This window comes from Shinella fusca, assembly GCF_014203155.1.
GTDB lineage: Bacteria > Pseudomonadota > Alphaproteobacteria > Rhizobiales > Rhizobiaceae > Shinella > Shinella fusca.
Genome location: NZ_JACHIK010000002.1, coordinates 340,203 through 396,024 on the forward strand (window position 1 = coordinate 340,203; position 55,822 = coordinate 396,024).

The 55,822-nt window shown below is 65.9% G+C and carries 52 protein-coding genes (2 of these 52 only partly in view); 30 read left to right on the forward strand and 22 right to left on the reverse strand.

Annotated features, from left to right (window positions below; translation table 11 throughout):
- From HNQ66_RS03855 to HNQ66_RS03880, 6 genes are all read left to right on the forward strand, one after another.
- Window positions 1–1,173, forward strand: the 3' portion of a protein-coding gene (locus tag HNQ66_RS03855) for a GumC family protein (RefSeq protein WP_184141065.1). The gene continues 1,077 nt to the left of window position 1, outside the view; the window shows 1,173 of its 2,250 coding nt (coding positions 1,078–2,250); its start codon lies beyond the left edge, outside the window; it ends in the stop codon at window positions 1,171–1,173.
- Complete coding sequence (locus tag HNQ66_RS03860; protein WP_184141067.1) at window positions 1,173–2,306, forward strand: glycosyltransferase family 4 protein; 1,134 nt, start codon at window positions 1,173–1,175, stop codon at window positions 2,304–2,306. The genes HNQ66_RS03855 and HNQ66_RS03860 overlap by 1 nt, the downstream gene beginning before the upstream one ends.
- Window positions 2,306–3,793 carry an O-antigen ligase family protein gene (locus HNQ66_RS03865; protein ID WP_246434164.1) on the forward strand — a complete coding sequence of 496 codons (1,488 nt, stop codon included), beginning with the start codon at window positions 2,306–2,308 and terminating at the stop codon, window positions 3,791–3,793. Before HNQ66_RS03860 ends, HNQ66_RS03865 begins: the two co-directional genes overlap by 1 nt.
- A gap of 122 nt (window positions 3,794–3,915) precedes the next feature.
- Entirely contained in the window at window positions 3,916–5,337 is a 1,422-nt protein-coding gene (locus tag HNQ66_RS03870; RefSeq protein WP_184141069.1) for a lipid II flippase MurJ, read from the forward strand.
- Window positions 5,282–6,337: a polysaccharide deacetylase family protein gene (locus HNQ66_RS03875; RefSeq protein WP_184141071.1), complete on the forward strand. Its 1,056-nt coding sequence runs from the start codon at window positions 5,282–5,284 to the stop codon at window positions 6,335–6,337. The genes HNQ66_RS03870 and HNQ66_RS03875 overlap by 56 nt, the downstream gene beginning before the upstream one ends.
- Window positions 6,330–7,481 (forward strand): glycosyltransferase, encoded by a 1,152-nt coding sequence (locus HNQ66_RS03880; protein WP_184141073.1) that lies wholly within the window; start codon window positions 6,330–6,332, stop codon window positions 7,479–7,481. Before HNQ66_RS03875 ends, HNQ66_RS03880 begins: the two co-directional genes overlap by 8 nt.
- A 6-nt stretch (window positions 7,482–7,487) precedes the next feature.
- On the opposite strand, the gene HNQ66_RS03885 is transcribed toward HNQ66_RS03880, so the two are convergent.
- A complete protein-coding gene (locus HNQ66_RS03885) occupies window positions 7,488–8,690 on the reverse strand; it encodes a hypothetical protein (RefSeq protein ID WP_343059421.1) in 1,203 nt (400 codons plus the stop codon).
- A 396-nt stretch (window positions 8,691–9,086) separates the two neighbouring features.
- Between HNQ66_RS03885 and HNQ66_RS03890 the strand changes: the two genes are divergently transcribed.
- The 5 genes from HNQ66_RS03890 to HNQ66_RS03910 all read left to right on the forward strand — a co-directional run bounded on the left by HNQ66_RS03890 (window position 9,087) and on the right by HNQ66_RS03910 (window position 15,869).
- A complete protein-coding gene (locus tag HNQ66_RS03890) occupies window positions 9,087–10,271 on the forward strand; it encodes a cytochrome P450 (protein WP_184141077.1) in 1,185 nt (394 codons plus the stop codon).
- 118 nt (window positions 10,272–10,389) lie between these two features.
- The gene (locus HNQ66_RS03895) at window positions 10,390–11,436 is read left to right on the forward strand and encodes an imelysin family protein (RefSeq protein ID WP_184141079.1); all 1,047 of its coding nucleotides are present in this window, start codon (window positions 10,390–10,392) and stop codon (window positions 11,434–11,436) included.
- 52 nt (window positions 11,437–11,488) lie between these two features.
- The gene (locus HNQ66_RS03900) at window positions 11,489–12,016 is read left to right on the forward strand and encodes a hypothetical protein (protein ID WP_184141081.1); all 528 of its coding nucleotides are present in this window, start codon (window positions 11,489–11,491) and stop codon (window positions 12,014–12,016) included.
- Window positions 12,013–13,563, forward strand: a complete 1,551-nt coding sequence (locus HNQ66_RS03905) for a multiheme c-type cytochrome (RefSeq protein WP_184141083.1) — start codon at window positions 12,013–12,015, stop codon at window positions 13,561–13,563. Before HNQ66_RS03900 ends, HNQ66_RS03905 begins: the two co-directional genes overlap by 4 nt.
- A complete protein-coding gene (locus HNQ66_RS03910) occupies window positions 13,560–15,869 on the forward strand; it encodes an FTR1 family protein (RefSeq protein WP_184141084.1) in 2,310 nt (769 codons plus the stop codon). Before HNQ66_RS03905 ends, HNQ66_RS03910 begins: the two co-directional genes overlap by 4 nt.
- Window positions 15,870–15,918: 49 nt before the next feature.
- Here HNQ66_RS03910 and dhaL read toward each other — a convergent pair whose 3' ends face one another.
- Entirely contained in the window at window positions 15,919–16,569 is a 651-nt protein-coding gene (gene dhaL, locus HNQ66_RS03915; RefSeq protein ID WP_184141086.1) for a dihydroxyacetone kinase subunit DhaL, read from the reverse strand.
- 11 nt (window positions 16,570–16,580) lie between these two features.
- On the reverse strand, window positions 16,581–17,573 hold the full coding sequence (locus HNQ66_RS03920) for a dihydroxyacetone kinase subunit DhaK (protein WP_184141088.1): 993 nt from the start codon (window positions 17,571–17,573) through the stop codon (window positions 16,581–16,583).
- 122 nt (window positions 17,574–17,695) lie between these two features.
- On the opposite strand from HNQ66_RS03920, the gene HNQ66_RS03925 reads away from it, so the two are divergent.
- From HNQ66_RS03925 to HNQ66_RS03940, 4 genes are all read left to right on the forward strand, one after another.
- Complete coding sequence (locus tag HNQ66_RS03925) at window positions 17,696–18,391, forward strand: TonB-dependent receptor domain-containing protein (RefSeq protein WP_184141090.1); 696 nt, start codon at window positions 17,696–17,698, stop codon at window positions 18,389–18,391.
- Between the two features lie 91 nt (window positions 18,392–18,482).
- A complete protein-coding gene (locus tag HNQ66_RS03930) occupies window positions 18,483–18,980 on the forward strand; it encodes a heme acquisition protein HasA (protein ID WP_184141091.1) in 498 nt (165 codons plus the stop codon).
- Between the two features lie 106 nt (window positions 18,981–19,086).
- Window positions 19,087–19,455 (forward strand): DUF2200 domain-containing protein, encoded by a 369-nt coding sequence (locus tag HNQ66_RS03935; protein WP_184141093.1) that lies wholly within the window; start codon window positions 19,087–19,089, stop codon window positions 19,453–19,455.
- A 248-nt stretch (window positions 19,456–19,703) separates the two neighbouring features.
- Window positions 19,704–21,605 (forward strand): HAMP domain-containing methyl-accepting chemotaxis protein, encoded by a 1,902-nt coding sequence (locus HNQ66_RS03940; protein ID WP_184141095.1) that lies wholly within the window; start codon window positions 19,704–19,706, stop codon window positions 21,603–21,605.
- A gap of 59 nt (window positions 21,606–21,664) precedes the next feature.
- Here HNQ66_RS03940 and HNQ66_RS03945 read toward each other — a convergent pair whose 3' ends face one another.
- The 5 genes from HNQ66_RS03945 to HNQ66_RS03965 all read right to left on the reverse strand — a co-directional run bounded on the left by HNQ66_RS03945 (window position 21,665) and on the right by HNQ66_RS03965 (window position 27,747).
- Window positions 21,665–22,834 carry a PAS domain-containing protein gene (locus HNQ66_RS03945; RefSeq protein ID WP_184141097.1) on the reverse strand — a complete coding sequence of 390 codons (1,170 nt, stop codon included), beginning with the start codon at window positions 22,832–22,834 and terminating at the stop codon, window positions 21,665–21,667.
- Window positions 22,835–23,124: 290 nt separating this feature from the next.
- The gene (locus HNQ66_RS03950) at window positions 23,125–24,108 is read right to left on the reverse strand and encodes an ABC transporter permease (RefSeq protein ID WP_184141099.1); all 984 of its coding nucleotides are present in this window, start codon (window positions 24,106–24,108) and stop codon (window positions 23,125–23,127) included.
- An 11-nt stretch (window positions 24,109–24,119) separates the two neighbouring features.
- The gene (locus tag HNQ66_RS03955) at window positions 24,120–25,130 is read right to left on the reverse strand and encodes an ABC transporter permease (protein WP_184141101.1); all 1,011 of its coding nucleotides are present in this window, start codon (window positions 25,128–25,130) and stop codon (window positions 24,120–24,122) included.
- The gene (locus tag HNQ66_RS03960; RefSeq protein ID WP_184141102.1) at window positions 25,127–26,635 is read right to left on the reverse strand and encodes a sugar ABC transporter ATP-binding protein; all 1,509 of its coding nucleotides are present in this window, start codon (window positions 26,633–26,635) and stop codon (window positions 25,127–25,129) included. Before HNQ66_RS03960 ends, HNQ66_RS03955 begins: the two co-directional genes overlap by 4 nt.
- A 131-nt stretch (window positions 26,636–26,766) precedes the next feature.
- Window positions 26,767–27,747, reverse strand: coding sequence for an ABC transporter substrate-binding protein (locus tag HNQ66_RS03965; RefSeq protein ID WP_184141104.1), 981 nt, complete (start codon window positions 27,745–27,747; stop codon window positions 26,767–26,769).
- Between the two features lie 173 nt (window positions 27,748–27,920).
- Here HNQ66_RS03965 and HNQ66_RS03970 point away from each other — a divergent pair, with 173 nt between their 5' ends.
- Window positions 27,921–29,000 carry a LacI family DNA-binding transcriptional regulator gene (locus HNQ66_RS03970; RefSeq protein ID WP_184141106.1) on the forward strand — a complete coding sequence of 360 codons (1,080 nt, stop codon included), beginning with the start codon at window positions 27,921–27,923 and terminating at the stop codon, window positions 28,998–29,000.
- Window positions 29,001–29,133: 133 nt separating this feature from the next.
- Here the strand turns inward: HNQ66_RS03970 and HNQ66_RS03975 are convergent, their stop codons facing one another.
- The 7 genes from HNQ66_RS03975 to HNQ66_RS04005 form a co-directional block, all read right to left on the reverse strand.
- A complete protein-coding gene (locus HNQ66_RS03975) occupies window positions 29,134–29,463 on the reverse strand; it encodes a transposase (protein WP_210308658.1) in 330 nt (109 codons plus the stop codon).
- Between the two features lie 59 nt (window positions 29,464–29,522).
- The gene (locus HNQ66_RS03980; RefSeq protein WP_184141108.1) at window positions 29,523–30,239 is read right to left on the reverse strand and encodes an aspartate/glutamate racemase family protein; all 717 of its coding nucleotides are present in this window, start codon (window positions 30,237–30,239) and stop codon (window positions 29,523–29,525) included.
- Between the two features lies 1 nt (window position 30,240).
- Entirely contained in the window at window positions 30,241–30,963 is a 723-nt protein-coding gene (locus HNQ66_RS03985) for an ABC transporter ATP-binding protein (protein ID WP_184141110.1), read from the reverse strand.
- A gap of 3 nt (window positions 30,964–30,966) precedes the next feature.
- Entirely contained in the window at window positions 30,967–31,749 is a 783-nt protein-coding gene (locus HNQ66_RS03990; RefSeq protein ID WP_184141112.1) for an ABC transporter ATP-binding protein, read from the reverse strand.
- The gene (locus HNQ66_RS03995; RefSeq protein WP_184141114.1) at window positions 31,746–32,717 is read right to left on the reverse strand and encodes a branched-chain amino acid ABC transporter permease; all 972 of its coding nucleotides are present in this window, start codon (window positions 32,715–32,717) and stop codon (window positions 31,746–31,748) included. The genes HNQ66_RS03990 and HNQ66_RS03995 overlap by 4 nt, the downstream gene beginning before the upstream one ends.
- A gap of 4 nt (window positions 32,718–32,721) precedes the next feature.
- Window positions 32,722–33,591 carry a branched-chain amino acid ABC transporter permease gene (locus tag HNQ66_RS04000; protein ID WP_184141116.1) on the reverse strand — a complete coding sequence of 290 codons (870 nt, stop codon included), beginning with the start codon at window positions 33,589–33,591 and terminating at the stop codon, window positions 32,722–32,724.
- A gap of 98 nt (window positions 33,592–33,689) precedes the next feature.
- Complete coding sequence (locus tag HNQ66_RS04005; RefSeq protein ID WP_184141118.1) at window positions 33,690–34,877, reverse strand: ABC transporter substrate-binding protein; 1,188 nt, start codon at window positions 34,875–34,877, stop codon at window positions 33,690–33,692.
- A gap of 215 nt (window positions 34,878–35,092) precedes the next feature.
- On the opposite strand from HNQ66_RS04005, the gene HNQ66_RS04010 reads away from it, so the two are divergent.
- Entirely contained in the window at window positions 35,093–35,806 is a 714-nt protein-coding gene (locus HNQ66_RS04010) for an FCD domain-containing protein (RefSeq protein WP_210308659.1), read from the forward strand.
- 174 nt (window positions 35,807–35,980) lie between these two features.
- Here the strand turns inward: HNQ66_RS04010 and HNQ66_RS04015 are convergent, their stop codons facing one another.
- The 6 genes from HNQ66_RS04015 to HNQ66_RS04040 form a co-directional block, all read right to left on the reverse strand.
- Complete coding sequence (locus HNQ66_RS04015) at window positions 35,981–38,125, reverse strand: TonB-dependent receptor plug domain-containing protein (protein WP_184141122.1); 2,145 nt, start codon at window positions 38,123–38,125, stop codon at window positions 35,981–35,983.
- 55 nt (window positions 38,126–38,180) lie between these two features.
- On the reverse strand, window positions 38,181–38,561 hold the full coding sequence (locus HNQ66_RS04020) for a hypothetical protein (RefSeq protein ID WP_184141124.1): 381 nt from the start codon (window positions 38,559–38,561) through the stop codon (window positions 38,181–38,183).
- Window positions 38,558–39,256, reverse strand: coding sequence for an NAD(P)H-binding protein (locus tag HNQ66_RS04025; protein ID WP_246434167.1), 699 nt, complete (start codon window positions 39,254–39,256; stop codon window positions 38,558–38,560). Before HNQ66_RS04025 ends, HNQ66_RS04020 begins: the two co-directional genes overlap by 4 nt.
- Window positions 39,249–39,782: a heme utilization cystosolic carrier protein HutX gene (hutX, locus tag HNQ66_RS04030; protein ID WP_184141126.1), complete on the reverse strand. Its 534-nt coding sequence runs from the start codon at window positions 39,780–39,782 to the stop codon at window positions 39,249–39,251. Before hutX ends, HNQ66_RS04025 begins: the two co-directional genes overlap by 8 nt.
- Window positions 39,783–39,810: 28 nt before the next feature.
- The gene (gene hutW / locus HNQ66_RS04035; RefSeq protein WP_210308660.1) at window positions 39,811–41,184 is read right to left on the reverse strand and encodes a heme anaerobic degradation radical SAM methyltransferase ChuW/HutW; all 1,374 of its coding nucleotides are present in this window, start codon (window positions 41,182–41,184) and stop codon (window positions 39,811–39,813) included.
- 111 nt (window positions 41,185–41,295) lie between these two features.
- Complete coding sequence (locus HNQ66_RS04040; RefSeq protein ID WP_184141127.1) at window positions 41,296–41,604, reverse strand: TehB family protein; 309 nt, start codon at window positions 41,602–41,604, stop codon at window positions 41,296–41,298.
- 131 nt (window positions 41,605–41,735) lie between these two features.
- On the opposite strand from HNQ66_RS04040, the gene HNQ66_RS04045 reads away from it, so the two are divergent.
- From HNQ66_RS04045 to nirK, 4 genes are all read left to right on the forward strand, one after another.
- The gene (locus HNQ66_RS04045) at window positions 41,736–41,936 is read left to right on the forward strand and encodes a hypothetical protein (RefSeq protein WP_184141129.1); all 201 of its coding nucleotides are present in this window, start codon (window positions 41,736–41,738) and stop codon (window positions 41,934–41,936) included.
- Window positions 41,937–41,941: 5 nt separating this feature from the next.
- Entirely contained in the window at window positions 41,942–42,151 is a 210-nt protein-coding gene (locus HNQ66_RS04050) for a hypothetical protein (RefSeq protein ID WP_184141131.1), read from the forward strand.
- 25 nt (window positions 42,152–42,176) lie between these two features.
- Window positions 42,177–42,803, forward strand: a complete 627-nt coding sequence (locus HNQ66_RS04055; protein ID WP_210308661.1) for a hypothetical protein — start codon at window positions 42,177–42,179, stop codon at window positions 42,801–42,803.
- 110 nt (window positions 42,804–42,913) lie between these two features.
- Complete coding sequence (nirK, locus tag HNQ66_RS04060) at window positions 42,914–44,437, forward strand: copper-containing nitrite reductase (RefSeq protein ID WP_210308662.1); 1,524 nt, start codon at window positions 42,914–42,916, stop codon at window positions 44,435–44,437.
- Between the two features lie 64 nt (window positions 44,438–44,501).
- Here the strand turns inward: nirK and pdxR are convergent, their stop codons facing one another.
- Window positions 44,502–45,989 (reverse strand): MocR-like pyridoxine biosynthesis transcription factor PdxR, encoded by a 1,488-nt coding sequence (gene pdxR / locus HNQ66_RS04065; RefSeq protein ID WP_184141135.1) that lies wholly within the window; start codon window positions 45,987–45,989, stop codon window positions 44,502–44,504.
- A gap of 137 nt (window positions 45,990–46,126) precedes the next feature.
- On the opposite strand from pdxR, the gene tauA reads away from it, so the two are divergent.
- From tauA to HNQ66_RS04110, 9 genes are all read left to right on the forward strand, one after another.
- A complete protein-coding gene (tauA, locus tag HNQ66_RS04070; protein WP_184141137.1) occupies window positions 46,127–47,146 on the forward strand; it encodes a taurine ABC transporter substrate-binding protein in 1,020 nt (339 codons plus the stop codon).
- Window positions 47,147–47,237: 91 nt separating this feature from the next.
- Window positions 47,238–48,050: a taurine ABC transporter ATP-binding protein gene (locus tag HNQ66_RS04075; protein ID WP_184141139.1), complete on the forward strand. Its 813-nt coding sequence runs from the start codon at window positions 47,238–47,240 to the stop codon at window positions 48,048–48,050.
- A complete protein-coding gene (locus HNQ66_RS04080) occupies window positions 48,043–48,870 on the forward strand; it encodes an ABC transporter permease subunit (protein ID WP_184141141.1) in 828 nt (275 codons plus the stop codon). Before HNQ66_RS04075 ends, HNQ66_RS04080 begins: the two co-directional genes overlap by 8 nt.
- 107 nt (window positions 48,871–48,977) lie before the next feature.
- Entirely contained in the window at window positions 48,978–49,364 is a 387-nt protein-coding gene (locus tag HNQ66_RS04085; RefSeq protein WP_184141143.1) for a nuclear transport factor 2 family protein, read from the forward strand.
- A 15-nt stretch (window positions 49,365–49,379) separates the two neighbouring features.
- Window positions 49,380–50,780, forward strand: coding sequence for an NAD(P)/FAD-dependent oxidoreductase (locus HNQ66_RS04090; protein ID WP_184141145.1), 1,401 nt, complete (start codon window positions 49,380–49,382; stop codon window positions 50,778–50,780).
- Between the two features lie 43 nt (window positions 50,781–50,823).
- Window positions 50,824–52,599 carry a sulfoacetaldehyde acetyltransferase gene (gene xsc, locus HNQ66_RS04095; protein WP_184141147.1) on the forward strand — a complete coding sequence of 592 codons (1,776 nt, stop codon included), beginning with the start codon at window positions 50,824–50,826 and terminating at the stop codon, window positions 52,597–52,599.
- 70 nt (window positions 52,600–52,669) lie between these two features.
- Entirely contained in the window at window positions 52,670–53,707 is a 1,038-nt protein-coding gene (locus HNQ66_RS04100) for a YeiH family protein (protein ID WP_184141149.1), read from the forward strand.
- Window positions 53,707–54,705, forward strand: a complete 999-nt coding sequence (pta, locus tag HNQ66_RS04105) for a phosphate acetyltransferase (RefSeq protein WP_184141151.1) — start codon at window positions 53,707–53,709, stop codon at window positions 54,703–54,705. Before HNQ66_RS04100 ends, pta begins: the two co-directional genes overlap by 1 nt.
- Before the next feature lie 77 nt (window positions 54,706–54,782).
- Window positions 54,783–55,822: the 5' portion of an APC family permease gene (locus HNQ66_RS04110; RefSeq protein WP_184141153.1), read on the forward strand. The gene runs 292 nt beyond the window's last position; only the first 1,040 of its 1,332 coding nucleotides appear in the window; the start codon lies at window positions 54,783–54,785; its stop codon lies off the right edge, out of view.

Consider the following 55,822-nt stretch of genomic DNA (forward strand, 5'->3'; position numbering starts at 1 on the left):
TCCGTCAGCGCCCAGAAAGACTTCGAGACGGCGAGCAATCTCGTCACGACGCTCCGCAAGGAGGTGGACAAGGCCAAGGACAATGCGGCCAACGCACGCACTGACGAATCCTCCATCGAGGGTATGGTCCGCGACGTCGAAGCCAAGCGCCAGCTCTATGCGCAGCTTTATCAGCGTGCGAGCGAGCTGGAATCGGAACGCCGCTCCCTGACCGGCGGCACCCGGCTTGTCAGCCTGGCCGAAAAGCCGACGCGTCCCTATTTCCCGAAGAAGACCCCCATGGTCGCGGCGGGGCTCGCCCTCGGCCTGTTCCTGGCGGCAGCAAGCTGCGTCCTGTGGGACAGGATCCGCAACGGGTTCGGCCAGCTTGACCACGAGGACGATGCTTCCGAGCCGCGCAGGGACGACGATGTCCTGAAGCCCGAACCGCTCGAGATCATCGGTTCGCTCCCCGACCTGCCGGCAATCGGATTGGCAGGCGGTGCCGGTGACGATCTGCTTGCGATCCTGCGGCGAAGCATGTGCGCTGTCGGGTTTCAGCAGGGCGTCAAGGAATTCGCGACCGATTTGTTCGATGCCAGTGCCGGCCGGCCGCTGCTGGTCCTGCCGGCGGAAGGCGGCTCCCGCGACGCTGCCTTCCTGACGCTCGCCGCCGGGCAGGTTCTCGCCAAGAAGGGGCACAACGTCCTTGCCGTCGAATGCGGATCGGCCGCGCGCGAATTCGCGGACGCATTCAAATTGCCGAACCGGGAACCCACGCTTTGCGATGTGATGACGGGAGCGGCCCGGCTGCCGGCCGGCATATCGCGCACCTCCACTCCCGGCTTCCACGTCATGGCCGGCGACAATGAAACCCTTGGCCTTCTGGAAAGCGGCGACATCGCAGAGCTTGAGACCCTGATCGGATGGGCAAAGGTCTACGATCTCGTGCTTTTCACCGGCCCGGCTCTCCTCGATCCGCGATCCCATGAGGCGCTGCGGAGCCTGGCGGAGATGGAACTCGGCACGGTGGTCTGCATCGACCGCGGCGACGCGCAGGAGACCAGGCGCGCGAATGCCGAGACGACGCTTGCCAGGCTTGGCCTGAGGAGCGCGGGCGCCGTTCTCGTGCCGGCGCTCGGCAAGGACGACCGCGCGATGCGCGCGTTCGCCCGGGGCAGGAAGGCAACGTGATGGGCGCGCCGCGGGTTCTGTTCGTCAACCAGACCGGCGTGATGTCGGGTGCCGAATATGTGCTCGCCAACCTTGCCGCGCATTGGCCCGGTGCATCCGCCTTCCTGCTGGAAGGCGGCCCGCTGGCAGACGTATTGCGGCGACAGGGACTGGATGTCGTTGTCGCACCCTCCGGCGCCCAACTCGGCGCCATCCGCCGGGATCGAACGCTCCTTGCCGCCCTGCCGCTGGTGCGACGGCTGCAAAAGCTGGTCTTCGCCATCGCCGCCGCTGCCCGCGGACACGACGTCGTCTATGCGAATTCGCAAAAGGCCTTTCTTCTCTGCGCGCTGGCATCCTTCTTCTTCCGCCGCCCCCTTGTCTGGCACCTTCACGACATCATGAACGAGCGCCATTTCGGCGGTATGCAGCGCCGGCTCCAGATTCTGCTGGCAAACCGCAGGGCGGCCTCGGTGATCGTGCCGTCCCGGGCCGCCGCCGATGCCTTCATCGAGGCCGGCGGACGGGCCGAACGGGTGCGGGTCGTTCCGAACGGCATCGTCCTCACGCCGCCGCAGGCTGTCGACCGCGCGTCTCTTGGCCTGCCGCAGGGACCGCTTGTCGGCGTTTTCAGCCGGCTTGCCCCCTGGAAGGGCCAGCATGTCGTGCTCGATGCCCTGAAGGCCCTGCCGGATGTGCAATGCATCCTGGTGGGCAGCGCGTTGTTCGGCGAAGACGCCTACCGGCAGGAACTCGAAGCCACGGTGGAGCGGGAAGGTCTCGGCGAGCGCGTCCGCTTCCTCGGCCAGCGCAACGACGTGCCGGTGCTCATGCAGGCTGTGGACGGGGTCATTCATTCCTCCATCGATCCGGAGCCCTTCGGCCTGACGATCGTCGAGGCCATGCTGGCGGGAACCCCGGTCATCGCAACGGATTGCGGCGCTTCATCGGAAATTCTCGACGGCGGCAAGGCAGGCAAGCTCGTGCCGCCCGGCGACGCCGATGCTCTTGCGAAGGCGGTGCGCGACCTCTTTTCCGATCCCCGGCCGTTCCGTGAAAGGGCGACGGTCGGGCGTGAGCGCGTGAACGCGGTCTATGGCGTCGATACCATGCGGGAAACGATAGCCCGCATCGTCAAGGCGGCGGCCGGATGATGGCGGGGCGCGACGGTTCGTTGGATATGGAAAAGATCGCTCGCCGAGGCCGGGACCAGCGCAGGATTGGAGTAGCGCGGCGTCCGCAAGCGCAAAGGCGCAAGCCGATCGAGGCTTTGCCCGTTCCGGCCGAAAGCGAGGCTGTGTCGAGCATTGCGCGCGGCTGGGTGCCGGCCTTGCTGTTCATCGCCGCCTTTACCGTCGTCGGCGGCTTTACCGGTGGACTGGGGCGCCCGCTCTTCGTGCTCGGTTGCGTCGCGGTGGCGGCCTTCGCCTGGCGGAGCGGCATCGCCTCGCACTTCCAGGCCTGCCTCGTCCTCTTCTCCTTCGCGCCCTTCGTTCGCCGCATCGTCGACGCCGGAGCGGGATACGACGAACTTGGCCTCATGCTGGTCGGTCCGCTGATCGCGCTGCTGGTGCCTGCCGTCGAACTGCGCCGATTGCTCGATCCCAAGGCGCCCCTCGACGATCGGTTCGGTCCGCTCATGCTGGTCGGGGCATGCATTCTTTATGCCGGCGTGCTTTCCCTGCTGCAGGGCAAGATGAACGATGCGGCAAGCGGCCTCATCAAGTGGTTCTCGCCGATCCTCTATGCCGGCGTGCTGGCCATGCGCGCCAATCGCGACGAGATACTGGAAGCCTCCGTTTCTGCATTCTGCGTCATCCTGCCCATCACCGGGCTCTACGGCATTCTGCAGTATGTCGATCCCCAGGCCTGGGACCGATACTGGATGGAGTTCGCACCGATCCTTTCGATCGGCCAGCCCGTGCCCTACGGCGTGCGCGTCTTCTCGACGATGAACAGCCCCGCAAGCTTTGCCAGCTTCACGGTGGTGGGCCTGCTGCTCGTCGCTTTCCTCCGGTCCGGCTGGCTGTCCCTTCTCGTGGCCCTGCCGTCGATCCTCGCCCTTCTTCTCTCCTTGTACCGGACCGCCTGGCTGGCCATGGCCATTTCCCTGATGTTCTGCCTGCTGTTTGCACAGACGCGCGGCAAAGCGCAGATCATCATGCTCGCGCTGGTCCTTGCCGGCGCCGTTGCCGTCACCATCCCGCCCTTCTCCGATGTCATCGGCGACCGCCTGGCGACGCTTGGGCAGGGCAGCCAGGATGGCTCCTTCCAGGAGCGCCTGCAGCAATATTCCACCCTCTGGTCCCTGCCTGACAGCTCGCTGATCGGGAATGGCTTCACGGTTACCGATGTCGGTTCCGCCGGCCAGATGCCGATCGACGGCATGATCATCGCCTGCTGGATGATGATGGGGATCGTGGCCGGCATCCTGTGCCTTTGCGGTTTCTTCTGGGCCATTTCCGGTGCCGTCATCCGCGCGCTTCTGGAGCGATCCCGCCAGGCGGTCCTTGTCGGGGCCATGGCGATGGGGGGGCTCCTGCAGATGCCTCTCGCCAATATCAGCGCGGCCGAGGCCGGCTTTCTGTTCTGGAGTTTCGTCGTGCTGATTCCGGTCATCGATCGCGGGCGTGCGGCATGATGGACGAGGCACCGGAAACCCGGCCTGACGCCGCGGCTGCGCCTTCGATCAGGAAGGTGGCGACGAAACTGTCGAGCGGAGCCCTGTTCAGCAAGGCTCTCGGTTTCGGGCGCGAGATATTCATGGCGCATGTCGTGGGCGTGGCCGCGCTTGCGGACAGCTTCCGCAGTTCGCTCACCATCATCCTGGTGCCGCTTGCCTTCCTGCAGAACGAGAGCGTCCCCGCGATCCTCATTCCGCGCATGCAGGAGGCGAGGCGAGCCGGCATGGCGGCCCATCGCCTCGCAGCGATGACGGTCGCGCTCACTTCCATCGGCGCTCTCCTGATGCTGCTGACGATGATTTCGACCACCATTCTGGTCGATGCCATGCTGACCGGCGTTTCCGAAGCCGAGCAGCAGATGACGATCCATTTCGTTCACATCATGGCCTTCTCGATGCCTGCCTCGGTGGTGCTCAACTGCCTTGCGGCCGGCGAGATCGCGCTCGGCAAGACCCGCGTGACCAATGCGCGCGCCAGCATCCTGAATGTCGGCGTGATTCTCGGCCTGTGCATGCTGGTGCTGACCGACAAGGGTGCAATGCTCGCTATTGCCTTTACGCTGTCGTTCAACGCGTTGGCGGTTTGGGCCTTGTGGACGCTCTGGCGCGAAGGGGACCTCTCCTTCGAGCAACTGTCGCCGGCCGACGTCTGGTCGGAGCTGCGCCTTTTTATCGGCCGCCTCGTCCCGTTCCTGCCGCTGCCGCTCGCCGAACAGGCGAACATCTGGCTGGAGCGCCTTCTGGCGTCACGCCTTACGACCGGCGCCATCGCCTCCATGGACTATGCCCGCACGCTGACGGATAGCGCCTTCCTGCTGCTGAGCCAGCCGATCGGCCTTTCCGTCCTTTCCCGCGGGGCGACGGAGAGGCTGGACGAGCAGGCCGAGGCGCTGACCCGCTTCGTCGTGATCGTGATGATGCCGGCCTCCGCCTTCATCTTCATGTTCGCCCCGGACATCATTCGCCTCATCTTCGAGCGCGGTGCCTTCGACGCCCAGGGCGTGGCGCTGACCGGCGCTGCGCTTCGCGGCATTTCCGTCGGCCTGTGGGCGTCGACGCTGGGATGGATCCTGCTGCGTCTGCTCAACCGGGCGGGCCGCAGCACGCTTGCGGCGGTAATCCTCGTGTCGTCCTATATCGCCAACCTTGCAGCCAATGCGGTGACGTCGACCTTCGCCGATGTCCATGCCCACGGCACGCTGCTCCTCGGCTTCGGCGAGACCGTGCGCAGCCTCGTCCTCTGCACGGCCGTTCTGATGTCGCTGACGGTGCGCCTGTCGTTGCTTCGAATTATTGCCAAGGGGTTACTTCCGGCGGCAGTTATGGTGATTGCCGCCTACCAAATTCTTCACGTTTTCGATGGTACGCTTGCCCGTCTGGCACTTGGTGTTGGCGCTTATATAATATCTGTATTGCTTTCGGTCGGTTTGCTCGCACAGGAAACTTATGGAAGACTATATCTCTACGCTATTTCAAGACTGGGCTCCAAGCCAGATGCTTGACGGCTTCGATACATTTCTGTCCGGCGCGATCGTTACGGCGGCGGCTCGGTGGACCGACGCCTTTCGTGGCGCGCGGGGATGCTTTTTCACCTTTCACCGCGCCGCGCCGCGTGCGGTGTGGCCGTCCCTGCCCAATCGCAATTTCTACCTCGACCTCGATTTCCTCGATGCCCTGCTCACCCATCTGGCGATGAGCGGACGCAGGATCGTGACGATCGAGGAGGGGCTTCGCCTGGCGGCGGATGGGACGACCCGTGACACCTTCGTGAACTTCTCGATCGACGACTGCTATCGCGACACCTACGAGGAGGTGGTTCCGCTCTTCCGCCGTCACGGCGTTCCGCTGACCCTGTTCGTCACGACCGGCATCCCCGACGGCACGATGTCGTTGTGCTGGGCGGGCCTCGAGGACACGATACGCTCTCGCGACAGCATCCTCGTGGACGGCGAAGAGATCAAGACGGACACGATCGAGCGCAAGCTTGCGACCTATGCCGCGCTACAGACCCAGTGGGACGGCCCGGCGATGGGCGAGCACTATGCGAAGTTCTGCGCCGGGAACGGTGTCGATCCGCTCGAAATGCGCGAAAAGCACGCGATTACCTGGCAGATGCTGTCGGAGCTGGCGCAGGACCCACTGGTCGAGATCGGCTCGCACACGGTGTCCCATCCGCGGATTTCCGAGCTGACGCCGGAGGAGGCCCGGTACGAGTTGGGCGGCAGCCGCGAGCGCCTGCGTGAGAAACTCGGCGTTCCGGTCAAGCATTTCGCGTTTCCATACGGCCGCATGAAGGATTGCGGGCCGCGGGATTTTGCGATCGCGCAGGAGGTCGGCTACGAAGGGGTCGCGACAACGACGAAGGGCCTGATCCGCCCGGGGCCTGTTCCCTACGCCTATCCTCGCGTCACGCTGAACGGGGCCTATCGCACGCTTCTCGTGCCGGAACTGCATATGGCCGGCGCTTCGGCCGCGGCGGCCAGGGCGCTTGGACGTGTCTGAGGAGAAACTGCGGGTCATTTCCATCGCGCACACGGCCGTCTCGCGTGCGGCCGGCCGTCTGCGCTATGCTCCCCTTGCAGGGCGCGACGATCTCGATGTTCATCTCGTGGTGCCGCAGCGCTGGAAGCAGTTCGGCCGCGAGATCATCGCCGACCCTCCGGCCGATGCCGGCATCACGACCCATGTGATGCCCATTCTCTTTTCCCATGCCGGGCCGTTCAGCTGGTATCTTCACGTCTATCCCGGCCTTCGCCGCCTCATCCGAAAGGTTCGCCCGCACGTCATCCATCTGTGGGAAGAGCCCTGGAGCCTTGTCGCCTTGCAGGCGCGGTGGCTGAAGGGCGATGCGGGGCTTGTGCTGGAGGTGGACCAGAACATCCTCAAGCGCCTGCCGCCACCTTTCGAGACGATCCGCAAATCCGTGCTGGGGGCGACCGATCACATTCTCTCGCGCAGCAGCGACGCAACCATGGTGGTCGAGGCGCGAGGCTATAGCGGGCCGGTCAGCATGATCGGCTACGGCGTCGACGACACGGTGTTCACGCCGCATCGCTCCTCCGGCGAGAAAAAAGACCCGGCGCAGTTCGTGCTTGGCTATGTCGGCAGGCTGATCGAGGAAAAGGGCATCCAGGATGTGCTCGAGGCGATGGCCCGCACCCCGGTGCCGGTCGTCCTGAAGCTGATGGGCGAGGGGCCTTACGAGGCGGCGCTGCGCGAGAAGGCGGCGGCCCTCGGCCTTTCCGACCGCATGCAGATTACGGGTTGGGACGAGCCCGCAAAGGTCGCCGCCTTCCTGCGTTCGCTCGATGCGCTCGTGCTCATGACCCGCACGACGCCGTCGGTGAAGGAGCAGTTCGGCCGCGTGATCATCGAAGCGCAGGGCTGCGGCGTTCCGGTCGTCGGCGCGCGGTCCGGCGCCATTCCCGACGTGATCGGAGAGGGTGGGTGGGTGACGCCGGAACGGGATCCGGCCGCCCTTGCTTCGCTGATCGAGGCGATCCATGCCGATCCGCGGGATCGGCAGGAAAAGGCGGCGGCAGCGCTCGAAAACGTCCGTCTGCGCTTTACGTATGACGCGATTGCGGGCCAGCTTCATGATGCCTGGAAGGCCGCAGCAGCGGGCAAGCGGGCCGCAGCCGTTTGATGGCCCTCAGCGGGTGACGAGGGCCATATAGGTCTCGCCTGCGGGCAGCGCTTCGAAGACGAAGCTGTCGCCACTGACGTCGTGGATCGACCGCAAGCCGTCCCATCCCCACAGTTCTACCTTGCGCGCGCCCTCCGGCAGGCTGATCGGCCAACGGCCATCGGTGAGGTTCGTCCAGCCCTGCCTATTGTGCCAGACGAAGAGGTCCCCGTCCGCTCCCTTCAGGTGCATCGTGCCGGTGCCGTAAGGATCGGAGGAGACGATGGTCATGTCGCCGGCAAGGTCCAGCACCCTTTTCAAAACCTTTGCACGTTCTTCCGGTCGCCACGGATCGTCGCTGACCGCCATGGCATAGGCCGGACCGTCGACCTCCGGCGTATCGGGAAGGGCCCAGGGGAAGGCGAATACCATCGCCGGCCGGCCGTCCGCGCCGACGATGCCGAGGTTGTCCCAAATGGCTGTCAGGAAGAGGCTTGCCGCCAGTTTCTCATCGGACCAGCCCTCGCTCCGCGCGATGTTGAATTCGGTGGCGTAGAAATTGATGTCCCGCTTGAGGCCAAGCGCGGCCTTGATGCGGTCGAAGCAGCTTTGGGCCGAGAACTGGCGGCCCTCGGTCAGCGGAAACCAGCGGTCGTTGTAGTAGGTGTGCAGATCGATACCGTCGAGCTTGCCGGATTCGAGGAGATCGGCAATGGCCGGTCCGTAGCCTCGCAGCGTCGCATCGCCATCGATGTTGCAAGCGGCAAAGCCGGCCGGCACCGCCTTCAGTGCCGGATCGACGGAGTGGATGCCATCGGCAAATCCCTCCAGCGCATCGTGATAGTCCTTCTTGGGGATGGTGTTCTGGACGTCCGGCTCGTTGGTCATGGAGTAGATCGTGGCGCCGAAGTCCTTGATCCCGTGCTCATGACCCCATTCGCCGTTCGGCCGGAAACGGCGGGCATATTCCGCACCGGCCCTGAACCAGTCGTCATAGGAGCCGATCGGCTGCGGCGGGTCGAGCGTCTGGTAGCTTCCCTCGTATTCGAGAAGGAAGATGGGTGTGATGCCGTTGTCGTGCGCCTCCATCATCGCGGCGTCGAAATCGTGAGGGGTCGGCACCCTCTGCAGGTCGCGCCAACCGTAGGAGTCCATCCGGCCGAGACGGGCGCCGACCCATTGCAGCGCCTGGTAGAGGGGGGCGGTCGGCGCGCCCGTGCGGAAGGTCACGATATTGCCCGCGCCCATCTGCCACCGGAGTGTCGGTGCATCCGCACCGGATGCCGGGGACGTCGCCACTAGCAGGCAAAGGCCCATGCCGGCCGCCCATTGCGTCAGATGACGGCAAGGCTGCTGCAATCGGCCTTTTCGCGGAAAAGGATCAAGCCGGCTCGTTCCGGTCCGGCGGTCGCTTCGCCCCGCTTTTTGCGGCGCATGGCTTGGTGCTTTGTCAGACATGTCCGGTAACGCTGCCCAATGGATTGATGCGAGGGTTTCCGCTGAATACCGCATTATCATTTCGCAAAGGTGAGCAACGGTGAAATCGCGCAGAGTTCTTTGTGAGGGAACAAAGACCTGACGGTCATCTGCTGCGCTACCTGTCGCAAACGGCAGGATAGGTGGGCAATGGAACAGCAGGTCCGGAAAGAAGGTCGAAACGCGCGGGAATGTCCGGTCGATTGGGATCCGCGCAGTCCCGAGGTCCAGCGGGACCAGATCAGCGCGTATGACCGGATGCGGAAGGAATGTCCCGTCGCCCATAGCGACTATCTCGGATGGTCTCTCTTCCGCCATGCGGATGTCCTGCGGGTTCTCGGCGATCACGAGACCTTCAGCAACCAGGTTTCGCGCCATCCGTCCGTTCCCAACGGGATGGACCCGCCCGAGCACACGCTCTACCGCGACATGATCGAGCCCTATTTCGCACCGGAGCGCATTGCGGCATTCGAGCCCGTCTTCCGCCGGATCGCGCGCGATCTCGTGGCGGAACTGGCAAGAGACCTTTCCCGCGACATCATCCGGGATGTCGCGGAGCCCTATGCGGTGCGCATCCAGTGCGGCTTCCTCGGCTGGCCGCAAGGCCTGCATGCGCCGCTGCTGCAATGGATCTACCGGAACCGTGCCGCGACGCTTGCCCGGGATGGGGAAGAGATGGCCTCCGTCGCCCTCGAGTTCGACGGCCATATCCGCGCACAGCTCGAACTGCGCGAACGGGCGGGAGCCGCTGCCGGCGACGACCTCACCACCTGCCTGCTGCGCCAGAGCGTCGACGGGCGGAGGCTGGACCATTCCCGCATCGTCAGCATCCTGCGCAACTGGACGGTCGGCGAGCTTGGAACCATCGCCGCCTGCGTCGGCATCATCCTTCACTTCCTCGCCGGACGGCCCGATATCCAGGACGCGCTTCGCCGGGACCGGGCCCTGCTGCCGCAGGCGATCGACGAGATCCTGCGGCTTCACGGGCCGCTCATCTCCAATCGCCGCGTCGCCACCCGTGCGGTAACCCTCGGCGGACGGACGCTTCAGGCGGGAGACCGGATAACGGTGATGTGGGCATCGGCAAACCGGGACGGCGCGGTCTTCGACGATGCGGAGCAATTCCAGCTTGAGCGGGATCAGGCGCGGAACCTGCTCTATGGCGCCGGCATCCATGTCTGCCCGGGCGCGGGGCTGGCGCGGATGCAACTCTACGTCATGCTGGACGAGCTTCTCGACGGGCTTGCATCTTTCACGCTGCTTTCCGGCGCGGAGCCGGCCCGCGCAATCTATCCCGCGAGCGGATTTTCGTCCCTCTTCCTCGCGTCGGCGTGACGGGGCGGCTATCGCGAAGAAAACCTTCCTGAATTCCTCCACATTGCGCTGGCGCAAAGAACGGCCGTCCTGCGACCGATAACCATTCGCAACTCTGTTTCGTTTGGGGGATCTGGTCATGAATGGAAGAGGTTTGGTTCTGGCTGCGGCATTGCTTCTGGCACCCGTGGCCGGCGTCGCGGCGGACGATGCGGAAGGCCTCGGCCTTGCCAATGTCAAGGAATTCACGCTCGAGCACAGCCGCGGGCTGGTCGCGCAGGCCGAACTCCTGGAGGCGGGGCTTGCCGATTATCATGCGCTGATCGCCGCGCATGGCGGGGACTATGCGGCGGCATGGGCTGCCGAGGGCGCCCGGCTCGCCGAGCGGATCCACACCATCCGCGCCCTGTGGCTGGAGGCATCCAACCACTACGAGACGATCGAGGGGATCGTCGCCGGCATTCCCGAGACGGCCAAGTACGACCTGATCCTCGATGCCGGCAATCCGGGCACGGAGAGCGAGGACGTTGCCGAATACGACCTGCCGCTGCCGGACGGCACCGTGCTGAAGCGGCCCGGCAACCTGTTCCACACCATCACCGAGCCCCTGTTCTGGGGCATGGACGAGAAGGGCGTCAAGCTGCCGGCGGACCTTAACGGCGACGGCAAGGTGACGCGCGGGGAAATGCTCTTCGACGCCAATCTGGGCCTTGGCGCGGCGCAGGGGCTGGCCAGATGGGCCAAAGCGCTCGAAGCCGACATGACGGCCTGGAAGCCGAACCGCGAGGACGCCTTAACCTCCGTCGTCGTGATGACCCCGACGGTCGGCGATTATTTCGGCGAATGGAAGGAATCCCAGTTCATCTCCGGCGAGATCGGCGCCTTCGTCGCCCAGAGTCGCCTGACGGATGTCGAAGGCATCATGAGCGGGTGCCGGCGGATGTATTCGCAGGCGCTTTCGCCGGTGGTGGCCGCAATCGATGCGGATCTCGACAGCCGCATCACGGCCGGTTTCGAGGAGTTGCTGGGGCTCGTCGAGGACACGCGCGCCCGCGAGGCGGCCGGCACGAAATTCGGTGCCGAGGAGGCCGACGCGCTGGGCAACGAGGCGCAGGACATCGCCGACCGCATCGTCGCCATGGTGCTGCAGGCTGCCGCCAAGGCCGACGTGCAGATCCGCGGCTGACAAAGGCCGCGGAACATGCGGCCGGCGACCTGCCGGCCGGAGGACCGGACGCATGGAAAGTCTCGATACCCTTCCCGAGCCCGCCTGCCGGCGCTTCGTGCTGGAATACGGCCCGAAGCGTCCGGGCATCCGGCGTGCGCTGGTTTTATCTCTGCTGTTCGCCCTCCTTTTCGGCACGGGCCTGCATCTGGAATTCCTCGCCGCGCGAAACTGGAACGCGGGAGAGGTGGTCCTTCTTGGGCATCTTGCCGCCGGGCTTGTGTTCGTCGCGCTCTTCGTCTCCTGGATCGGCGGGCATGTGGCGCGGGGACTGCCGCGAAGCCAGCGGCCGGCCTTCACCGGCCTTTCCTGGCTTCTCCTGGTGAAATTCGTCCTTGTCCTCGTCACCGGATTGATGATGGCGCTGCCGACCGCCCTCTATCTTGCGGGGCGGCTCTGGTTCTGGAGCTTCGAGGCAACGCACGTTCTGACCTTCCTCCACCTCTGGGGATCGTTCGCAGCCGCCATCGGTTTTCTCGCCCATCTCGCCATGCGGCATTGGGCGCTTCCGGCGGGCGGGCAGGGGCGGCGGTTGCCATGAAGTACCAGTTCAAGACGCATCTCCCCCCGGCCGCGCTCGGCGCTTTCCTGGCGCTCGTCTTCATCCTCGGAACGGGCATCCTGGCGCCGGCGCCGCCCGAGCCGGGCGTGGAGCTTGCCGATATCCCGTTCTACCGTCTGCCGTTCGGCCCGGATGCGGCCGGCAAGGCGCGGCCGTTCTGGCCGTCGCGGCTGCAGACGGAGAACGGCCGGTTCGCCGACCCTGCGTCGATCCAGTCGGCGGCGAAATGCGCGACCTGCCACCGGCGGGAGTTCGATGAATGGGCGCCGTCGCTCCACGCCATCGCCGGCCGCGATACGGTCTACGAGCGCGCGGTGCGGATCAACGAGGGGCTGCACAGGGACGGCATCGAGAAATCCCGCTTCTGCGAGGGATGCCATGCGCCCGGCGAGGTGCTGGCGGGACGGACCAACCGCTTCAAGTCAGTCATGCCATCGGACGCGGAAACGGAGGGCATCACCTGCGTGATGTGCCACACCGCCACCCATGCCGACCCGAAGGAAGGCAACGGCGCGCTGACGCTGGCGGTCAACACGGGCGTCGACCGGTTGCCGGACGCGATGATCCTTGCCGCGCCGCGCGACCATGCCCGCGCCTTCGGGGCGGCAGGGACCAACGCGCTGATCGCAAGCTCGGATTTTTGCGGCGGCTGCCACACCGAGGCCTACGACAGCTCGATGTCCAAAGCCACGAGCCGCCAGCATGTGCAGACGACCTTCGCCGAGTGGCAGGGGAGCTGGTATGCCGAGAACGGCGTCAATTGCCAGGATTGCCATATGGCGCCCGATCCTGCCGCCTATGTCCGCCAGGTCCGGGCCGGCAATCTCGAAAAGCCCGAGCGGTATGCGCACAATTTCGTCGGCTCGAACTACCTGATGTTCGACACCAGCCTCGGCTCCAACCTGACCTTCCTGCGCGGAGGCATCCTGCCGGGCCTCACCGATGCGCGGAACACCGCGCTGATCGCCCGGCAGGGGGAGGCGACGAGGGCGCTGCTGCGCTCGGCCGCGGGCCTTGCCCTTCGCGAGGCGGCCGTTGCCGGCGGCAGGCTTCGCTTCACTGTCGCCGTGCAGAACCTCGGCGCCGGGCACAATCTGCCGACCGGCGTGGTCGACCAGAAATACATGTGGCTGGAGGTGGCCGTCCGCGATGCCTCCGGCGCGGAAATCTACCATTCGGGCGCGTTCGACGCCGAGCGCGGCGAGACCGACCCGGACGCCGTGATCTGGCGCGAGGATTTCCGCGATACGGACGGCAGGCGCATTCCCGATCACCTGACCTTCATCACGGCGACCGTCACCCATGTCCGCCCCGGTGTGCCGCCGAAGGCAGAGGACGTCGTCGCCTACGAGGCGCCGCTTCCGCCGGAGGCGAAGGGGCCGTTCATCCTTGAAGCCCGGCTCTGGTATCGCGTCGCCACCCAGGAATTCGCCTACAACACGTTGAAGACGGACCTGATCATTCCCCCCTTCGAGCTTGCGGCCGGAAAATTCACCCTGCCCGCCGGGAAAGAGGCCCATCCATGATCGCCCAAGCCGCCCGCCTGTTCCTTCCGGTGCTGGCCTTCCTCTTCGCTGCCTTCGGGACCGTGGCAGCGGCGGACGTGCCCTGGCAGGATGCCGAAGCCCTGCGCGCGGAAAGCGCCCAGATCCAGCGCCGTCTCTTCCGGACACCGGACACCCGCCTGCACGAGGATGTCGCGGCGCGGCTGGAGGCCGTTCGCGGCCTTTGGTCCACCCGGCTGCGGGCCGCCTATGAAGAGGCGGCGCCCTCCAAGGTCGAGGCCGTCGATAAGGCCGTTACAGCCTTCGCGGAAGCGGTGGGGCGCTGGGATCCGGAAGCGTCGGCCTCGGCGCGCGCCCGCGTCTGGACCGGATTGCTCGACGGGGCCTTCCGCGCGGCGCTTTCGAGCCTCGACGCGGGGCGGGTGGAAGAAGCCGCCGGCTGGCTCAACATCCGCGAATATGCCCGGACCTCGCGCGACACGGCCGCCAGCATCGCCATGCGCGAGGTGCGCGTCGGCCGGATGGCGCCGAACGAGGCGCGTGGCGTGATCCAGACGGAATTGCTCGGCGTCTATGCCGGCGAGCTGCGCAAGGCCGTCGCGGAGGCGCGAGACCACCGCGCTGCCGGTTACGAGGTCCAGCTTGCCGGCTCGCTTGCGCGGGCAGCGGGACTGCATGCGCTTCTGTCGGAGAGCCTAGCGGCCCGGCTCGGCGCGCAGAAGACGGGCGAGATCGCCGAAGCCTTCACCCGCTTGGACGATCCGCAGGCGCCGGATCTTGACGCGACACTCATGCGCATCGAAGCGCTGCTGGCCACCTATGCACCGGCGAGCCTTTCGCCTGACGAGCGCGACCGGCGGGTCCAACTGCTTGCGCGTTTCCTGGCGCTCGTGCCGGTCGAATACGAGAAAGGCGTACGGAACGGGGAAATCGCCATTCCCTTCGAATATTTCGAGGCCGGGCTGTTCCGTGACCGGGCGGAGATGCTGTTCGGGGACCTCGGCTACGACCTTGCCGCCCGTTCGCCGCAGGCCTTCGACAGGCTTTCGGCCATCCTCAGGGAAATGCAGGCACTGATCGCGCAAAAGGGCGGCGGGACAAAGGTTGCAGGCCTTGCGGAGGAGGCGCGGGGGCTGGTTGCCGCGGCCTATGGCACCGACCTGTCGAAGGGCGGCTACGGGGCGGCGCTTTCGCTCCTGCCGGATGTCCTCGACGAGATGCTGGCGGCTTCGGCGGCGGAGAATTGGGAAGACGCCGAGCTGAAGCGGCTGGAAGCCTATGCACTCTTCGACCCCGATATCGAGCAGCGCCTGATGCCGCGCGCCCCGGCCCTCGCGCTGAAGATGGAGGCGGATTTCTGGGAAGGCAGCGCGGCGGAACCGGGCTTCAGCCGCATCGTGGCCGCCCGCGGGCCGGGGGATGCCCTGACGCTTGCCGTGGCGCGGATGAAAGCGGCAACGCAGGAGGCAGCCCGCATCCTCGACACAAGACTTTCGGGTCTCGGAGCGTTCCTGCAGTCCCTGGCCATCCTCCTTCGGGAAGGGCTGGAGGCGGTCCTTGTCCTTGCCTGCATGATCGGCGCGCTGAAGGCGAGCGGCCTTCCCGCCCGCGGCGCCGGCGGCTGGCGCCGGCCGGTGGCGGGCGGCGTGCTCGCCGCGCTCGGCGGATCCTTCGCCCTCTGGTTCGCCGTCGGGCGCCTGTTCGCCCTGAGCACGCTCCAGCGGGAACTGCTGGAAGGACTCTCGGCGCTGGCCGCGGCCGCGGTGCTCGTCTACGTGACGCACTGGATCTTCCGCAAATCCTATGTCGGCGACTGGATCGCGGAGATCCGGCGCAAGGCGGCCGCCGCGGCGAAGGCGACGGAGGGCGGCGGCAAGGGCTACCTCGGATGGTTCACCCTGTTCTCGCTATCGTTCCTCGTCGTCTTCCGCGAGGGTTTCGAGACGGTCCTCTTCTACGAGGCGCTGCTGATCGACGCGCCGGCCCTGCCGGTGCTTACAGGCCTTGCTGCGGGCGGTGTGCTGGCGGCCGGGGTCGGCTATGTCATGCTCGGCCTCGAGGCGCGCCTGCCCGTCTCAGCCTTTTTCCGGCTGACGGGCGCGCTGCTCGCCGTTCTGTGCGTCGTGCTGGTCGGCAGCGGCATCCGCGGCCTCCAGACGGCCGCCCTGGTCTCCGCGACGCCGGTGGCCTGGTTCCCGGATCGCCCATGGCTGCAGATCTATCTCGGTCTCTACCCGGTCGGCGAGGCGCTGCTTGCGCAGGCGCTCGTCGCCGCGTTCCTGGCGATCTCGGTCTTCGGCTTCGTCCGGCAGCGGAAGGCGGTATAAGCTGCACGTCGGGGTCGGGGACAGGAGCCGCGGTCCGCCGGCGTAAAGGTCACGATGGGTTCGCAAGGGCTGCTTTGGCGCCTTGCGCAAGTTCCTTGAGGATGATTGCACAGGACGTCGCGCCCGCATCCAGGACGCCGAGCGAGCGTTCGCCGAGACGGCTCGCGCGGCCGATCTTCGCGACGAGGTTAAGCGTCGAATCACGCCCCGCCTCGGCGGCGGCGACCAGGGCGTCGAGCGCGTCGCTGAAAGACTTCCCGTCTGCCGTCGCCTTGTCGAAGGCCTCGACGCCGGGGACGAGGGTGTCGAGCAGCGTCTTGTCGCCGACCTTGGCCGCGCCGATCGACTGGATGCCGGAAAGGCCGGCATGCAACATCCTGCCGAAGGTCGCGGCGTCGATCTTTTCCACGCCCTCGATGGTTTCCGCAAATTCCGTGAACATGACGCCGTAGAGAGGGCCCATCGAGCCGCCGATCTCCGTCATCAGCACGGTGCCGAGCGTATCGAGGGACTGGGAAAGCGAGGCGTCCTTGCCCTTCAGCCGCTCGGCGGCCATGCCGAAGCCCTTGGCCATGTTCACGCCGTGGTCACCGTCGCCGATCTTGCCGTCGATCTCGCTGAGATAGGCGCGGTTCTCGATGATCCGTTCGGCCATCGACAGGACGATGGCGCCGGAGGAGGTATTGTCGAAAGTCTGCATGGTTTCCTTCCTCAGAGCAGGATCGTGCAACGCGTCTCGACGTCGAGCAGCGTCTTCAGTTCATCGTCGAGCGCCATGACGGTCAGCGTCGCGCCGACCATTCCCAGCGAGGTGAAATAATTGCCGATCCAGGTCTCGCGGATTTTCAGGCCGCGGGCTGAAATCTCGCTCTCGATCGTATCGTTGAGGATGTAGAGTTCGTTGAGCGGCGTGGCGCCGAGGCCGGAAACGAGCACGGCGACTTCGGTGCCCTCGGGCAGGCCGTGGTCGTCGAGCACGATCTTCACCATGTCCCTGGCAACCTCTTCCGCCGTCTTCAGCGGCTCGACGCGCACGCCCGGCTCGCCGTGATGGCCGATGCCGACTTCCATCGTGCCCGGCTCGATCCGGAAGTTCGGATGGCCGACGGCAGGCAGCGTGCAGGGGCCGAGGCCGACGCCGATCGAACGGCAACGGTCGATCGCCTTCTGGGCCGCCGCGCGGACCTCCTCGAGGCTTGCGCCGGTCGCGGCCTTGGCGCCGCCGACCTTCCACATGAAGATCTCGCCGGCGACGCCGCGGCGCTTCTCGCGCTCGCTGGCGGGCGCGGAGCAGACGTCGTCGTTTGCGACGACCGTGGCGACCTCGATCCCGTCCTTGGCGGCAAGTTTCGTCGCCATCTTCACGTTCATGTTGTCGCCGGCATAGTTGCCGTAGAGCACGACGACGCCCTTGCCGCCATCGGCCGCGCGGATGGCGTCGTGGAAGCTCTTCGCCGTCGGCGAGGAGAAGAGCTCGCCGACGGCGACCGCATCGAGCATGCTCCTGCCCGTATAGCCGATGAAGGCCGGCTCATGGCCTGAGCCGCCGCCCGTCACCACGCCGACCTTGCCGGCGACGGGAGCCTGCCTTGCCACGACGACGCGCGGGTTCTCGGCAAGGCGCACGATGTCGGAATGTGCCTTGACGAAGCCCTTCACGGTGTCCTCGACCACCTGGTCCGGGTCGTTGATGAAACGCTGCATGTCTTTCTCCTCCGGTAAACGTCAGCCCTGGCCGGCCAGCGCCCCTCGAACGACCTTCAGGGAGCGGGCGAGGGCGCTTTCGATGGTGTCGAGCGCAAGCGGCTCGCTACGGCGGACGGGCCGTGCCGCCGGATCGCGATGGAGCCGCAGCGCCGGAGACCTCGAAGACCTGGGAAATCGGGCTCAACCTGGCCGGCGACGACCTGTTGACGGTGGGGGACAGTTTCCGGCTCAAGGCGGCCTATTTCGACAAGACGCTTGAAAATTACATCGCGCTTGGAAGCGTGACCGGCAGCCCGGTGGCCGGCGGGCAGATCGACAGCTTCTACGCCTATACCAACCTTATCGGTGAATCCCGGTTGCGCGGCGTCGAGATCGAGGCGAATTACGATACCGGAGCGTATTATGCCGGCGGCTCGTTCACCTACACCAAGGGCGATTTCTCGAAGATCTACAACGACGATCCCTGGGGCAATTCGACCTCGCAGAGCAACGGCACGATCCTTTATCTTGCCGTCGCGCCGAAATACCGCTTCACGGCCGACGTGGGCGTCCGGCTCTTCGATGAAAAGCTGAATATCGGCACCCGCGCGAACCGCATCGTCCCCTCCGAACAGCTCGGCCTGTTCTCGACCGTCTACGGGGCGAAGCCCTTCACCACCTTCGACATCTACGGCTCGTGGGAATTCAACGAGAACGCATCGCTGCGCTTCGCCGTCAACAACCTGACGGACGTCGCCTATGTCGATCCCATGAACAGCTCGGACTTCCCCGCTCCCGGCCGCACGGCGACCCTGTCGCTCAAGGTCCGGTTCTGAGCCAACGTTCGCGCCGGTGCCCGATCTGGTTCCGAGCGTGAGACCCGCTGCGGCCGCAAGGCGGCCGCAGCAACCCTGGAAAGGAAAGCAAATGGCAACGATCGATCTGAACGACGCCAACAATGACGGCGTGGGCGTCGACTTCCTCACCTACCTGACGGCCTGGGACGCCAGTTTCGCACCTGGCTATTACGGCTTTTTCTCGAACAATCCGGCCGACTTCAGCGGCAACCAGTTCGCCGTCGCCGATAGCTCCAGCGCGACCGTCGCCGGAGTGGGAAGCGCCGACACCGTCGTGCTCGATTCCGGCAGCGCCGGCGATCTCTACTACGACATGACCTCCCATGTCCTTGCCGGTGCCGTGGACGGCGCGACTTTCGGCCAGGGGCTCGGCTATGCTTCCGGCACGGACACGTTCTCCCAATCTTCCTGGGACATCGACATCAACGATCTCGGGCTCACGGGCACAGGCGCGGCGAATCCGGTTCACAACTTCGTCTATGGCATCATGCAGGGCAATCCCGCGAACCTGCTCAGCGTGCTGAACGGTCAGGACAACACGTTCAGCCGCGCCTTCCGCGAGGAGTGAGCGGGCCGCCGATCATGCGTCCGCATCTGGTCACGCCGCGACCGATTGTTCCGGCCCACGCCTACGCTATCTTGAAAGGATACCGTCGAAACGATCAGGAGGGCGCATGGCCGGGCATCGCATCTATTCCGTCAGTGTCGCGAGCGTTTATCCCCACTATGTCGCTAAGGCGCAGAAGAAGGGGCGCTCGAAGGCGGAGGTCGATGAGATCATCTGCTGGCTCACCGGTTACAGCCCGGAAGCTCTGAGCGATCGACTGGCGAGGAAAACCACCTTCGAGGATTTCTTCGCCGAGGCGCCCGGAATGAACCCGTCCCGATCCCTGATAAAGGGTGTGGTCTGCGGCATCCGCGTGGAGGAGGTCGAGGAGCCGCTCATGCGCGAGATCCGGTATCTGGACAAGCTGATCGACGAGCTTGCCAAAGGCAAGGCGATGGAGAAAATCCTGCGGGGCTCTCCTGCCGCGTCATCGTGACGAATTTTCCTGGTCGTTGATCTTGCGCAAAGCGCCGCTGCAGCAATCGGGTATGGTTTTACTGCGTCTTTCCCTGCCGCGTTCCGTTGGCGCCGGGAATGGGGGACGCCGCTCAGCATCATGCTGACGGCCTGGCCGCATGTTTCGCCGCGGCCGTACTTCCCACATGGATGCTCCGGCCAGGGCGGGCAAGCCTGCGGGGGCACGTGGGGAAGTCTGCTTGTATCCGAGTCCCGGCTGTAGTCATCATGAAAAAGCTCACCATCAAAACCTCCCTCATCGCGCTGATGGGCGCGATCATCGTCATCGTCGCCTTCTCGTCGTTCGTTTCGCTGCAAAGCATCCGGTCGATCACCGCCTCCGGCGAGAAGGTCGGCAATTTCTGGATCGAGCGGCTGCTTTCCTCGCGCGAGGTGAAGAGCGACTTTGCCGATGTGCGCCTTGCGCTCGCGCGTTTCTCCATGGTCTCGAACGACGCCGAATTCCAGGCTGAAACGGCCCTGCTCGATGCGGCGAAGGCCAAGCTCGAAACGTCCATCGTCAAATACGAAGCCGGCCTCTTCTCCCCGATCGGGCGGGCGCTCATCAAGGACATCCGGTCCCAGGCAAAGGCCTATCTCGACCGCAGCGCCTCCTATGTCGCCTTCATCAGGGACCGCAAGCCGGACGAGGCGCGCGCCGTCTTCGTCTCCGAGATGAACCCGATCGCCCGCAAGACGAACTACAAGATCGCCGAGCTCGTCGCCTTCATCATGACGCAGACCGAGGGCGAGGTGGCGGCGGCCGAGAAGGCCGCAGGCGATGCCTTCCTGCTGTCGCTTGCCGCAGCGTCCGCCGCGATCCTGATCAGCCTTTCGGGCATCTACATGGTCGTCGCGCGTATCGCCAACCCGATCCAGCGCATCACCGACGCCATGCGCACGCTTGCCGCCGGCGATGCGCAGAGCGCGGTCCCGTTCACCGGCCGTCACGACGAAATCGGCGCGATGGCGGGGGCCGTGGAGGTCTTCCGCGAGAATGCCATCGAACGCGCGCGCCTGGAGCGCGATGCCGAGGCCGGCCGCGTCCTCGGCGAGGAGGAGCGCCGCGAGCGCGACGCCCTGAAGGCGAAGGAGGCGGCCGAGGTGCAATTCGCCGTCGACAATCTTGCCGAGGGTCTTTCCAGGCTGTCGAACGGCGACACCGCCTACCGGATCGAGACGCCGTTCACCGCAACGCTCGACGGCGTGCGCGGCGACTTCAACAGCTCGGCCGAAAAGCTGCAATCGGCGCTGGTCCGGGTTGCCGAAAACGCCCGCGGCATCGACGCCGGCGCCAACGAGATCAAGGCCGCGACGGACGACCTCGCCAAGCGCAGCGAACAGCAGGCCGCCGCCGTCGAGGAAACCGCTGCCGCGCTCGAGGAGATCACGACCGTGGTCCGGGATTCCGCAAGGCGCGCCCAGGAGGCCGGCGTGCTGGTGGCAGGGGCCCGCAGCCATGCCGAGCAGTCCGGTGCCGTCGTGCGCCGGGCCGTGAGCGCGATGGAGCAGATCGAACGGTCGTCCGGCGAGATCGGCAACATCATCGGCGTTATCGACGAGATCGCCTTCCAGACGAACCTCCTCGCCCTCAATGCCGGCGTGGAAGCGGCCCGGGCGGGGGAGGCCGGCAAGGGCTTCGCCGTCGTCGCGCAGGAGGTGCGCGAACTTGCCCAGCGGTCGGCCCAGGCGGCCAAGGAGATCAAGGCGCTGATCGCCGCCTCGACGGCGCAGGTGCAGGAAGGTGTCCGGTTCGTCGACGATACCGGCCACGCGCTGGAGACCATCGTCCTGCAGGTGCAGGAGATCAACCGCCATGTCGGCGCCATCGTCGAGGCGGCGCAGGAGCAGTCGTCCGGCCTCCAGCAGATCAACACGGCCGTCAACCAGATGGACCAGGATACGCAGAAGAACGCCGCGATGGTGGAGGAGACCACCGCCGCGACCCACAATCTCTCCCGCGAGGCCGCGTCCCTCAACGAGCTCCTCTCCCACTTCAAGCTCTCCGAAACGGTGGCGGCACGGCCGGTCGTTCCCGCACAAATGCCGGTGCACGATCTCAAGCGCAGGCTTGCCGGTGCGTTCTCCGGCAATGCCGCGATCCGGCAGGAGGACTGGGAGGATTTCTGAGGCGGGACAGGGTATCGCACCGCAACGCGCGCAGGACGGGGTTTCCTCCTGCGCGCGGGCTATGCGACCGTATCGAGTTCCCTCACATTGTCGCTGATCCTGTCGTTCAGCCTGCCGATCTCGTCGAGGCCGGAGGCGAGACCGGCATGGCCGCGTTCCAGGTCGCCGATGAGGTCGAAGAAGATGCCGCTGCGCATGTTGACGCTCTCGACCTTGCCCATCACGCGCACGGCGACGAGGCCGGACAGCAGCCGCTTCATCTCGCTGGCAAGCTCGATGAAGTGCCGGATGCGCTGCTTGATGAGATCGAATTTTTCGGCGGCATGCGCCTTGTAGTCCTCGGCCTGGCGGATAAGGCGCCCGGCTTCGTCTCTCAGCGCGATGTCCCCGCCGCTGGCCTCCTCATCGAAGAGGCTCGCCATTTCCGCCTGCAACCTTGCGATGCATGTCAGGAACAGGCCCTCGTTGACCACCGCGAAGACTTCGTCGGCCGAGGTGCCGAGCTCTTCCAAGTTCTTCACGATGGATTGGGAAATGCGGGCGTAGTTCGCGGAGATCTCGGAGATCGCCCGCCCTTCCTCGCCCATCCTCGATGCCTGGATCCGCAGGTTGGCGGGCGTGTAGCTGAAGGTGGAGATCATGCCGAGCATGCGGCCGGTCGTCGTCAGCAGGAGGTCGGCCGAGCGCACCAGATCCTCGAAGGGGCGAAGGACCGGCCACGGGCGCCGCTTCAGCCCCGCGTCACGCGCGCGTATCTCCTCGCCGAGAGCGGCGGTCATGAAGGCCGCATAGTCGCGAAAGCCGATGCCGTGCAGGCGATCCGTGAGTTCGGCTGCGCTTTCGGCCGGCTTCACGGCACTCCTGCTTTCGTATTCGCAGATCGACGCGTAAAGCTTCGCCGCTTCTCCAAAGAAGGCGCTGCCGGGTTTCAGCCGCACCGACAGATAGCCATCCTCCACCGGCGTGACGACGGCGAACACCCAGTAATAGCCGCCGTCCTTGGAGCGGTTCTTGACATAGGCGCCGACGGGCAGGCCCGCGCGCAGCTTCTCCCAGAGGATGAAGAAGACTGCCCTCGGCATGTGCGGATGGCGGATGATGTTGTGCGGCTGGCCCATCATCTCGTCCCAGGAATACTGGCTGACCCGCTGGAAGACGGAATTGCCGGCGAGGATCCGCCCCCGCGTTTCGGTGCGGGAGAAGAAGAGTTCCTCCAGGGCGAAAGGCACCTCGGCCTCCCCCCGCAGGATGGGCCGCCTCTCGCCGCCGGGTGAGATTGATACGCCGTCGTTCGGGATGCTCGCCACCTGCCACCTCCAGCATCGACCTTCGCCCCGGCGGGTGCGCCGGCGGCGCATCCAGACAAGCAGGGGCTGCTTTAGTCGTTCCGCATGTTTACGGGGCGGCGGGACGGTTACCTTGGGTTTGCGCAAGGAATTTTAAAAAAGATCGTCGTCGGAGTGACTTGCGGGCGGGAAGCAGGCGAGATCGGCCGATGCCCCGCCTGCATCCCGTCATTCTACGCTGTCTTGCGCCGCGTCATCAGCTTGGCCTGCAGGATGACGACGACGAGCAGGAAGGCGCCGCGGATGACGGATTGCCAGTAGGCCGAAAGCGAGATCCAGCCGAGGCCGTTCTCGAAGTTGAGGATGTTGAAGACCATGGCGAGCAGCAGCGCACCGGCGAGCGTGGCGCCCACCGAGCCCGAGCCGCCCGTCAAGAGCGTGCCGCCCACCACCACGGAGGCGATGGCGAAGAGTTCCCAGCCGACGCCCTCCGTCGGCTGGCCGGCGCCGAACTGCGCGGCGAGGATGACGCCGGCAAGGCCGGCGAGCGTGCCGGAGGCAAGGTAGACGGCGGCAAGCGTGCGCTCGACCTTGAGGCCCATCAGCCCGGCCGTCGCCTCGCCGTCGCCGATGGCCAGCACATGGCGGCCGGCGGGGAGCTTTTCGAGGACGAGCCAGCCGAGCACATAGGCGGCAAGCGCGATCCAGGCGGGAATGGGAAAACCGAGGAAATCGTCCTGGCCGATAACGGTGAAGCCGCTGTCGTAGGAGACGGAGACGGACTGGTTGTCGGCGAGCAGCAGGCCGGTGCCGTAGGCGGCGAGCATGGTCGCAAGCGTTGCGATGAAGGGCTGGATGCGCATCTTGGTGATGATGAAGGCGTTGAGCGCGCCGACGGCAAAGCCCGCCGCCATGCCGGCAAGAAGCCCGGCCGCCCAGTGGACGGGCGAGAAGAGCGCCGCCACCACGCTCGCCATCGCCGCCGTGCCGCCGACCGAAAGGTCGATGCCGCCGGTGATGATGACGAAGGCCATGCCGAGCGCGATCAGCGCGAACATGGAATTGTAGCGCAGGAACGAGAGGATGTTATAGGGCGACAGGAAATGGTCGTAGCGCAGCGCCCCGAAGAGGATAAGGCCGAAAAGGGCGAGGATGACGCCGAGCCGGGCGAGATCGCCGGAGGACTTGATGGCGAAGGGGCGAAAAAGCGTGTGCATGGCGGATGCCCTCAATGCTTGTCGGCGCGCTGCTGGATGAAGACGGCCAGGACGATCAGCCCCGCCTTGACGATGAGGGCGGCCGCATCCGGCACGCCGTTGGCAAGCAGCGTGTAGCGCACGAGCTGGATGACAAAGGCGCCGAGCACGGTGCCGACGATGTTGGCCCGTCCGCCCGTCAGCAGCGTGCCGCCGACGGCGACGGCCGCGATGGCGTCGAGTTCCATGCCGAGGCCGACGAGGTTGGCGTCGCTGGCCGAATTGCGCGCCACCACGACGAGGCCGGCAAGGCCCGACAGCGCGCCGCTCACCATGTAGACGAAGAGCTTGACGCGCCGGACCGGAATGCCGGTAAGCCGGGCCGCCTTCTCGTTGCCGCCGACGGCGATGATCTGCCGGCCGATGACGGTGTAGCGGACGAGCGCGAAGGCAAGCGCGGCAATCACGATCATCAGCACGACCTGCGCGGGGATGCCCGCGATGCGGCCCATGGCGATGAACTGGAAGCCTTCGTTCTTGAAGACCTGCAGGTTGCCGTTGGTCATGACCTGCGCGATGCCGCGCCCGGCGATGAAGAGGACGAGCGTGGCGATGATCGGCTGGATGGAGAAGCGCGTGACGAGCAGCCCGTTGAAAAGCCCGAAGAGGCCGGCGACGACGACGGGGATGAGGAAGGCGAGCGCGACGGCAAGGCCCATGTTCTCCACCGGCCAGAACCTGCCCATGAAGATCATCGGCGCGAGCGCCCCGGCGATCGCCATCAGCGAGCCGACGGAAAGGTCGATGCCGCCGGTGGCGATGACGAGCGTCATGCCGGTCGCCACGATGACGATGGTGGCGACCTGCGTGAGGTTCACGTTGAGCGTCTGCCAGGAGAGGAAATTCGGTGTGACGGCCATGTTGAAGACGACAAGCGCCAGGAAGGCGGCGAAGGTGCCGTAGCGGCCGGCGAGCGCGAAGAGGCGGCTGCCGGAGGAAAGCGCGCCGGAGGGCTGCGGGGCGGGGGTCTCGATCGTCGTCATGCCTGTTCACCTGATGGGGCTGCCTGATGGGCCATGGCGGCAAGGAGCGCCGCCTCGCTCAGGTCCTTGCGCGGCAGGGTCGCGACCGAGGTGCCGTCGCTGAGCACGGTCACCCGGTCGGCGGCGCTGAGCAGTTCTTCCAGTTCCGAGGAGATCATCAGCACGCTCAGGCCCTCGTCGGCGAGGCTGCGCAGGAGCTTCAGGATCTCCGACTTGGCGCCGATGTCGATGCCGCGCGTCGGCTCGTCGATGATGAGGACGCGCGGGTCCGTCGCAAGCCAGCGGGCGAGCAGCACCTTCTGCTGGTTGCCGCCGGAAAGCTCTTTGATCGGCTGGTCGGGCGAGGCGCATTTGACGCCGAGCGCGCGGATGTAGCGCTCGACGATCTCGTCCTGCCGCGCGCGGTCGACGATGCCGGCCTTCCTCAGCTTCGGCAGGAGGGCGAGCGTCATGTTCTCGCGGATGCTCATGTCCGGCACGATGCCGTCGATCTTCCGGTCCTCGGAAACGAGGCCGATGCCGTCGGCGATGGCGTCTGCCGGCTCGCGGTAGCGGCGTTCGCGGCCCTCCATGCGGATCGTGCCGCGATCCATGCGGTCGGCGCCGAAGACGAGGCGCGCGGTCTCCGTGCGGCCGGAGCCGAGAAGGCCGGCAAGGCCGGAGATCTCGCCTTCGCGCACGGTGAGGCTGACGTCGCGCACGCGAACGCCGGCCCCCGCATTCTCGACGGAAAGACGCACGGGGCGCTCGGGTGCGTCCTCGTCGGGCGCCATCGCCTGGAAGGCGGCGAGTTCCTTGCCGAGCATGTGGCGCACCAGCGCCATCTTGGGCATGTCGGCCATGGGGCTCTTCGCCACGGTCTGGCCGTCGCGCATGATCGTCACGCGGTCGCAGATCGCATAGAGCTCGTCCAGCCGGTGGCCGATGAAGATGACGGCGACGCCGGAACGCTTGAGCGTGCGGATCGTCTCGAAGAGCACGCCGACCTCGCGCTCGTCGAGCGAGGAGGTGGGCTCGTCCATGATGACGAGGCGGGCGTTCTGCGTGACGGCGCGGGCGATCGCCACCATCTGCCGGGTCGCCGCATCGAAATGCGCAACGGGACGGTCGACGTCGATGGAAAGGTTGAAGGTCGCCAGCACCGCCTCGGCGCCGCGCCGCATGGCGGCATGGTCGAGAAGGCCGAAGCGCCGCGGCTCGCGCGAAAGATAGATGTTCTCGGCCACCGAGCGCTGCGGGGCGAGGTTGATCTCCTGGTAGATCGTGGCGATGCCGGCGGTCTGCGCCTCGGCGGGCATCGAGAAGTCGACCTGCCTGCCGTCAAAGGCGATGCTTCCTTCGTCGCGGCGGTAGACGCCGGTGAGAATCTTGATGAGCGTCGACTTGCCGGCGCCGTTCTGGCCGACGAGCGCCATGACCTCGCCGGGCTCGACCTCCAGCGAGGCGGCCTTCAGCGCCGAGACGCCGCCGAACGCCTTGGAAATGCCCTGCATGGACAGAAGCATGGGGTCCTCCTCCATCCGCCTCAAGGACGGGCCTCATGAAAATACACCGGAACGGGCCTGAGGTCAGGTCCGTTCAAAAAGCGGCCGAGACGGTGGTGCCGCCCCGGCCGCAAAGTGCTTGGGAGATGGGATCAGTAGGCGCCGTCGAGTTCGGCCGCCGCGTTGGAGGCGTCGTAGAACTTGTCGTCGTTGATGATCATCGGGTCGATCTTCTCGCCCTTGGCATAGCGCTGCATCGTCTCGAAGGCCTTGGGCCCGAAGCGCGGGTTGCACTCCACGACCGCGGCGATCTTGCCGTCGACCACCGCCTGCACGGCTTCCTTGCCGCCATCGATGGACAGCACCAGCACATCCTTGCCCGGCACCTTGCCGGCCGCTTCGAGCGCGGCGATGGCGCCCATCGCCATTTCGTCGTTGTGGGCGTAGATAATGTCGGCATCCGGGTGCGCCTGAAGCAGGGCTTCGGCCACCTGGCGGCCCTTGTCGCGGGCGAAGTCGCCGGTCTGCGAGGCGACGATCTCGAAGCCGCCGGCCGCCTGGATGGCCTCGTCGAAGCCCTTCTTGCGGTCATTGGCCGGCGAGGAGCCGGTCGTGCCTTCCAGTTCGATGATCTTCGACTTGCCGTTGGCGTTCTTCACCAGCCATTCGGCGATGCGCTTTCCTTCCTGCACGAAGTCGGAGCCGATGAAGGTGAGATAGTCCTCGCCGGCCTTGGCGAGCGACGGATCGACCGAGCGGTCGAGCAGGATGACCGGGATGCCCGCCTTCTTGGCGGCCATGACGGCGGGGATCAGCGGCTTTTCCTCACGGGGCGCGAGGAAGATGACGTCGACGCCCTGGGCAATCATCGAGTTGACGTCGGCGACCTGCTTGGCGGCCGAGCTGGCGGCATCGGTATAGACGAGCTGGTAGCCGAGCTTTTCGGCTTCCGACTTCATGCTGTTCGTCTGGGCGATGCGCCAGGGGTTGTTGGATTCGGTCTGCGCGAAGCCGACCTTGTAGGTGTCCTTCTGTTCGAGCTTCGGCACCTCGGCGATTGCGACGCCGGCAACGGCAAGCGCGCCGACGGCCGTTGCCGCGAGCATGAAGGTACGACGGGAAATCATGGTCATGAGTGGTTCTCCTCCCAGGTCTGGCCGGTGCTCCTTCACCGGACGTGAGCAATTTCTGCTTCACATGGGCAAATCTTGCGCTAATAATATTAGCAGTCAAGAGCCAAAATTATGAGCACTTGCAAAAAATCTGCATGCGGTGCAAAGCACGGCTGAGGGGCGAGGAACGACGCATGGCGAGGACCAACGGGCGCAATTCGGAAAAAGAGGGCGGCGGGCGCCCGACCATGACGGATGTGGCCCGTATCGCCGGCGTTTCCCAATCCAGCGTCTCGCTCGTGCTCAATGAGATGTCCGGCTCCCGCATCTCGCCGGAAACACAGCAGAAGGTGCGGGAGGCTGCTCATAAAATAGGTTATAAATTACCTGCGACGCGCGACCCCGTGGCCGCCGTGCCCGTCTCCGTCGAGAAGGATACCATAGCTTTCATCGTCGACGAAATCTCGACCAGTCCCCATCCCGTCGTCAGCCTCGACGGTATCCGCGACTATGCCTTCGAGCAGGGCTTCCTCGTTTCGGCCCATGCGACGCGTTCCAATCCGGAACTGGAGGAGGCGGTGCTGCGCTCGGTATTGCGCGATCCGGCAATCGTCGGCGTCGTCTATGCGACGATCTTCACCCGCAAGGTGCGCGTGCCGCCGGCGCTGAGATCCGTGCCGACGGTCCTGCTCAACTGCTATGCCGAGCCGCGCCAGCATGTGGCGGTGGTGCCCGGCGAGGTGGCGGGCGGCTTTGCCGCGACGGCGCATCTCACCGCGCTCGGCCACACGCGCATCGGCTTCATCAACGGCGAACCGTGGATGGATGCGGCGATCGATCGCCTCAAGGGGTACAAGCAGGCGCTCGCCACCGCCGACATCGCGTTCGACGAGAGCCTCGTGCGCGATGGCGACTGGCTGCCGCTGCGCGGCTACGAGGCGGGGCTGGAACTGCTCTCCATGGCCAACCCGCCGACCGCCATCTTCTGCGGCAACGACCTCATGGCGATCGGCGTCATGGAGGCGGCGCAGGAGAAGGGGCTGCGCGTGCCCGGCGACCTGTCCGTCATGGGCTATGACGACCAGGAACTGGCGCGCTACACCCATCCCCCGCTCTCGACGCTCGTTTTGCCCAACTACGAGATGGGCCAGAAGGCCGCCGAGATCCTGATCGACATGGCGGTCCACGGAAAGCAGGTGCGCCCGATGACCATCAAGGTCGACGGCCCCCTGGTCGTCCGCGATACGACAGCGTCAAGGACCGCCCTCCGCTAGCCTCAGGATTCGTTAGATCAAAGCCGGAAGACGACGGTTGCGGTGTCACAAGTGGCCAGAAGCACATCTGTCACGACGCCGATCGCCGCCGGATTGACGAGGTCAACGCTACCATCTCCTGGCGATATCGCATTCAACGGTCAGCCGCCGCCCGGTAACTAAGTTGAACCGGGCTCGCCGCGGTGTGGTGTGCCATGCGTTCGGGCCGGGGGCCTTGCCCGGCAAGCGTCGCGAAGATGCGATCGAAGACGCCAAGCCGGCTCCAACGGATGAAACAGTTATAGAGCGTCTTGTGCGACCCATAACCCTTGGGCGCATCCTTCCATTGCAGGCCATGCTTGATGACGTAGACAATGCCGCTGACGACACGTCGATTATCAACGCGCGGAACACCATGCGCCAAGGGTAGATACGGCTCGATTCGAGCCAACCGGCGCTCGCTCAGCAGAAACAAATCACTCATCACAGTCTCCTTCCGGAAACCGTAGATCACATCTCACGGCAAATTAATTGGCTCTGAACCTAGTTGCCGAATGCGTGCTTCAGCTTGCCGGCGGGAGGAGGAGCGTAACCCCCGAGGCGCGACGTGCGCATGTTGAGGCCGGCCATGGCTTCCGCCATCTTCACCGCGCAGGAAACCCCGTCGAGGACCGGAAGGCCGTGTTCGGCCGCAAGGTCGGCGGCAAGGCCCGCCATGCCGGCGCAGCCGAGCACGACGGCTTCCGCGCGATCCTCCGTGACGGCAAGGCCGATCTCGGCGCTGATCTTCTGGCGCGCATTCGAGCCCGGCTGTTCCAGTTCCAGCACCGCGACTTCCGACGAGCGCACGCGCGCGCAACGGGCATCGAGGCCATAGCGGGAAAGGTTGTGCTCCAGCGCCGGCACGGAACGGGCGAGCGTGGTCACGACGGAGAACTTGTTGGAGAGCATCGAGGCGAAATGATAGGCGGCCTCCCCGATGCCGATGACCGGCTTGTCGGTGAGGCAGCGGGCGGCATCAAGGCCGGTATCGTCGAAGCAGGCGATGACGACGGCGTCGCAATCCGGATTGCGGCGGATCGTGTCGAGCAGGCCGGCAAGGCTCATCGCCTCGTCGAAATAGCCCTCGATGGAGACGGGGCCGTGGGCCGGGTTGACGGCCGTGATCTTCGTGCCGGAAGCGGCGGCAGCTTCTGCCGCCCTCCCGATATGGTCCGTCATCGATGCGGTCGTGTTGGGGTTGATGACGAGGATGTTCATGTCAGAGCTCGCCTCCGAGATAGGCCGCCTTGATGCGGTTGTCGTTCATCAGGTCCTTCGAATTGCCTGACAGGGCGATCGAGCCGGTGGAGAGCGCGTAGGCGCGGTTGGAGATCGAGAGCGCCATGCGGCTGTTCTGCTCGACGAGGAGGATGGAGACCTTCTCGTCGCGGCTGATGGCGACGATGGCGCGGGCGATGTCCTGCACCAGCTTCGGCGCGATGCCGAGGGACGGTTCGTCCAGAAGCAGGAGCCTCGGCCTTGCCATCAGGGCCCGGCCGATCACCATCATCTGCTGCTCGCCGCCGGACATGGTGCTGGCCTGCTGGTGATAGCGTTCGCGAAGGCGCGGAAAGCGCGTCAGCACGTTTTCCAGCGTCTGCTCGATTTCCGCCTTGTCGGAGCGGGTAAAGGCGCCCATCAGCAGATTGTCCTTTACGGACATCAGCGGGAAGGCGCGGCGCCCCTCCGGCACCATGGAGATGCCCCGGCGCACGATATCGGAGGCCGACGTGCCGTCGAGCCTGTGGCCCTGGTAGACGATCTGCCCGGACCGGATCGGCCGAAGGCCGGTGATCGCGCGCAGGATCGAGGATTTGCCCGCACCGTTCGCGCCGATCAGCGCGACGGTCTCGCCCTCGTCCACATCGATCGACACGCCCTTCAGCGCGTAGATGTGGTCGTAGTAGAGTTCAATATTCTCAACGCTCAATATCTTGGTCATGGCTTACATCCCGATCGCCGCGTCTTCGGAGCCGAGATAGGCTTCGATCACCTTCTCGTTCTCGCGGATTTCCTTCGGCGTGCCCTCGGCGATCTTCTGGCCGAAATTGATGCACACGATCCGGTCGCTGATCTTCATCACCGCCGGCATGTCGTGCTCGACGAGGAGGACGGTGACGCCGCGCTCGTCGCGGAGCCGCCGCACGAGGCCGACCATCTTCATGGTCTCGTCGTGGTTCATGCCGGCGAAGGGCTCGTCCAGGAGGATGACCTTCGGGTCGGTGGCAAGGCCGATGGCCATGCCGAGCGCGCGAAGATGGCCCTGCGGCAGGTTGGAGGCGAGCTCGTTGCGGATGCCCTGCAGGCCGAGGAAGTCGACGATATCGTCGGCCGAGGCCGCGAAGGCCGCCTCGTCCTCCTTCGCCTGCTTCGTGCCGAGGAAGAAGCCGAGGAGGCTCGCCTTCGAGCGCAGGTGATGGGAGACGATGATGTTCTCGCGCACCGTCATGGAGCGGAAGATCGTCGTTTCCTGGAAGGTGCGCACGACACCCATGCGGGCGACCTTGTGCGGGGCGAGGCTGGAGATGCGCTCCCCGTTGAAGAGCACTTCCCCGCTCGTCGCCGGCACGAAGGAGGAGATCAGCTTGAAGAGCGTCGACTTGCCCGCGCCGTTCGGCCCGATCACCGAGAGGATCTCGCCGGCCCTCACGTCGAAGGAGACATCGTTCACCGCCGTCAGGCCGCCGTAGCGCTTGGTGATGTTCTTGATCTGCAGGATGGGGGTCATTTGCCGCCCTCCTTCTTGTCGAGAAGGCTGAGGACACCGTTCGGCAGGACCAGCATGAGCAGGATCATGACGCCGGAATAGATGAGGAGCTGGTATTCCCGGGCAATCGAGAGCAGGTCCCAGCCGAAATAGAGCAGGAACGTGCCGAGCATCGGCCCGAAGACATAGCCGAGCCCGCCGAGGAAGCAGTAGAGCATGAAGTTCACGCTGTCGGCGACCACGAAGGAGGACGGATAGATCGACTGCGCGATGGAGGCGAACATGGCGCCCGCAATGCCGCCGAAGAACGAGGAGATCGCATAGGCGAGCACCCTCAGATAGGCGGTGTTGACGCCGATCGAGGCCGAAAGCTCCTCGTTCTGCTGGAGGCTGCGGCACAGGTGCCCGAGCCGCGAGTTCACGATGCGCCAGAGCACGAGGTAGGTCACGATCATCAGCACCACGGCCATCATGTAGAAGCCGATGCGCGGATTGGAGAGTGAGCCGAAGGCCGGGATGATCGTCAGGCCGAAGACGGAGAGTTCGCCGGGCAGCGGGATCGAGGTGATGCCCTTCGCGCCGTTGGTGATGGGCAGGGCGAGGGCGGACAGGCGCGCCACCTCCGTCAGCACCAGCGTGACCATCGCGAAATAGACGCCGCGCAGGCGCAGGATCGGCAGGCCGATCAGGATGGAGATGACGGCGCAGAAGAGGCCGGCCACCGGCAGCGTCAGCCAGAAGGAGACGCCGCCTTGCGTGACGAGGATGGCCGAGACATAGCCGCCGACCAGCGCATAGGCGCCCTGACCGATATTGATGCGGCCGATGTAGAAGGTGAGCCAGACGCCGGCCGCGCCGACCGAAAGCAGGGCGACCGAGGTGAGGGTGTAGAAGAAGTCCCAGCGGCCGGTCGCGCCGATGAAGAGCGGAACGAGCACGAAGACGGCGAGAAGGAAGGCTGAAAAGCCGAGAAGTCTTGACGCTTTCATGAACTTAACCCCACGGCTTGCCCATCAGCCCCTGCGGGCGGACGGCCAGGAACACCATCAGCGTGGCGAAGATGACGAGATAGGTGATATCGCCGTAGGCCGAGAGCACGGTAAGGCCGACGCTCTCCATCATGCCGAGGATGAAGCCGCCGGCGATCGCCCCCGAGATGACGCCCGCGCCGCCGATCATGATCATCAGGAACGCCTTGATCGAGGTCGGGCCGCCCATGCCGAGATTGACGCCGGTGATGGTGACGAGAAGGCCGCCGACGAGGCCGGCGAGCATGGCGCCGAGCGCGAGGCCGAGCATGGAGTAGCGCGCGACGTCGACCCCCATGAGCTGGGCGGCCATCCGGTCCTGTGCGAGCGCCCGCATGGCGCGGCCGGCACGGGAATAGTTCATGAAGGCGATGAAGACCACGATGAGCAGGATCGCCAGGACGCCGATCAGGATGCGGTCGTAGGGCATGATGATGCGCATGTCCCAGTTGAAGACGCCGTTCACGATCTTCGGCACGCCGCGCTGCTTCTCGCCGAAGAGGAGCAGGATGACGGCATCGAGGAAGAAGGCGATGCCGGCGGCCAGCAGCATGGTCGATTCATCGCGCTTGGACCGGCGCACGACCGGCGCGAAGAGGAATTTCTCGATGACCGCGCCCATGATGGCGAGGATCACCGCGGAGGCGAGGAGGCCGACGATGAAGGGAAGGCCGAGCTGGACGACGACCGTATAGGTGACGAAGCCGCCGAAGACGTACATCTGCCCGTGGGCGAAGTTCAGCACGTTCATCAGCGAGAAGATCAGCGTGAGCCCGAGGGCGATCAACGCATATTGCGCACCAAGGTAGAGACCGTTGGCGATTATCTGTTCCATCGTGAGCCTCCAATGGAAAGAAGTTCAGGCTAAGAGGACCCGGCCGGACGATGCGCGCCGCCCGGATCCCCTTATCGTAGAGATGTTTCAGGCTCGGATCAGTCGACCTGGCCGACGAACAGCGTCTCGAACTTGCCGCCCTTGTACTCGTTGACCACGAGCGGGACCGAGACCTGGCGCTTCTGGCCGAAGGAGGTCATGCCGACATATTTCAGCTTGGCGTCGCCCTTCATGAAGGGGTTCGGCGCTTCGAACGTGTCGATGGTCTTCTTGTATTCCTCGACATTGTCGATGGCCGCCGGGTTCGCCTTCAGCGTCTCGATGATATATTCGAGAGCGTAGACCTTGGTGTTGGACTCGTCGTTGTACTCGCCGAACATCTTTGTGTAGCGCTCGACGAATTCCTTCATCGTGTCGCTGGCGAGTTCCGGCGTGGAAGCGCCGCCGACCGAGATGAAGCCTTCGGCAAGGTCGCCTGCGCCTTCCTGGAGAACGGCCGCGTCCTGCGCCGTTTCGGTCGAGATGAGGCCTTCATAGCCGAGCTCGCGCGCCGAGCGGATGAGCTGCGGCGCGTTGGCCGGCGAGACGCCCGAGAGCACGAGAAGGTCGGGCGCGGCCTGGATGACCGGCAGCAGCACCGGCGTGAAATCGGTGGTATCCACCTGATAGGTCACGTTGCCCGAGACCACGTCGAGGCCGAGCGCCTGGGCCGCCGCGATGCCGGATTCACGCTGGCTCAGCGGGTCGGATTCGTTGGCGGCGACGAAGGCGACCTTCTTCACGCCCTTGTTCTCCATGAGATACTTGTAGATGGCCGGGCCCGACTGGTAGTTCGCCACCATGCCGAGGATGGCGTTCGATGCCGGCGGCGAGAAGAGCGCCTTGGGGAAGGAATAGGGGAAATACATGATGCCGTTCTGCTCGGCCGCGGGACGGACCGCCGCCGCGCCGTCGTCGACGTTCGGGCCGACGACGTAGTGGATGCCGTCCTGCGCCATCTTCTCCATGCCGGCGATCGCGCGCTTGGGGTCCTTCTGGTCGTCGAAGGCGACGATCTCGATATTGTAGGTCTTGTCGCCGATCTTCACGCCGCCGAGCTCGTTGAGCCAGGCCGCGCGCGCCTCCATCGAGCGCTGGTTGGAAATGCCCCAGGCCGCCGCCGGGCCGGAGGTGACGCCGACGAAACCGATCTTGAGCGTGGCGTTCTCGGCATACGCCATCAGCGGCAGGGACAGGACGGTCGCTGCGGCGAGGGCGGAGAGTTTCAGGAATGTGCGCTTGTGCATGTTGTTCTTCCTCTGGGCCATTGATTTATTTTCTGTGGCGAGCGGGCCGCGAGGGCGGCCACATCCGGCCTTGGCCAGAGCATTGAGCGCATTGTTAACAATTTTGTCAAGCGGTCGTATACAAAGTGCTGGCGACATCGTCGATGAAATTGCCGCTTGTTGGTGAACGGAAACGGCCCTATTTAGAACTCGAATGCAGTGTTCGAGGTGATGCGGTGGTGGATTTGGGTCGGCAAAGCCTGGTCGAGGCGGAGGGAATCGACGAAGGCGATATCGTCGAGCGCATTTTCGACGCCGTCATCGAACAGAGATTGCCGCCGGGAACGAAGCTTTCGGAATCCGCCCTGTGCGAAGCCTTCGGCGTCGGCCGCATGCGCATCCGCCGGGCCCTGCTGCTTCTGGCCAGCCGCGAGGTCGTCGAGCTTCATGCCAATCGCGGGGCTTTCGTCGCCTCGCCGACGCCCGAGCAGGCCCGCGAGGTCTTCGAGGCGCGTCTTGCGCTGGAGCCGAACATCACGCGTCTTGCCGTCCAGCGTGCCAGCGAGGACGACATTGCCGAATTGAACCGCCTTCTCGAAATGGAATATGTCGCACACAAGGAGCGCCGCCGGCACGATGCGATCCGCCTGTCGGGGCAGTTCCACACGGCCCTCGCGCAGGTCGCCGGCAACGGCATCCTGATCCGGACGATGAAGGAGCTCGTGACGCGCACCTCGCTCATCATCGGCCTCTTCGGCGCCCCGGGCCTCAGCGACTGTCGCGACGACGACCATGCCGGGATCGTGGGTGCCTTCCACACGCGGGACGCCGAGAAAGCTGCCTGGATGATGACGCTTCACCTGAAGCATATCGAAAGCCATCTCCAGCTCAACGCGAAGCCGCGCGAAGCGGTCGACCTGGTGGAACTGTTCGCGCAGCGGACGGTCTAGTCTTCGCCAGTCGCCACGAGCACCGCTTCATCGAGCTTGGCCTGGAGACGGCGCGCCTCAAGGCGGAGCTTGTTGGCCAGGCTCATCTTCCCGCCTAGCCGTTTGCGGCGTTCGACTACGGCGTCCCGCGCCGGATGTGGGCGGGACGCCGATGCGGTTTGTGTCCCCGCGCGATCAGAACTTCACGCGGGCGCTGACTTCGACGCTGCGCCTGACGCCGGGTAGTTCCCCGAAGGTCGGGCGGTATTCCTTGTCGAGGATGTTGTTGAAGCTCACCGAGAGGCTGAGGCGCTCGTCTTCGCCGTAGTTGCCGCCGAAGGCGAGATTGAGCGTGCCCCAGCCCGGCAGCGTCTCCGTCACGAGGCTCGTTCCGTCGAGATAGGTCTGCCGGCTGCCGGTGGAGCCGCGCAGGAAGAGATCGGCCCAGAAGGGCTTCTCCCACAGTTCCCCCTCGTATTTCACGCCGATGCGGCCCGAGAGCGCCGGCGTATCGCTGTCGAAGGTCGAGTAGCCCGCGAAATCCAGTTCCCGCCGGATCCAGCTTCCGCCGACATAGGGCGAGAAGCCGGAGGTAAGCTCGTATTCGGCGAGGAATTCGAGGCCGTATGTCGTCGCGCTGTCCGCGTTGACATAGAGCGAGGACGGCGAGGAGGGCGAGCCCGTCGTCTGGCAATAGGCGGTGACGGCCACGCAGCGCGTGGTGGTGATGTAGTCCTTCGCCCTGGTGTAGAAGCCCGCCACGTCGAGCGCGAGGCCGGCGTCCTCATAGCGGGCGCCGATCTCGAAATTGCGCGCAAGCTCGGCCGTCAGGTCGGGATTGCCGTAGATCGTGCCCTGCCCGCCGGCCGTGGTCGAGCTGAAGAGCTGGAGCAGCGTCGGGGAGATGTAGCCCTCCGAATAGCCCGCGCGCAACACGAGGCTGTCGGTCGGCTCGAAGGTGAGGCCGAGCGAGGAGAGAAGGCGCGTGTCGTCCGTCCCCGCAAAACCGGCGCGCGCGGCGACCGTCGTCTCGTCGAGCCCCGTCTGCGTGTGGTTCAGCCGCAGGCCCGTGGTCAGCTTCACGGCGTCGGCGAGGCTCCATTCGTCCTGTGCATAGAGGGAGACCGTGTCGATATGCGCCTTGTCCCTTGAGGACGACTCCGTGGTTATCGGGAAGGGGCCGAAGCCGGTCATCGTCGTGGTCGAGGTCTTGCCCGTCACCAGATTGTCCGAGAGATACTGCGCGCCGACGATGGTCTGGTGCCCCTCCAGGAGGGCGAGGTCGACCTGGGCGTTGAGGCCGTAGTCGGTGATGCGGTCGTCGGAGGTGGAGATGACGTCGACGGTGCGGGTCGGGCTCATCCTGACGCCCACCTGGTTCTCGAAGAGCCGGTCGATCGTCTGGTAGTAGAGGTCGACATGGACCTTGCGCACGATGTCGCCGATCTCCTCGCCGTCATAGTAGAGGCCGACCTTGCGGCGGTCGCGCTGCGGCAGGTCGATCTTGAAGCGCTCGACCCCGGCGAGCGAGCCGGGCGGCCCCGGCCATCCCTCGCTTTCGAGGAAGTGCTGCTCGTATTTCAGGGCGAGGTAGTGATTGTCCGCCTCGCCGAAACGGTAGCCGAGGTGGGCATAGAGGTTCTTGTCGTTGAAGGCGGTGTCGTCGAGCTTTCCGGTCGCCGAATACCGGCCCTTCGGCACGCGCCGGTCGCCGTGCCGGTCGGCCGTGGCGGAAAGGCGGTAGTCGAAGCCGTCCTTGCTGCCCGAGACGGCGGCCCAGCTCTGCCAGCCGCCGGAACCCGAATAGTAGGTGCCGCCGCCTTCGACCTCGACCGGCTTGTCCGCGCCCTTTTTGGTGATGATGTTGACGACGCCGCCGATGGCCTTCGCGCCGTAGAGCACGGAGGACGGGCCCTTGACCACCTCGATCCGCTCGATGGTGGCGGGATCGACCAGAAGCGGCGTGCCGTAGGTGCTGTGGTCGGTGATCTCCTGACCGTCGACGAGAATGGTCACGCGGCGCGAGCTTTCCCCGCGGATGCGCAGTCGCTTCATGCCGGCGACCGATTCATCGGCGATCTCGACGCCCGGCACGTCGCGCAGGAGTTCGGCGACGCTGTCGGCGGAGCGCTTCTCGATATCCTCCTTCGTGATCACCGCGACGGAGCGCGGATTGTCCCTGACGGCCATTTCGGTGCGCGTGCCGACGACGGTCACCGTATCCAGCCAGGTGCCTGCCGGCTCCTCGGCCAGCGCAGGCTGCAGCGCCAGCGGCGAAACGGACAGCAGCAGCGCCGCCAGCGCGCAATGCCGGCGCCCGCCCATTGAAAACCCTCTCATGAATGCCTCTCCAGATATCGGGCGCCTTCCGGCGCCCGGTTGCCTCTTGCGGCGGTCAGTCCCCGCCGCCCGTCATGTCCTGGGTCGACGTGGTGCAGTAGCGGGACTGCCCGGCCGATCTCTCCGCCTGCTCCAGTGCAGCGCGACAGTCCGCCTCGCTTGCGAGCTTGCGCACGGTCGCCCTGTCGCCGGTAAGGGTGAGGAGGAAGGTGTGGCGCGGGGCATCGGCGGGCGGATCGTGGTCGAAGTCGTCGAACGTGGCGGTGGTCGCATAGCAGCCGGCCTCCTTCAGCTCGGCCGTGCCGCCTTCCAGGATGGGGCGGATGCGCGCGAGGCGCTGCTCGCATTCCTGCGGCGTGTCGGTGCCAACGAAGCTGGAGGAATAGCCGCCGCCCGGAAGCAGCATGAGGATGATCATGAGGGTGCCGGTGTTCACTGCTGGAAATCCTGTTCTGCGAGAGGGAAGGGAGGAAGGGCGTTCACGCTGTTCATCCGTCCGGCATCGACGGCGGCGAAGGCATGGCCAGCGGTCGCCATATCGCGCAGGGCCCGGAACACCAGCCGCGCGACGTCCGCCCGGTGGATGAAGCCGTGCATCTGCGGGTCCTCGCAAAGAAGGCCCCGCCCGGTCGCGGGCTCGGAGACGAGGCCGCCGGGCCGGACGATCGTCCAGTCGAGGCCGCTCGCCCTCAGCCGCTCCTCCGCGAGCGTCTTGGCATCGACCGCCGCGCCGAAGGCCGCGATGGCCCGCGCCGAGCGGAAGGGCGCCATCTCCCCGCAGCCGATGGAGGTGACGAGGACGAACCGCCTTGCCCGCCCCGTCGCCACGGCCGCGTCGATGACGTTGATATTGCCCTCGTCGTCGGCCCGGCGGCCGTCGTCCGCCTGTCCGCCGAGCGTCGAGACGATGTCGAAGTCGCCGCCGATGCGGGCAAGGGTGCCGGTCACGTCCTGCCGCGACAGGGCATCGGCGCGCAGGAAGGCTGCGCCGGCCCCGTCCAGCGCGGCGACGTCCGATTGCGGGCGCACCGGCGCGATCACGCGCCGGCCCGCGGCGCATTCCAGCCGCGCCAGTTCCAGCCCGACGCCCCGGCTCGCACCAAAGATCACCAGCGGGCGCATGTCAGGCATTGCCGGCCGTCTGCGCAAACAGCGTTGCCAGCCGGTTGAAGCGCTCGATCTGGTCGGCCTTCAGCCTGCGCGCCTCGTCGCGCCCGACATAGATCTTGAAGATCGTCTCGCCCTCGGCGTTGAAGAACTGCACCGACATCGTCTCCATGCCCATGAAGGGGCGGCGGACGAGGAAGATGGACGCGCACCTGTCCGGGCGCAGATGGCCGGAAAGGCCGCTTGCGCCGCCCTGGAGATTGTACATGCCGTGGCCGATCCTGCCCGTCGGCATGGGCCCGCAGACCTCGACGACGGCGTCCTTGGTGTGGACGATGAAGGTGATGTCGCCCCATTCGGCGATGTCGGTCAAAACGTCGACGAAGCGGCTGCCGTCGATGCGTGTCACGCCATCGCCGGGAACGCATTCGACGACGGTCTGGATGGGTACAGCGAATTCGGCGGCGAGGGATTCCAGGATGCCGTCGGGCTTTTCGGCGATGGCCTGCCGGATGCGCTCGATCTTTTCCGCGTGGTTCAGGTGCTGCATGGATTGCTCCTTTCAGATGTGCTGTCGTTCAGGCGGCGTCCACGGCGGACAGGAGCCTGTTTTCAAGGATGTCGTGGAGGGCGGAGATCAGGTTGGCGTACCAGAAGCGCCCCGCCACGGTGAGGTCGGCAATGCCGTCGGAAAAGGTAAGAAGGCCGCCCGCCTCCCATTGGGTGACGAGGGGCGCCAGGAAGGCCGCGGTTCCCTCTCCGGCAAGGCTATCCAGCGCGGCCATGTCGAGGCGGCCGGCCTCGAAGCTTGCCGTGACAAGGTTGCGAAGCGGCTGGAGATCATCGGCCATGGCAAGGAGGCCGATGGGCTTGCGGCCGGCGCGAACGCTCTCGGTATAATGCGCAAGGTCGCTCGCGACCCCGTAGCTGGCGCGGCCGATGGAGCCGCCGGCACCCGCGCCGAAGGCGAGGCAATCGGCCCCTTCCTTGATGAGAAGGTTGTAGAGGTTCCGCTCGCGCGTGGTGCGGGCCCAATGGTTGTTGCTGATCTGCCGCCAGTTGCGGCGCCGGAAGAAATCCGCGCCCGTGGCGTAGAGGTCGCCGATCTCGGCAAGGCCGGGGGCGGCGGGGAATTTTCCGGCGGCTATCGCCGTTGCGAGCGGCGTGCCGGGAATGAGGTTGAGGCCGTAGAGGTCGATCCCGTCCGGACCGAGCGCGACCGCCGTCTCGAGATCCTGTCGCCAGACCTCCGGCGTCTGGCCGGGCAATCCGTAGAGAAGGTCGATCACCAGCGCCGCGCGGTCGCGGTCGCGCAGGGCTTCAAGGAAGACGATCGCCTCCTGGCGGCTCGCGCGCCGCCCCTGCCGGCGGCGCACCGCCGTGTCGAAGCTCTGAACGCCGATGGAAAAGCGGTTCGCACCGGCCTCGAGGCAGGCGTCGATCTTCTCCGCGTCGAAATGGATGATGCGCCCCTCGACGGTGATCTCGCAATCGGCGGCAAGCGGAAGCGCGGCCCTCACGGTTTCGATGATGCGGGAAAGCTCGGCCGCGCTGAGGGCCGTCGGCGTGCCGCCGCCGAGATAGACGGCGTGGATCGGGCTTTCCTGCAGGGCGGGTGCGGCGGCATCGCGCCGGATTTCCTCGACGAGAAGGTCGGCATAGGCCGCCCCTGCATCCGGAACGTAGGCATTGCGGTAGAAGCCGCAGAACAGGCAATGGTTCGCGCAGAAGGGAACATGGATATAGGCGAGGCGCTTGCCCGGCAGGGTCGGCGCCGCCAGCAGTCCTTGCCATGCGGACTGGATGTCGGCGGAGGCGAGGCGCTGCCTTCCCCGGAACGGCATGACCGCGCTGCGGCGGGAAAATGCGTTGCGCAGCGGGTTCGTGCCGTCTGCATTGGCGAAATACCGTGAGAATTCGCCACCCATCATCAACCCGCCAGCCTCGCCCATCACCAAATTTCGGGCGGACCTTACGGGAAGGAAAACTTGAGTAATTTGATCCACATCAAATTACTGGAGTTATTTTATCATGTTTTACCGGCGGTGGCCGGCGCCGGCCCGTCAGGGCGTGCCGCTGTCTTTCTTCCTGTAGAACTCGACAAAGATCCGTCCCGGCGCGGTGAAGGCGACGCGATGAGGGACCTCGGCCTCGATCACGATTGCCTCGCCGGCCTTGGCGCGTTGCTCGCCGTGATGGGGCGGTTCGAGCCGGTAGAGGACTTCGCCCTCGATGACATGAAGCATCGCCCATGTGCCGGCCTTCGTCGTGTGGGCCGATTGCAGTCGGGGGGGCAGCGTCTCGGGGGTGAAGTCCGGGGAGCGGCCGTATGCCTCGAAGCCTTCTGGCATCTGCGCCGGGATGGTTGCCATCTGTTCCTCCATGCGAACCGGGCGGCCTTGCGGTGAAAGAAAACGCGGGGGGCCGCAGGCGCGACAAAATAGTCCTTGTCGTCCCATCTTAAAAGATACATTCTGAATATATCTTTTCGGAGGGCGACATCATGCAGGAAATCGAAACCGTCTTCAGGCGGGAAAGGGCAGGGTCTTTCGAGCGCGCGGAGCGCCTCGAAATCATGTTCGCCGTCGTCAGCCAGGGACTTGGCAATTGCCCGGGCTGGTTCGTCACCGCCGTCGAGGATTGTGAGCGATCGGGCGGCGGGCCTTCGGACCATGGCCGGCGTGCCGTGGGCAGGAAGGCGTGAGCATCATGTCACGCGATTTCAAGGACCTCGCCTCTCTCGAAGCGCTCGTGCGCGACGACTACGACCGCTGCCATCCGGGCGAGACGTTCGACGACATGCGTCGGCGCGCTTCCTTCTCCAAGGAGGATCGTTGCCTCTACCGGGACTGGCTCGCGGTCGCGGCGGCCCGGGCGGCCGATCTCGCGGAAGCCGAAATTCCGGTTGCCGCGGAATGAACCCTGACGAATGACGGAGGCACACATGGATTTTCCCGATTTCTTCGACCGCGTCCCCGCCATTACGCTGCGCGAGCCTTTGACGGCGTTTTTCGGCGCATCGGCGGGCGGCACCATCACCTATCGCTATGCCGATGCGGTAAAGCTCGCCGGGCATTCCTGCCCGACCGTTGCCGGCGCCTACCTGATGATCCGCAAGGGTCTCGCCCGGCTCTATGGCGACGACATGCCCGAGCGCGGCAATATCGAAGTCCATATGCGTGATGCGCGCGACGACGGCACGACCGGCGTCGTCGCGACGATCGCGACGCTGCTGACCGGCGCCGCGCCCGAGACCGGCTTCGGCGGCATCGGAATGAACCGCCGCTTCGCGCGCCGCGATCTCCTGCGGTTCGATGCGCCCATACGCGGCCTCATGGCGTTGCGCCGGCGCGATACCGGCAGCGGCGTCGTTCTCGACCTCGACACCGCTCCGGTGCCGCCGGCAACGGGGATTCGGGCACTCTTTCCGAAGGTCGCGGCAGGAACGGCGGACGTGGACGAAGAGGCCATGTTCGCGGCGCTCTGGCAGGAGCGGGTGGCACGCATGCTGCTGGAGCACGCCGACGATCCCGAACTCGTCCATGTCCGCCCGTGGGAGTTCGCCGGCTAGCGCCGGCCGCCGGATCGGCCCCTTTCTTGACGTTCCGCAAATCCGGCCTTTCGCAACCGTGCTAGACGATCGGTCAGGGAACGCAGAATTCGCAAGGAGAGGGAGACATCATGACGGATCCGGTTCTACTCGTCCTCACGGCCGTTGCCGCGGCACTTTCGATCCACACGATCATTGCCCGGCGGATGGGGCGCACCGTCGCGGCGGCAATCGGCCTTTCGGCGATGGCTTTCCTCGCGGTGCCCGCGGCGGCGCAGACCCACGATCACGCCGCCCAGCCGGCAAGCGGACAGGCCGCCGGCGAGGATGCCGGCCAGCAGCGGGCCGATCCGGCGCTCGGCACGAGCTACCACAGCGCCACCACCTTCACCCTCAGGACCGGCATCGCGGCCGGCCGCATGGTCTATATCGGCGTCGGCGGCGATATCGACGGGCAGGTCAATCCCGATCTGATGGTGCACGAAGGCGAGATCGTGCAGATCAACCTCATCAACGGTGAAGGCGCCGAGCACGACGTGGTCATCGACCAGTATGCGGCGCGTTCCTCCGTCGTCGTCGGCAAGAACGCCTCGTCCACCTTCTCCTTCACGGCGAACAAGGTCGGCGAATTCGCCTATTTCTGCTCCATCGCCGGCCACAGGCTTGCCGGCATGGAAGGCCTCCTGCGCGTCATGCCGGGCGCCCGCGAGACGATGGACATGGATGCGGCGGACATCGTGCATGATCCCGCCGACCTGCCGGGGCCGATCGGCTCGCGGCCGGCCCAGGTGGTGCGCGTCGATTTCGAGACGGTCGAGCTGAAGGGCCGGCTCGACGACGGCACGACCTATGTCTACTGGACGTTCAACGGAAAGGTGCCGGGGCCCTTCGTGCGCGTTCGCGTCGGCGACACCGTCGAGGTCCACCTGAAGAACGCGTCCGACAGCGTAATGATGCATTCGGTCGATTTCCATGCGGCGACCGGCCCGGGCGGCGGAGCGGACTTCACCCAGACCGCGCCGGGCGAAGAAAGCGTCGTCACCTTCCAGGCGCTGAAGCCGGGCATCTACGTCTATCATTGCGCCACGCCCAGCGTCGCGCATCACATCACCAGCGGCATGTACGGCATGATCCTGGTCGAGCCCGAGGGCGGCCTGCCGCAGGTCGACCGCGAGTTCTACGTCATGCAGGGCGAGCTCTACACGGTCGAGCCCTTCGGCACGAAGGGCGACATGGAGATGGACTACGACAAGCTGTCCTCCGAACGGCCGGAATATTTCCTCTTCAACGGGGCCGTCGGGGCGCTGACGAAATCGCATCCGCTCTATGCCAATGCCGGCGACACGGTGCGCATCTTCTTCGGCGTCGGCGGGCCGAACTATACTTCGTCCTTCCACGTCATCGGCGAGATATTCGACCACGTCTATGCCTTCGGCAGCGTGACCACGCCGCCGACGACGAACGTGCAGACCGTCACCGTGCCGCCGGGCGGTGCCACGATCGTCGACTTCAAGATCGACCGCGGCGGGCACTATGTGCTGGTCGACCACGCATTGTCGCGCGCCGAGCGCGGGCTTGCGGGGTATCTCATCGTCGACGGTCCCGAGAACGACGCCACGATGCATACCGGCCCCGCCGACCAGGGCGCAGAATAGGACCGGCAGGAAGACGTCCGCGGGGAAATCTCCCGCGGGCGTCTGGCGGTCCGTCTTCCCGGTTTCAACCCGCTTCCGTTTCCATGAGCCGGTCGATCCGGGCCCGGACCCTTGCGATGCCTTCCGGAATGTTGGCGCTCGGGATCGACGAATAGCCCATCCGGAAATAGCGGCAGCTCCGGTTGTTCTGCGGAAAGAACGGTGAGCCGGATTCGACGAGCACGCCGTCCTGCCGCAATTCCCGTACGAGGCGGTCGGCGTCGAGGCCTTCCGGCCCCTCCATCCAGAACGACGTGCCGCCGAAGTCGCAGGAGCCGGCGATCGTCAGGCCTTCCCGCCGCAACGCATCGCCCATCAGCACGTGGCGCTTGTGGTATTCGGTGCGCATGCGGTGCAGCACGGCATCGTAGTGGCCGAGCGCCAGGAAATAGGCGGCAGTGCGCTGGAGGTGCCCGGGCGGATGGCGCAGCATCAGCGAGCGCAGGGCCCGCGCCTCGCGGATGAACGGGGCGGGCGCGACGAGATAGCCGAGCCGCAGGCCGGGAAACAGCGATTTCGAGAAGCTGCCGATATAGAGCACGCGTCCCGTGGCGTCGAAGGCCTTCAGGGCCGGCGAGGGCGGGGCGAGATAGCTGATCTCGAACTCGTAGTCGTCCTCGACGATCACGAAGTCCTTCTCCTCCGCCGCCTCCAGCAGCCGCGCGCGCCGGTCGATGGGCATGGTTGCGCCCGTCGGCGAATGATGGCTCGGCGTAACGAAGACGGCATCGACGTTTTCCGGCAACGCATCCGGCGGCAAGCCCTCGCCATCCACATCGATGGCCGTCACCTTCGCGCCGCTGAGGAAAAGCGATGCGCTGATATCGGGATGGCAGGGGTTCTCGCAGACGGCGCTCGAGCCCTTTTCGAGGATCAGCCGCGTCGCGATCCAGAGCGCGTTCTGCGCGCCCACGGTGACGAGGATCTCGTCCGGATTGGCGTGGATGCCGCGCCGCGGCAGCGTGCGCGAGCAGATGTAGTTGACGAGCCGCACGTCGTCGGCCGCGGCGAAGTCGCTTGCCATCAGGATGAAGTCCTCGCGCGCCAATGCCCGGCGCGCGCAGTCACGCCAGGCATTGAGGTCGAAGAGCGAGGGATCCATCTGGCCATAGAGGAAGGGATAGGGATAACGCCGCCAGTCGAGCGGCTTGGGGATCTGCCGCACGACGCCGAAGCTCATCTTGATCTTGCTGCTCCAGTCGACCGGATCGGAGCCGGCCGACGGGCGGTCGTTGTCGAGCGCCTTGCCGGGTGCGTTGCCGGATATGCGGTAGGAGCTGCGGTTGGCGACCTCCACATAGCCCTGGGAGACGAGCTCCTGATAGGCAAGCGTGACCGTGATGCGCGAGATGTTGAGATAGTCGGCGAGCTTGCGGGTGGAGGGCAGGTGCGCGCCCGGCTGGATGCGCCCGGCGAGCACCGCAGAGACCACCGTCTCGCGCAATTGGGCCTGCAGGCCGAGCCCACTTTCCCGGTCGATGAAGAAGATCGTCTCGGATACGTTGGTGCGCACGAAATCCGCTCCAGGCCAAATGATCTGGATTTATTCAACTTCCAAACTGGATATAACGCAAGCGGGGCACCGCATTTATCACTTTTGTCAAGAAGACCGGGGCAACCGGCTCAAGCACCAATCGATGAGGAGGAACGATGATGCTTTCAAGACAATTCAAACGCCTGGCCGCCGCCACCAGCTTCGTGGCCGGCCTTGCCGTGTCAGGCATGGCTTACGCAGAAACCAGCCTCGTGGTCGGCTACCAGCAGATCGTCGGCCCGTTCGTGGCCGCCATCGCCGACGGCCGCTTCGATGCGGCCGCCAAGGAGGCCGGCTACAAGATCGACTGGCGCCAGTTCTCGTCGGCAGGCGACATCACGACGGCGCTTGCCTCCGGCGACGTGCCGATCGGCGTGATCGGCTCGACCGGCACGGCCGCGGCCGCAACCCGCGGCGTCGACCTGCAGCTCTTCTGGATCCTCGACAATATCGGCAAGTCGGAGGCGCTGGTTGCCCGCGACGGCTCCGGCATCGAGAAGCCGGAAGACCTCAAGGGCAAGAAGGTCGCCGTGCCCTTCGTGTCCACCTCGCACTTCCATCTGCTCGTGGGTCTCAATTCCGTCTGGAAGATCGATCCGCGCGAGGTGGAAATCCTCAACTTGAAGCCGCCGCAGATCGTCGCGGCTTGGCAGCGCGGCGATATCGATGCCGCCTATGTCTGGCCGCCGGCGCTCTCGGAAATCCAGAAGACGGGCAAGACGATCTCCGATTCCGAGGTCATCGGCGCGGCAAGCGTTCCCACCTTCGACGGCCTGGTGGTCGACAAGAACTGGGCGGCGGAAAACCCCAAGCTCATGGAGGCCTTCACCAAGGTTCTCGCCCAGTCCTATGCGGACTACAATGCCGACAAGGCGGCCTGGACGGCGGACTCTTCCCAGGTCCAGGGCATCGTCAAGCTGATCGGCGGCGACGGCCCGAGCACGGTCGAGGCGCTGGAGCTCCTGTCCTTCCCGAATGCGGACGAACAGGCCTCCGATACCTGGCTCGGCGGCGGCGCGACCCGGGCGCTCAACGAAAGCGCACGGTTCCTCGTCGAGCAGAAGCAGATCAGCAAGGCGCTCGACGACTACGCGCCCTTCGTGAATGCAGACTTCGCCAAGGCGGCCGCAAAGTAAAAGGCGCCCGCCGGATGCGCCGGCCGTGGGAGCGGCCGGTGCGTGCGTCATCGCTTACAGACCGTGACCGGGGTGCAGGGAGGCATTTCTCATGGAAACACTTAGCGTCAGGAATATCAGTCTGACCTATCCGGGCCTTTACTCGGACCAGGCGGTGATCGCCCTGAAGGGGGTCAATCTGACCATCAGGAGCGGCGATTTCGTCGTCGCGCTCGGCGCTTCGGGCTGCGGGAAGACGACGCTGCTCAACCTGATGGCAGGCTTCATGGCCCCCTCGGAAGGCGACATCACGCTCGGCAACCACCAGGTCATCGGCCCCGGTGCCGAGCGCGGCGTGGTTTTTCAGAAGCACGCCCTGCTGCCCTGGCTCAACGTCATCGAGAACACCGAATTCGGCCTGAAGCTGCGCGGCGTCGACAAGGCGACGCGGCGGGAGCTGGCCACCAGGAACCTCGCCCTCGTGGGACTTCAGGATTTCCACCGCCACATGATCTACCATCTTTCGGGCGGCATGCAGCAGCGCGTGGGCATCGCGCGGGCGCTGACCTGCGACCCCGCCATGCTCCTGATGGACGAGCCGATGGCCGCGCTCGACGCCCTGACGCGCGAGACCATCCAGGAACTGCTCCTGAAGGTGTGGCAGCTCACCAACAAGATGTTCTTCTTCATCACCCACAGCGTGGAGGAAGCGCTGTTCCTCGGCTCGCGGCTCATCGTCATGTCGCCGCGCCCCGGCCGCATCACCCACACCTACGAGCTCGACTTCAACCGCCGCTTCCTTGCCGAGGGCAATGCCCGGGCGATCAAGTCGAGCCCGGAATTCATCCGCATGCGCGAGGAAGTGCTCGGCATCATCTATGGCGACGAACGTGAATCCGGCAACCCGGAGGTGGCCCATGCTTGAGAGAGTGAACAGGACCCGTTCGGTCAGGCCCGGCAAGATCTTCGGCGCCCCCGGCGACGGGAACAGCGGCTTCATCAGCCTCCTCACGGCCCTCGTGCTCGTCGCGCTCTGGTTCCTCGTGACGGAATCCGGCTGGGTCAAACCGCTGTTCCTGCCTTCTCCGCTCGCGGTCTGGGACAAGTTCATGCTGGCGCTGACGGAGGGTGTCTCGAACTCCACGCTGACGCAGCATACCCTCGCCAGCCTCACCCGCGTCTTCGGGGCCTTCCTGCTGGCGCTGGTGACGGCGGTGCCGATCGGCATCCTGATGGGGGTCAACCGCATCGTGCGCGGCCTCTTCGATCCGATCATCGAATTCTACCGCCCGCTGCCGCCGCTCGCCTACCTGCCGCTCGTCATCATCTGGCTCGGCATCGGCGAATTCCCGAAGGTGTTCCTCATCTATCTGGCGATCTTCGCGCCGATGGCGATCGCCGCAAGGGCAGGGGTGCGTTCGGTCTCCACGGAGCAGATCCATGCGGCCTATGCGATGGGCGCCACCCGCGGCCAGGTCATCGGCCAGGTGATCATGAAGGCGGCCCTGCCGGAAATCTTCACCGGCATGCGCATCGGCATCGGCGTCGGCTGGACGACGCTGGTGGCGGCCGAAATGGTCGCGGCGAACCGAGGCCTCGGCTTCATGGTCCTCAACGCGGCCGAGAACCTCGAAAGCGACACGGTGATCATGGGCATCTTCATCATCGGCATCTTCGCCTTCGCCTTCGACCTTCTGATCCGCTACCTCGAAAAGGTGCTGATCCCCTGGAAGGGGCGCATCTAGCCCGGCAACCGACCCGACACTCCATTCGCATCCGGCCTGGCGGCCTTTGAAGACGGCGTTTGCCGTCGACGGCGAAGCCATGCCTTTCGACACCAAAGGACAGGACCATGACACTCTCTGCAACCGATCTCAAAAGTCTGTTCGATGCCTTCAACCGGCATGACATCGACGGGGTCATGCGCTTCTTCGCGGAGGATTGCATCTTCAACGCCGTCGGCGGGCCGGAGGTCTACGGCACGCGGATCACCGGGCGAGCGGCGATCGCGGAGGCGTTCAGCGGCGTGTGGACGGCGATGCCGGATGCCGAATGGGGCGACCACAGCCACTTCGTCGACGGCGACCGGGGTGTCTCGGAATGGACCTTCTCCGGCACGGCCGCCGACGGCAGCCGCATCGTGGCGGAGGGCTGCGACCTCTTCACCTTCCGCGACGGAAAGATCGTCCGCAAGCAGGCCTTCCGGAAGAACCGGCCGGTCCTGCCGCCGCGCTACTAGGCTGGGAGCAAGGCCATGCAGCAGCACACCACCTCCCTCAAGGCCGGCCGGGAACCGTTCGATCCCGCCTACGATCCCGAACATGCGGCAAGCCCCGGCACCGGCAAGGACTATGCGCCCACCTACTGGATCGGCACCGCCGGTCCCGAGCCGGAGGACGACGGGCCGGTGACGGGCGACATGGATGTCGACGTCGCCATCATCGGCTCGGGCTATACCGGCCTTTCCTGCGCCATCCACCTTGCCCGCGAGCACGGCATCAAGGCGACGGTGCTGGAGGCGAACGGCGTCGCTTGGGGATGCAGCACCCGCAACGGCGGGCAGGCGCAGATTTCCGCGGGCCGCCTGAAGCGCTCGCAATGGATCGCCCGCTGGGGCGTCGACGTCGCCCGCAAGCTGCATGCCGAGATATCCGAGGGCTTCGACCTCTTCCGCTCGCTCATCCGCGAGCCGGAGATTGACTGCGACCCGCAGGACGGCGGCCACCTCTACATCGCCCACCGCGACAAGGTCCTGCCCGCGCTCGAAAGCGAGGTGCGCGTCCTCAACGATACCTTCGGCTACCGCGCCCGCATGGTCTCGCGCGGCGAGGTCCACAGCGACTTCGTGCGCGACGAGGAGGCGCGCGGGGCGATGTACGAGCCGGACGGCATGGGCATCCACGCCGCCAAGCTTGCCTTCGGCTACCTGAAGCTCGCCCGCCGCCTCGGCGCGAAAGTGCATACGTCGAGCCCCGTGCTCGATTGCAAGGCGAAGGGCGGCATGCACTACCTGACGACGCCGGGCGGCACGGTTCGCGCCCGCATCGTCTGCATCGCGACGGCCGGCTACACCTCCGCCGGGATGAGCGCGCTGACCAGCCGGCGGCTGATGCCGATCCTGTCTAACTCGGTCGTCACGCGGGTGCTGACGGACGGCGAGCGCGACGCGCTGAACTTCAAGGCGCGCATTCCGCTCACCGACACACGCACGCTGCGCCACTACTACCGCATGCTGCCCGACGGACGCGTGCAGATCGGCAGCCGCAGCGCCATCACCGGGCGCGACGCGCCCAACCCGAAGCACCTGGCGCTGCTGCTCGACGGCCTCTACCGCAAGTTCCCGGTCCTGCGCGGCATCGAGATTGATTATTCCTGGTGGGGCTGGGTGGATGTCAGCCACGACATGATGCCCCGCATCTTCCAGCCGGACCCGTCCCAGAAGCTGTTCTACGCCATGGGCTACGGCGGCAACGGCGTCATGTACTCGGCCCAGGCCGGACGTCGCATGGCGCAGATGGTCGCCGGCAAGGGCGCCGGGCTCGACCTTCCCATCTTCACCTCGCCGCTGCCGAGCCACGGCCTCCTGACGCCGTTCCGCCGGCTCGGCCAATGGGGGATGTACCGCTGGTACTACCTCCGCGACGAAATCCTCTGACCGCCCGAAACACCGATCAATTCCGCAAGGAAAGGAAGCAGCCATGAAAATGACCACCGAGGAAGCCTTCGTCAAAGTTCTCCAGATGCATGGGCTCGAACATGCCTTCGGCATCATCGGCTCGGCCATGATGCCGGTGTCGGACCTCTTCCCGAAGGCCGGCATCACGTTCTGGGACTGCGCCCACGAGACCAATGCCGGCATGATGGCGGACGGCTTCAGCCGTGCGACCGGCACCATGTCCATCGCCATCGGCCAGAACGGCCCGGGCGTCACCGGCTTCATCACCGCCATCAAGACCGCCTACTGGAACCACACGCCGCTCCTCATGGTCACGCCCCAGGCGGCCAACAAGACCATCGGGCAGGGCGGCTTCCAGGAAGTCGACCAGATGGCGATGTTCAAGGAGATGGTCTGCTACCAGGAAGAGGTGCGCGATCCCTCGCGCATTCCCGAAGTGCTGAACCGCGTCATCGAGAAGGCCTGGCGCGGCTGCGCCCCGGCGCAGATCAATATCCCGCGCGACTACTGGACCCAGGTGATCGACGTCGACCTGCCGGCCATCGTGCGCTTCGAGCGCCCGTCCGGTGGCCCGCAGGCGATCGCCGAGGCGGCAAAGCTCCTCTCGGAGGCGAAGTTCCCGGTCATCCTCAACGGCGCCGGCGTCGTCATCGGCGGTGCCATCGGTGAATCCATGGCGCTCGCCGAACGGCTCGACGCCCCGGTCTGCTGCGGCTACCAGCACAACGACGCCTTCCCCGGCAGCCATCGCCTCTCGGTCGGCCCGCTCGGCTACAACGGCTCGAAGGCGGCGATGGAGCTCATCTCCCGCGCCGATGTGGTGCTGGCGCTCGGCACCCGGCTCAATCCGTTCTCGACGCTGCCGGGCTACGGCATCGACTACTGGCCGAAGAACGCCGCGATCATCCAGGTCGACATCAACCCGGACCGCATCGGCCTCACCAAGAAGGTGACGGTCGGTATCTGCGGCGACGCCAGGCAGGTCGCCGGCCAGATCCTCGAGCAGCTTTCGCCCTCGGCGGGCGATGCCGGCCGCGAGGAGCGCAAGGCGGCGGTCCACCAGACCCGCTCGGCCTGGCAGCAGCAGCTCTCCTCCATGGATCATGAGGACGACGACCCGGGCACCGAATGGAACGAGGGCGCGCGCAACCGCGAGCCGAACCGCATGTCGCCGCGCCAGGCCTGGCGGGCGATCCAGGCGGCGCTGCCGAAGGAGGCGATCGTCTCCACCGACATCGGCAACAACTGCGCCATCGGCAACGCCTACCCGACCTTCGAGGAGGGGCGCAAATACCTCGCGCCGGGCATGTTCGGCCCCTGCGGCTACGGCTTCCCCTCCATCGTCGGCGCGAAGATCGGCTGCCCGGACGTGCCGGTGGTCGGCTTTGCCGGCGACGGCGCCTTCGGCATCTCGATGAACGAAATGGGTTCCATCGGCCGCAAGGGCTGGCCGGCGATCACCATGGTGATCTTCCGCAACTACCAGTGGGGTGCGGAAAAGCGCAACACGACGCTCTGGTATTCCAACAACTTCGTCGGCACGGAGCTGAACCCCAACCTCAGCTACGCGAAGGTCGCCGAGGGCTGCGGCCTGAAGGGCGTCGCCGTCGACACGCCCGCAGGCCTTACCGAGGCGCTCTCCACCGCGATCGAGGACCAGAAACGCGGCGTGACGACCTTCGTGGAGGTCATCCTGAACCAGGAGCTCGGCGAGCCTTTCCGGCGCGATGCGATGAAGAAGCCGGTGCCGGTCGCCGGCATCGATCCCGCCGACATGCGCCCGCAGCAGCGCGCCTGATTTCCCAAGACGCGACGCCCGCCCGGACGATCGGGCGGGCAAGGCTTTCCCACGCGACCGGAACGACACCATGACCTTCGCCGCTTCTGTCCAAGACCGCTTCCGGGGCGTGCCCTCGGGCTTTTTCACCTACTGGCCGGGCTTCGCCGTCGCTGCCGCCGTGGCGGTCGCCGCGCAGTTCCTGTCCGACCACTACGGCGCGCCGGCCATGCTGATGGCGCTGCTGCTCGGCATCGCCTTCCATTTCCTCTCGGAGGAAGGGCGCTGCGTCGCCGGCATCGATTTCTGCGCCAAGAAGGTGCTGCGGATCGGCGTGGCGCTGCTCGGCATGCGCATCAGCGTCGATCTTCTGATCGGGCTCGGCGCCAGCACCATCCTGCTGCTCGTCTCGGCCATCGCCGCCACCATCGGCTTCGGCCTGATCGCGGCGCGGCTGCTCGGCCGCGGCTGGCGGCTTGCGCTGCTGACCAGCGGCTCCGTCGCCATCTGCGGCGCCTCTGCCGCCATGGCGATTGCCGCCGTGCTGCCGAAGAACGAGTTCTCCGAGCGCAACCTCATTTTCACCGTGCTCTCGGTCACGGTGCTCTCCACCCTCGCCATGATCGCCTACCCGATCCTCGCCCAGACGCTGGGGCTCGACGCACGGGCGACCGGCATCTTCTTCGGCGGCACGATCCACGACGTGGCGCAGGTCGTCGGCGCCGGCTTTTCCGTGTCGCCCGAGGCGGGCGAGACGGCGACGCTCGTCAAGCTCATCCGCGTCACCACGCTGGCGCCGGTGGTGCTCATCTTCTCGCTTGCCCTGCGCAACGTGCCGCAGCCGGAAGGCGAGACGGGCAAGCGCCCGCCGCTGCTGCCGGGCTTCGTCGTCGCCTTCCTCATCTTCGCCGCGCTCAACTCCTTGGGCCTCATCCCGGAAATGGCGGCCAAGGCCGGCACGGAGGCCTCGCGCTGGGCGCTGCTTGCCGGCATCGTCGCGGTCGGCATGCGCACCTCGCTGCGCCGCGTGCTGGATGTCGGGGGCGACGCCGTCGCGCTCGTCGTGGCCGAGACCGTCTTCATCGGCCTCTTCATCCTCGTCGGCATCCACTATCTGGGGCATGCGTGATGAAGCCGCTGGACCGCATTCTCGAAACCGCGAAGGCTGCTCCCCGCCATATCGTGCTTGCCGAAGGCGAGGACCCGCGCATCGTCGAGGGCGCCGTGCGTGCGTCGCGCGCCGGCATTGCCCGCATCACCCTCGTCGGCGACCGCAAGGCGGTGGAGGCGCGGCTTGCCGCCGCGGGCGCGGAGCCGGGCGAGATCCACGTCGAGGATCCGGCGTCCTCGCCGCTGACGCCGGGCTTTGCCGCTGCCTACCACGCGCTGCGCCGGGGCAAGGGTGTCGACGAGGCCGCTGCGGGCGCAGCCGTCCGCTCGCCGCTCGTCTTTTCCGCCATGATGGTGCGGGAAGGCGAGGCGGATGGAACGGTCGGCGGGGCGGTCGCCACCACCGCCGATACGGTGCGCGCCGCGCTCCAGGTGATCGGCCGCGCGCCGGACGCCGGCCTCGTGTCGAGCTTCTTCCTGATGATGCTCTGCGCCTCGCACCATGTGAAGAAGGGCGCCTTCGTCTTCGCCGATTGCGGGCTGGTGGTCGATCCCGATGCGGCCGGCCTTGCCGATATCGCCATCATGTCGGCGCGCTCCTACGAGGCGCTCGCCGGCAAGCCGGCGAAGGTGGCGATGCTCTCCTTCTCGACGGCCGGCAGCGCCGCCCACGAGCGCGTCTCCAAGGTGGTGGAGGCGACGCGCCTTGCCCATGCGGCGGCTCCCGACCTCGTCATCGACGGGGAATTGCAGTTCGACACCGCCTTCGTCGAGGCCGTCAGTGCCGCCAAGGCGCCGCAATCGGCCCTGCACGGCGAGGCGAACGTCTTCGTCTTTCCCAATCTCGATGCGGCGAACATCGGCTACAAGATCGCCCAGCGCATCGGCGGCGCGACGGCCATCGGCCCCATATTGCAGGGCCTTGCAAAACCCGCCAACGACCTCTCGCGCGGCTGCAACGCCGACGATGTCTTCCATATGATCGCCGTCACGGTCGTCCAGGCGGCGAGCGGGTGAGGGCCTAATACCCTGGGGTTATTGGCTTGCGGGCCATCTTCCCCGACCCTTCATGCCGTCATTCGGAGGAGGGGATCATGACACAAACAATCAAACTCGACCGGACTCTTGGCCTGTGGTCCGTGGTGCTGTTCGGGCTGGCCTACATGACGCCGATGATCGTGTTCGGCACGTTCGGCGCCCTTGCGTCGGCGAGCGACGGCACGACGGCAATGGCGTATTTCATCGCGGCGCTCGCGATCTTCCTGACGGCGGTGAGCTACGGCATCATGGCCAAGGTCTACCCGGTCGCCGGGTCTGCCTATACCTATGCCCGCAAGTCGCTCAACCCCGGCGCGGGCTTCCTCGTCGGCTGGGCGGTGCTGCTCGACTATTTCTTCCTGCCGATGGTCATCTGGCTGATCGGCGCGGCCTACCTGACCTCGGCCTTCCCGTCCGTGCCGGCCTGGCTGTGGATCGTCGGCTTCATCGTTTTGACGACGGCGGTGAACGTCATCGGCATCGCCTTTGCCAACCGGGTCAACATCGTGCTGATGCTGGTGCAGCTCACGGTGCTGGTCGTCTTCGTCGCGCTTGCCGCCCGCTATGTCGTCGCCATCAACGGGACCGGCGGCCTTGCATCCGTGCGGCCGTTCTTCGACGCCTCGGTGCCGTTCGGCGCGTCCGTCGCAGGCGCCGCCATCGCGGCCTATTCGTTCCTCGGCTTCGACGCCGTCTCGACGCTGACGGAGGAGACGCGCGAGCCGACCCGCACCATGCCGCGGGCGATCATGATCATCGCGGTGATCGGCGGCCTCATCTTCACGGGCGCGGCCTATATCACGCAGCTTGCCCATCCGGGCGGCGAATTCGCCTCGGTCGATGCGGCCGCGTCGGAAATCGCGCTGATGATCGGCGGCGATCTCTTCGTGACGGTCTTCCTGGCAACGCTCGTGGTGGCGCAGTTCACCTCCGGCCTTGCCGCGCAGGCGAGCGTCGGCCGGCTGCTCTTCGCCATGGGCCGCGACGGCGTGCTGCCGGCCGGTATCTTCGGCAAGCTGCATGAGAAATGGCGCACGCCCGTTCTCAACCTCGTGCTCGTCGGCATCGTCGGCCTGCTGGCGCTGACGCTCGATGT

Bases quoted from the DNA above. Each gene is read 5' to 3' on its own strand.
- HNQ66_RS04000 (WP_184141116.1), bottom strand. From the start codon at position 33,591: ATGGAACAGATAATCGCCAACGGTCTCTACCTTGGTGCGCAATATGCG.
- HNQ66_RS03905 (WP_184141083.1), top strand. From the start codon at position 12,013: ATGAAGTACCAGTTCAAGACGCATCTCCCCCCGGCCGCGCTCGGCGCT.
- HNQ66_RS03965 (WP_184141104.1), bottom strand. From the start codon at position 27,747: ATGACCATGATTTCCCGTCGTACCTTCATGCTCGCGGCAACGGCCGTC.
- HNQ66_RS04090 (WP_184141145.1), top strand. From the start codon at position 49,380: ATGCAGCAGCACACCACCTCCCTCAAGGCCGGCCGGGAACCGTTCGAT.
- HNQ66_RS04005 (WP_184141118.1), bottom strand. From the start codon at position 34,877: ATGCACAAGCGCACATTCCTGAAACTCTCCGCCCTCGCCGCAGCGACC.
- HNQ66_RS04040 (WP_184141127.1), bottom strand. From the start codon at position 41,604: ATGGCAACCATCCCGGCGCAGATGCCAGAAGGCTTCGAGGCATACGGC.
- HNQ66_RS04075 (WP_184141139.1), top strand. From the start codon at position 47,238: ATGGAAACACTTAGCGTCAGGAATATCAGTCTGACCTATCCGGGCCTT.
- dhaL (WP_184141086.1), bottom strand. From the start codon at position 16,569: ATGCAGACTTTCGACAATACCTCCTCCGGCGCCATCGTCCTGTCGATG.
- HNQ66_RS03895 (WP_184141079.1), top strand. From the start codon at position 10,390: ATGAATGGAAGAGGTTTGGTTCTGGCTGCGGCATTGCTTCTGGCACCC.
- hutW (WP_210308660.1), bottom strand. From the start codon at position 41,184: ATGGGCGAGGCTGGCGGGTTGATGATGGGTGGCGAATTCTCACGGTAT.
- HNQ66_RS04100 (WP_184141149.1), top strand. From the start codon at position 52,670: ATGACCTTCGCCGCTTCTGTCCAAGACCGCTTCCGGGGCGTGCCCTCG.
- HNQ66_RS03860 (WP_184141067.1), top strand. From the start codon at position 1,173: ATGGGCGCGCCGCGGGTTCTGTTCGTCAACCAGACCGGCGTGATGTCG.
- HNQ66_RS04080 (WP_184141141.1), top strand. From the start codon at position 48,043: ATGCTTGAGAGAGTGAACAGGACCCGTTCGGTCAGGCCCGGCAAGATC.
- HNQ66_RS04025 (WP_246434167.1), bottom strand. From the start codon at position 39,256: ATGCCTGACATGCGCCCGCTGGTGATCTTTGGTGCGAGCCGGGGCGTC.
- HNQ66_RS03910 (WP_184141084.1), top strand. From the start codon at position 13,560: ATGATCGCCCAAGCCGCCCGCCTGTTCCTTCCGGTGCTGGCCTTCCTC.
- HNQ66_RS03870 (WP_184141069.1), top strand. From the start codon at position 3,916: ATGGCGCATGTCGTGGGCGTGGCCGCGCTTGCGGACAGCTTCCGCAGT.
- nirK (WP_210308662.1), top strand. From the start codon at position 42,914: ATGACGGATCCGGTTCTACTCGTCCTCACGGCCGTTGCCGCGGCACTT.
- HNQ66_RS03900 (WP_184141081.1), top strand. From the start codon at position 11,489: ATGGAAAGTCTCGATACCCTTCCCGAGCCCGCCTGCCGGCGCTTCGTG.
- HNQ66_RS04055 (WP_210308661.1), top strand. From the start codon at position 42,177: ATGGATTTTCCCGATTTCTTCGACCGCGTCCCCGCCATTACGCTGCGC.
- HNQ66_RS03950 (WP_184141099.1), bottom strand. From the start codon at position 24,108: ATGCACACGCTTTTTCGCCCCTTCGCCATCAAGTCCTCCGGCGATCTC.
- HNQ66_RS03930 (WP_184141091.1), top strand. From the start codon at position 18,483: ATGGCAACGATCGATCTGAACGACGCCAACAATGACGGCGTGGGCGTC.
- HNQ66_RS03940 (WP_184141095.1), top strand. From the start codon at position 19,704: ATGAAAAAGCTCACCATCAAAACCTCCCTCATCGCGCTGATGGGCGCG.
- HNQ66_RS03985 (WP_184141110.1), bottom strand. From the start codon at position 30,963: ATGACCAAGATATTGAGCGTTGAGAATATTGAACTCTACTACGACCAC.
- HNQ66_RS03890 (WP_184141077.1), top strand. From the start codon at position 9,087: ATGGAACAGCAGGTCCGGAAAGAAGGTCGAAACGCGCGGGAATGTCCG.
- HNQ66_RS03865 (WP_246434164.1), top strand. From the start codon at position 2,306: ATGGCGGGGCGCGACGGTTCGTTGGATATGGAAAAGATCGCTCGCCGA.
- HNQ66_RS03975 (WP_210308658.1), bottom strand. From the start codon at position 29,463: ATGAGTGATTTGTTTCTGCTGAGCGAGCGCCGGTTGGCTCGAATCGAG.
- HNQ66_RS04085 (WP_184141143.1), top strand. From the start codon at position 48,978: ATGACACTCTCTGCAACCGATCTCAAAAGTCTGTTCGATGCCTTCAAC.
- HNQ66_RS03955 (WP_184141101.1), bottom strand. From the start codon at position 25,130: ATGACGACGATCGAGACCCCCGCCCCGCAGCCCTCCGGCGCGCTTTCC.
- HNQ66_RS03980 (WP_184141108.1), bottom strand. From the start codon at position 30,239: ATGAACATCCTCGTCATCAACCCCAACACGACCGCATCGATGACGGAC.
- HNQ66_RS03970 (WP_184141106.1), top strand. From the start codon at position 27,921: ATGGCGAGGACCAACGGGCGCAATTCGGAAAAAGAGGGCGGCGGGCGC.
- hutX (WP_184141126.1), bottom strand. From the start codon at position 39,782: ATGCAGCACCTGAACCACGCGGAAAAGATCGAGCGCATCCGGCAGGCC.
- HNQ66_RS04015 (WP_184141122.1), bottom strand. From the start codon at position 38,125: ATGAGAGGGTTTTCAATGGGCGGGCGCCGGCATTGCGCGCTGGCGGCG.
- tauA (WP_184141137.1), top strand. From the start codon at position 46,127: ATGATGCTTTCAAGACAATTCAAACGCCTGGCCGCCGCCACCAGCTTC.
- HNQ66_RS04050 (WP_184141131.1), top strand. From the start codon at position 41,942: ATGTCACGCGATTTCAAGGACCTCGCCTCTCTCGAAGCGCTCGTGCGC.
- HNQ66_RS03875 (WP_184141071.1), top strand. From the start codon at position 5,282: ATGGAAGACTATATCTCTACGCTATTTCAAGACTGGGCTCCAAGCCAG.
- HNQ66_RS04045 (WP_184141129.1), top strand. From the start codon at position 41,736: ATGCAGGAAATCGAAACCGTCTTCAGGCGGGAAAGGGCAGGGTCTTTC.
- xsc (WP_184141147.1), top strand. From the start codon at position 50,824: ATGAAAATGACCACCGAGGAAGCCTTCGTCAAAGTTCTCCAGATGCAT.
- pta (WP_184141151.1), top strand. From the start codon at position 53,707: ATGAAGCCGCTGGACCGCATTCTCGAAACCGCGAAGGCTGCTCCCCGC.
- HNQ66_RS03960 (WP_184141102.1), bottom strand. From the start codon at position 26,635: ATGCTTCTGTCCATGCAGGGCATTTCCAAGGCGTTCGGCGGCGTCTCG.
- HNQ66_RS03990 (WP_184141112.1), bottom strand. From the start codon at position 31,749: ATGACCCCCATCCTGCAGATCAAGAACATCACCAAGCGCTACGGCGGC.
- HNQ66_RS03935 (WP_184141093.1), top strand. From the start codon at position 19,087: ATGGCCGGGCATCGCATCTATTCCGTCAGTGTCGCGAGCGTTTATCCC.
- HNQ66_RS03920 (WP_184141088.1), bottom strand. From the start codon at position 17,573: ATGCAGCGTTTCATCAACGACCCGGACCAGGTGGTCGAGGACACCGTG.
- HNQ66_RS03995 (WP_184141114.1), bottom strand. From the start codon at position 32,717: ATGAAAGCGTCAAGACTTCTCGGCTTTTCAGCCTTCCTTCTCGCCGTC.